The sequence below is a fragment of the Kitasatospora indigofera genome, assembly GCF_014655955.1.
Lineage (GTDB): Bacteria > Actinomycetota > Actinomycetes > Streptomycetales > Streptomycetaceae > Kitasatospora > Kitasatospora indigofera.
The window spans coordinates 88,200-145,336 of sequence record NZ_BNBO01000001.1 but is presented as its reverse complement, the minus strand read 5'-3'; the positions used below and the strand labels follow the sequence as shown (position 1 = coordinate 145,336).

49 protein-coding genes and 1 riboswitch (2 of these 50 cut by a window edge) are annotated in these 57,137 nt (G+C 75.1%); of the genes, 21 read left to right on the top strand and 28 right to left on the bottom strand.

Translation table 11 applies throughout. From position 1 onward, the window contains the following. The 5 genes from IE329_RS00620 to IE329_RS00600 form a co-directional block, all read right to left on the bottom strand. Positions 1–1,269, bottom strand: the 5' portion of a protein-coding gene (locus IE329_RS00620) for a cyanophycinase (protein ID WP_190208729.1). It extends 15 nt beyond the left edge of the window; the window shows 1,269 of its 1,284 coding nt (coding positions 1–1,269); the start codon lies at positions 1,267–1,269; its stop codon lies off the left edge, out of view. Positions 1,270–1,453: 184 nt separating this feature from the next. Further along, positions 1,454–2,662, bottom strand: coding sequence for a M20/M25/M40 family metallo-hydrolase (locus tag IE329_RS00615; RefSeq protein ID WP_190208728.1), 1,209 nt, complete (start codon positions 2,660–2,662; stop codon positions 1,454–1,456). Then, positions 2,659–3,411 carry an amino acid ABC transporter ATP-binding protein gene (locus IE329_RS00610; RefSeq protein ID WP_190209000.1) on the bottom strand — a complete coding sequence of 251 codons (753 nt, stop codon included), beginning with the start codon at positions 3,409–3,411 and terminating at the stop codon, positions 2,659–2,661. The genes IE329_RS00615 and IE329_RS00610 overlap by 4 nt, the downstream gene beginning before the upstream one ends. 16 nt (positions 3,412–3,427) lie before the next feature. Next, the gene (locus IE329_RS00605) at positions 3,428–4,387 is read right to left on the bottom strand and encodes an amino acid ABC transporter permease (RefSeq protein ID WP_190208727.1); all 960 of its coding nucleotides are present in this window, start codon (positions 4,385–4,387) and stop codon (positions 3,428–3,430) included. Between the two features lies 1 nt (position 4,388). After that, positions 4,389–5,351 carry an ABC transporter substrate-binding protein gene (locus IE329_RS00600; protein WP_229927053.1) on the bottom strand — a complete coding sequence of 321 codons (963 nt, stop codon included), beginning with the start codon at positions 5,349–5,351 and terminating at the stop codon, positions 4,389–4,391. A 337-nt stretch (positions 5,352–5,688) separates the two neighbouring features. Between IE329_RS00600 and IE329_RS00595 the strand changes: the two genes are divergently transcribed. Together IE329_RS00595 and IE329_RS00590 are read left to right on the top strand one after the other, a co-directional pair. Then, a complete protein-coding gene (locus IE329_RS00595; RefSeq protein WP_190208726.1) occupies positions 5,689–6,978 on the top strand; it encodes a cyanophycinase in 1,290 nt (429 codons plus the stop codon). A 361-nt stretch (positions 6,979–7,339) separates the two neighbouring features. Next, positions 7,340–8,062 carry a phospholipid scramblase-related protein gene (locus tag IE329_RS00590; protein ID WP_190208725.1) on the top strand — a complete coding sequence of 241 codons (723 nt, stop codon included), beginning with the start codon at positions 7,340–7,342 and terminating at the stop codon, positions 8,060–8,062. 111 nt (positions 8,063–8,173) lie between these two features. On the opposite strand, the gene IE329_RS00585 is transcribed toward IE329_RS00590, so the two are convergent. Continuing rightward, a complete protein-coding gene (locus IE329_RS00585; RefSeq protein WP_190208724.1) occupies positions 8,174–9,889 on the bottom strand; it encodes an MFS transporter in 1,716 nt (571 codons plus the stop codon). Positions 9,890–10,085: 196 nt separating this feature from the next. Between IE329_RS00585 and IE329_RS00580 the strand changes: the two genes are divergently transcribed. Next, positions 10,086–10,628: a TetR/AcrR family transcriptional regulator gene (locus tag IE329_RS00580; protein ID WP_229927052.1), complete on the top strand. Its 543-nt coding sequence runs from the start codon at positions 10,086–10,088 to the stop codon at positions 10,626–10,628. 184 nt (positions 10,629–10,812) lie between these two features. On the opposite strand, the gene IE329_RS00575 is transcribed toward IE329_RS00580, so the two are convergent. Together IE329_RS00575 and IE329_RS00570 are read right to left on the bottom strand one after the other, a co-directional pair. Continuing rightward, complete coding sequence (locus IE329_RS00575) at positions 10,813–12,192, bottom strand: alpha-amylase (RefSeq protein WP_190208997.1); 1,380 nt, start codon at positions 12,190–12,192, stop codon at positions 10,813–10,815. Between the two features lie 305 nt (positions 12,193–12,497). Further along, positions 12,498–13,292 (bottom strand): SGNH/GDSL hydrolase family protein, encoded by a 795-nt coding sequence (locus IE329_RS00570; RefSeq protein WP_190208723.1) that lies wholly within the window; start codon positions 13,290–13,292, stop codon positions 12,498–12,500. A 1,095-nt stretch (positions 13,293–14,387) separates the two neighbouring features. On the opposite strand from IE329_RS00570, the gene IE329_RS00565 reads away from it, so the two are divergent. Further along, entirely contained in the window at positions 14,388–15,353 is a 966-nt protein-coding gene (locus IE329_RS00565) for an ABC transporter substrate-binding protein (RefSeq protein WP_190208722.1), read from the top strand. Between the two features lie 130 nt (positions 15,354–15,483). Here IE329_RS00565 and IE329_RS00560 read toward each other — a convergent pair whose 3' ends face one another. The 3 genes from IE329_RS00560 to IE329_RS00550 form a co-directional block, all read right to left on the bottom strand. Then, positions 15,484–16,467 carry a MerR family transcriptional regulator gene (locus tag IE329_RS00560; RefSeq protein WP_190208996.1) on the bottom strand — a complete coding sequence of 328 codons (984 nt, stop codon included), beginning with the start codon at positions 16,465–16,467 and terminating at the stop codon, positions 15,484–15,486. A 188-nt stretch (positions 16,468–16,655) separates the two neighbouring features. Next, positions 16,656–16,874, bottom strand: coding sequence for a hypothetical protein (locus tag IE329_RS00555; protein ID WP_190208721.1), 219 nt, complete (start codon positions 16,872–16,874; stop codon positions 16,656–16,658). Between the two features lie 233 nt (positions 16,875–17,107). Then, positions 17,108–17,593, bottom strand: coding sequence for a DUF427 domain-containing protein (locus tag IE329_RS00550; protein ID WP_190208720.1), 486 nt, complete (start codon positions 17,591–17,593; stop codon positions 17,108–17,110). 477 nt (positions 17,594–18,070) lie between these two features. Here IE329_RS00550 and IE329_RS00545 point away from each other — a divergent pair, with 477 nt between their 5' ends. Beyond that, on the top strand, positions 18,071–18,604 hold the full coding sequence (locus IE329_RS00545) for a DUF4383 domain-containing protein (protein ID WP_190208719.1): 534 nt from the start codon (positions 18,071–18,073) through the stop codon (positions 18,602–18,604). Further along, entirely contained in the window at positions 18,601–20,115 is a 1,515-nt protein-coding gene (locus tag IE329_RS00540) for a cryptochrome/photolyase family protein (RefSeq protein WP_190208718.1), read from the top strand. Before IE329_RS00545 ends, IE329_RS00540 begins: the two co-directional genes overlap by 4 nt. Positions 20,116–20,239: 124 nt before the next feature. Here IE329_RS00540 and IE329_RS00535 read toward each other — a convergent pair whose 3' ends face one another. Beyond that, complete coding sequence (locus IE329_RS00535; RefSeq protein WP_190208717.1) at positions 20,240–22,333, bottom strand: glycosyltransferase family 4 protein; 2,094 nt, start codon at positions 22,331–22,333, stop codon at positions 20,240–20,242. Positions 22,334–22,549: 216 nt separating this feature from the next. On the opposite strand from IE329_RS00535, the gene IE329_RS00530 reads away from it, so the two are divergent. The 5 genes from IE329_RS00530 to IE329_RS00510 all read left to right on the top strand — a co-directional run bounded on the left by IE329_RS00530 (position 22,550) and on the right by IE329_RS00510 (position 27,967). Beyond that, positions 22,550–23,905, top strand: a complete 1,356-nt coding sequence (locus IE329_RS00530; RefSeq protein ID WP_190208716.1) for a glycosyltransferase — start codon at positions 22,550–22,552, stop codon at positions 23,903–23,905. A 119-nt stretch (positions 23,906–24,024) separates the two neighbouring features. Beyond that, positions 24,025–25,941, top strand: a complete 1,917-nt coding sequence (locus tag IE329_RS00525) for a hypothetical protein (protein ID WP_190208715.1) — start codon at positions 24,025–24,027, stop codon at positions 25,939–25,941. Positions 25,942–26,127: 186 nt separating this feature from the next. Continuing rightward, the gene (locus IE329_RS00520; RefSeq protein ID WP_190208714.1) at positions 26,128–26,430 is read left to right on the top strand and encodes a DUF3040 domain-containing protein; all 303 of its coding nucleotides are present in this window, start codon (positions 26,128–26,130) and stop codon (positions 26,428–26,430) included. Positions 26,431–26,627: 197 nt separating this feature from the next. Then, the gene (locus IE329_RS00515) at positions 26,628–26,912 is read left to right on the top strand and encodes a hypothetical protein (RefSeq protein ID WP_190208713.1); all 285 of its coding nucleotides are present in this window, start codon (positions 26,628–26,630) and stop codon (positions 26,910–26,912) included. A gap of 245 nt (positions 26,913–27,157) precedes the next feature. After that, positions 27,158–27,967: a tyrosine-protein phosphatase gene (locus IE329_RS00510; RefSeq protein WP_190208712.1), complete on the top strand. Its 810-nt coding sequence runs from the start codon at positions 27,158–27,160 to the stop codon at positions 27,965–27,967. On the opposite strand, the gene IE329_RS00505 is transcribed toward IE329_RS00510, so the two are convergent. Continuing rightward, positions 27,968–28,396: an SRPBCC family protein gene (locus tag IE329_RS00505; protein WP_190208995.1), complete on the bottom strand. Its 429-nt coding sequence runs from the start codon at positions 28,394–28,396 to the stop codon at positions 27,968–27,970. Positions 28,397–29,124: 728 nt separating this feature from the next. On the opposite strand from IE329_RS00505, the gene IE329_RS00500 reads away from it, so the two are divergent. Beyond that, positions 29,125–29,370, top strand: a complete 246-nt coding sequence (locus IE329_RS00500) for a WhiB family transcriptional regulator (RefSeq protein WP_229927051.1) — start codon at positions 29,125–29,127, stop codon at positions 29,368–29,370. A gap of 77 nt (positions 29,371–29,447) precedes the next feature. Here IE329_RS00500 and IE329_RS00495 read toward each other — a convergent pair whose 3' ends face one another. From IE329_RS00495 to IE329_RS00485, 3 genes are all read right to left on the bottom strand, one after another. Then, positions 29,448–32,237, bottom strand: coding sequence for a helix-turn-helix transcriptional regulator (locus IE329_RS00495; RefSeq protein WP_190208711.1), 2,790 nt, complete (start codon positions 32,235–32,237; stop codon positions 29,448–29,450). 338 nt (positions 32,238–32,575) lie between these two features. After that, positions 32,576–34,129, bottom strand: a complete 1,554-nt coding sequence (locus IE329_RS00490) for an MDR family MFS transporter (RefSeq protein WP_229927050.1) — start codon at positions 34,127–34,129, stop codon at positions 32,576–32,578. A gap of 181 nt (positions 34,130–34,310) precedes the next feature. Further along, entirely contained in the window at positions 34,311–35,753 is a 1,443-nt protein-coding gene (locus IE329_RS00485; RefSeq protein WP_190208710.1) for an aldehyde dehydrogenase, read from the bottom strand. 311 nt (positions 35,754–36,064) lie between these two features. On the opposite strand from IE329_RS00485, the gene IE329_RS00480 reads away from it, so the two are divergent. The 3 genes from IE329_RS00480 to IE329_RS41770 all read left to right on the top strand — a co-directional run bounded on the left by IE329_RS00480 (position 36,065) and on the right by IE329_RS41770 (position 38,025). Then, positions 36,065–37,015, top strand: coding sequence for an RNA polymerase sigma factor (locus IE329_RS00480; protein ID WP_229927049.1), 951 nt, complete (start codon positions 36,065–36,067; stop codon positions 37,013–37,015). Between the two features lie 114 nt (positions 37,016–37,129). After that, complete coding sequence (locus IE329_RS00475; protein WP_308438319.1) at positions 37,130–37,912, top strand: alpha/beta fold hydrolase; 783 nt, start codon at positions 37,130–37,132, stop codon at positions 37,910–37,912. Continuing rightward, positions 37,852–38,025, top strand: a complete 174-nt coding sequence (locus tag IE329_RS41770) for an alpha/beta fold hydrolase (RefSeq protein WP_308438321.1) — start codon at positions 37,852–37,854, stop codon at positions 38,023–38,025. Before IE329_RS00475 ends, IE329_RS41770 begins: the two co-directional genes overlap by 61 nt. A 56-nt stretch (positions 38,026–38,081) precedes the next feature. On the opposite strand, the gene IE329_RS00470 is transcribed toward IE329_RS41770, so the two are convergent. Next, a complete protein-coding gene (locus IE329_RS00470; protein ID WP_190208709.1) occupies positions 38,082–38,240 on the bottom strand; it encodes a hypothetical protein in 159 nt (52 codons plus the stop codon). 482 nt (positions 38,241–38,722) lie between these two features. Next, complete coding sequence (locus IE329_RS00465) at positions 38,723–39,196, bottom strand: SsgA family sporulation/cell division regulator (RefSeq protein WP_190208708.1); 474 nt, start codon at positions 39,194–39,196, stop codon at positions 38,723–38,725. 478 nt (positions 39,197–39,674) lie between these two features. Between IE329_RS00465 and IE329_RS00460 the strand changes: the two genes are divergently transcribed. Beyond that, on the top strand, positions 39,675–40,736 hold the full coding sequence (locus IE329_RS00460; RefSeq protein WP_190208707.1) for an alpha/beta fold hydrolase: 1,062 nt from the start codon (positions 39,675–39,677) through the stop codon (positions 40,734–40,736). 213 nt (positions 40,737–40,949) lie between these two features. Here IE329_RS00460 and IE329_RS00455 read toward each other — a convergent pair whose 3' ends face one another. From IE329_RS00455 to IE329_RS00445, 3 genes are all read right to left on the bottom strand, one after another. After that, a complete protein-coding gene (locus tag IE329_RS00455; RefSeq protein WP_190208706.1) occupies positions 40,950–41,234 on the bottom strand; it encodes an acyl-CoA thioesterase in 285 nt (94 codons plus the stop codon). Positions 41,235–41,358: 124 nt separating this feature from the next. After that, positions 41,359–42,249, bottom strand: coding sequence for a Bax inhibitor-1/YccA family membrane protein (locus tag IE329_RS00450; RefSeq protein ID WP_190208705.1), 891 nt, complete (start codon positions 42,247–42,249; stop codon positions 41,359–41,361). A 561-nt stretch (positions 42,250–42,810) separates the two neighbouring features. After that, the gene (locus tag IE329_RS00445) at positions 42,811–43,158 is read right to left on the bottom strand and encodes a hypothetical protein (RefSeq protein ID WP_229927048.1); all 348 of its coding nucleotides are present in this window, start codon (positions 43,156–43,158) and stop codon (positions 42,811–42,813) included. Positions 43,159–43,274: 116 nt separating this feature from the next. On the opposite strand from IE329_RS00445, the gene IE329_RS00440 reads away from it, so the two are divergent. After that, entirely contained in the window at positions 43,275–43,715 is a 441-nt protein-coding gene (locus IE329_RS00440) for a DUF3574 domain-containing protein (protein ID WP_190208704.1), read from the top strand. 224 nt (positions 43,716–43,939) lie between these two features. After that, complete coding sequence (locus IE329_RS00435) at positions 43,940–44,413, top strand: VOC family protein (RefSeq protein ID WP_190208703.1); 474 nt, start codon at positions 43,940–43,942, stop codon at positions 44,411–44,413. Positions 44,414–44,467: 54 nt separating this feature from the next. Here the strand turns inward: IE329_RS00435 and IE329_RS00430 are convergent, their stop codons facing one another. The 6 genes from IE329_RS00430 to IE329_RS00405 all read right to left on the bottom strand — a co-directional run bounded on the left by IE329_RS00430 (position 44,468) and on the right by IE329_RS00405 (position 52,245). Continuing rightward, positions 44,468–45,484: a hypothetical protein gene (locus tag IE329_RS00430; protein ID WP_190208702.1), complete on the bottom strand. Its 1,017-nt coding sequence runs from the start codon at positions 45,482–45,484 to the stop codon at positions 44,468–44,470. Between the two features lie 76 nt (positions 45,485–45,560). Further along, positions 45,561–46,925, bottom strand: a complete 1,365-nt coding sequence (locus IE329_RS00425; RefSeq protein WP_190208990.1) for a cobyrinate a,c-diamide synthase — start codon at positions 46,923–46,925, stop codon at positions 45,561–45,563. A gap of 22 nt (positions 46,926–46,947) precedes the next feature. After that, positions 46,948–47,553: a cob(I)yrinic acid a,c-diamide adenosyltransferase gene (gene cobO, locus IE329_RS00420; protein ID WP_073928813.1), complete on the bottom strand. Its 606-nt coding sequence runs from the start codon at positions 47,551–47,553 to the stop codon at positions 46,948–46,950. A 3-nt stretch (positions 47,554–47,556) separates the two neighbouring features. Further along, complete coding sequence (locus IE329_RS00415; RefSeq protein ID WP_190208701.1) at positions 47,557–49,713, bottom strand: putative cobaltochelatase; 2,157 nt, start codon at positions 49,711–49,713, stop codon at positions 47,557–47,559. A 52-nt stretch (positions 49,714–49,765) separates the two neighbouring features. Then, positions 49,766–51,265, bottom strand: coding sequence for a cobyric acid synthase (locus IE329_RS00410; RefSeq protein WP_190208700.1), 1,500 nt, complete (start codon positions 51,263–51,265; stop codon positions 49,766–49,768). After that, positions 51,262–52,245, bottom strand: coding sequence for a cobalamin biosynthesis protein (locus IE329_RS00405; RefSeq protein ID WP_373311028.1), 984 nt, complete (start codon positions 52,243–52,245; stop codon positions 51,262–51,264). Before IE329_RS00405 ends, IE329_RS00410 begins: the two co-directional genes overlap by 4 nt. 125 nt (positions 52,246–52,370) lie before the next feature. Further along, a riboswitch (cobalamin riboswitch) is annotated at positions 52,371–52,503 on the bottom strand. Between the two features lie 341 nt (positions 52,504–52,844). On the opposite strand from IE329_RS00405, the gene IE329_RS00400 reads away from it, so the two are divergent. The 3 genes from IE329_RS00400 to IE329_RS00390 all read left to right on the top strand — a co-directional run bounded on the left by IE329_RS00400 (position 52,845) and on the right by IE329_RS00390 (position 56,847). Next, positions 52,845–53,555, top strand: a complete 711-nt coding sequence (locus IE329_RS00400; RefSeq protein WP_190208699.1) for a helix-turn-helix domain-containing protein — start codon at positions 52,845–52,847, stop codon at positions 53,553–53,555. Positions 53,556–53,807: 252 nt separating this feature from the next. After that, complete coding sequence (locus IE329_RS00395; protein WP_190208698.1) at positions 53,808–54,923, top strand: alpha/beta hydrolase family protein; 1,116 nt, start codon at positions 53,808–53,810, stop codon at positions 54,921–54,923. A 646-nt stretch (positions 54,924–55,569) separates the two neighbouring features. Further along, complete coding sequence (locus IE329_RS00390) at positions 55,570–56,847, top strand: hypothetical protein (RefSeq protein ID WP_229927047.1); 1,278 nt, start codon at positions 55,570–55,572, stop codon at positions 56,845–56,847. A 92-nt stretch (positions 56,848–56,939) separates the two neighbouring features. On the opposite strand, the gene IE329_RS00385 is transcribed toward IE329_RS00390, so the two are convergent. Beyond that, a protein-coding gene (locus tag IE329_RS00385; protein WP_073928808.1) for a CDP-alcohol phosphatidyltransferase family protein crosses the window boundary here: on the bottom strand, positions 56,940–57,137 show its 3' portion. Its footprint extends 696 nt past the window's final position; only the last 198 of its 894 coding nucleotides appear in the window; its start codon lies off the right edge, out of view — the gene reads right to left on this strand; the stop codon is at positions 56,940–56,942.

Below are 57,137 nucleotides of genomic sequence, written 5' to 3'. Positions count from 1 at the left end.
GGCGACGGCCGTGTCGAGCTGGGTGAGGGAGACGGCGGTGCGGCCGTCGGTGGTCCAGGCGCGGGTGTCGCCGGTCCTGGTGAGGGTGACCCGGAAGCCGGGTGCCGACTCGTAGGTGGTGGCGGTGGCGCTGCGCTGCGCGGTGGTCGCGACGAGGGCGCGGGCGGTGCCGCTGAAGGAGTACGGGACGGCGTCGGGGTTGTCGACGGAGGAGAAGACGTCGGTGTTGGCGGGCACGGGCGCGGTGCCGGCCGGACGCAGCGGGCTCTTGCCGTCGGCCGGCCGGGCCTGCCAGGTGCGCGGGTCGTAGCGGTCTCCGTCGGTGAGGTAGCTGTAGCGGACGTGGTCGACGGACCAGCCGGTCGTGCCGGTGCGGGTGCGGGCGCGGCGCAGGTCGAGGACGGCGACGCCGTGGGTTCCCAGCACCCGCAGGGTCTCCTGACGGGTGCCGACGTGCTCGACCTCCACCGCGGTGTCCTCGTCGAGGGCGAACACCCGGTCGTGCCCGGTGTCGGCGGCCAGCCGCAGGGCGCGGCCCTCGCGGCCTTCGGTGCCCGTGTGGGTGTCGATCAGTCCGGCACCGAAGAACCCGAACCCTCCCTCGGGCAGGTGTCCGAGCCTGCTCGCGTCGTCGAACCAGCCGGGAGCGGAGCCGTCCCGCAGGGCCTGGTAGCTGTCGCCGCCGGTGACCATGTCGCGGCCGGCGGCGATCTGCGCGCCGGCGCTGGACCCGGCGACGACGGCTCCGGCGGCGAGCTTGGCGCGGATCGCGGCCAGCACCTTGGAGTCGGTGTGGGCGGCGCCGTGCAGCAGGCTGGTGACGTAGCGGTACTGGTCACCGCCGCCGAAGAAGAACCCGGTCATCGCGTCGACCTGGGCCACCACCGCGTCGGAGTCGGCGGCGGCCACGTGCTCGATGTCGATCGGGACCCACTGGGCGTCGGCCGCGCCGTACTGCTTGAACAGGTCCGCGTAGTAGGCGCCGTTGCAGGCGGAGTTGGAGCAGGTGGCCGGGTCGGCGGCGTCCGGGTCCTGGCTGGGCGGGACCGAGGCGGCGGTGAGGACCCCGATCCGGGCCCGCCCGTGTCCGCCGGCCTTGGCGACGATCTCCCGGTAGATGCGGACGTCCTTGAGCCCGCCGCCGACCAGGATCAGCGTTCCGCCGCCGGGACGGGGGGCCGTGGCGGACGCGGCCGGCGCGGCGGTGACGGCGAGCAGGCAGGCCGCGGCGACGACGGTGGCGGCTCTGAGCGTTCTGTTGCGGGACACGTGGGACTCCTGAGGAGAGGTGACGTGGTGAAGGGGACGGGACGCGAGGGGGGTGGGGCCAGGCTCGCGGTGGCGCGCCCGGCCCCGGTTCCGGCGGCCGGATCCGGGCCGGCGCCGGGGTTCGCGGCTGCCGGGATCAGAGCTGCCGGCGATCAGGACATCCGGGGATCAGGACTGCCGGCGATCAGGACTCCCGGCCGAGCCGGGCGACGGTGGCGGCCAGGATGGCGACGCGGGTCGGCACGGTGGAGGTGTCGAGCCACTCCTGCGGGGTGTGGTCGGCCCCGCCGACCGGTCCGAGGCCGTCCAGCGTGGGTACCCCCGTCCCGGCGATCAGGTTGGCGTCACCCACTCCCCCGGTGGCCGCGGCGCCGACGGTCACGCCGAGGTCGGCCGCCGCGCCGCGGGCGACGGCGTACATCGCCCGGGCGGCCGGGGTGTCCTCCATCGGCGGGCAGAGGTCGACCTGGACGACGGTCGTGGTGGTGCCGGGCACGACCTCGCGGGCGGCGAGCGCGCGCACGGCGTCGGCCGCCAGGTGCAGGCCCGCGGTGGTGCCGGCCCGGACCTCGATCCGCAGTTCGGCCTCGGGACAGACGATGTTGGGGCGGGTGCCGGCCCGCAGCACGCCGACGTTGACGGTGACGCCGGGCCAGCGGCCGTTGAGCTCCTGGAGGGCGACGACGTGGTGCGCCGCGGCGAGCGCCGCGTTGGCCCCGCGCTCCGGCTCGATGCCGGCATGGGCGGCCCGCCCGGTGACGACGAGCTGGAGGTCGGCGACGCCCTTGCGCCCGGTCACCAGGTCGCCGTTCTCCCGGGCGCACTCCAGGGCGAGCGCGTAGTCCGCTCCGGCGGCGACGCGTTCGGTCACCGGGCGGCTGGCCGGCGAGCCGATCTCCTCGTCCGGGGTGGCGATCAGCACCAGCTCGGCGCAGTCGTCCCAGCCGGCCCGCAGCAGGATCTCGACGGCGGTCAGACCGGCCAGCAGGCCGCCCTTGTCGTCGCTGACGCCGGGCCCGTGGGCGATGGCGCCGACCATGGCGAACGGCCGTTCGGCGGCGGTGCCGTCCTCGAAGACGGTGTCCATGTGGCCTGCCAGCAGGATCCGCCGGCCGCCGGCCGCGGCGGTGAGCCGGCCGGTGCGGCGGGCCACCAGGACGTCGCCCACCGGCGCCCCGTGCCCGGGGTCGGGCCGGGTGCGCTCGACGGTGAAGCCCAGCCCGTGCAGGCGGGTCGCGAGGAGGTCGGCGACCCGGTTGACGCCGTGCGGGCTGTAGGAGCCGGAGTCGACGGCGACGAGTTCGGCGAGCTCGGCCAGGTAGCGGGGCAGTGCGGCTTCGGCGAGCGGGAGCAGCTCGGCGGCGGTGACGGCGCTGCGGGCGGGGGCGCTCACAGAACCTTGGACAGGAACGCCTTGGTGCGCTCCTGCTCCGGGTCGCCGAGGACGCGGCGGGGGTCACCGGCTTCGACCACGACGCCTTCGTCCATGAAGACGGCGGTGTCGCCGACCTCGCGGGCGAATCCGATCTCGTGGGTGACGACCACCATGGTCATGCCGTCGGCGGCCAGGTCGCGCATGACGTCGAGGACGTCCCCGACGAGTTCCGGGTCGAGGGCGGAGGTGGGCTCGTCGAAGAGCATCAGCTTGGGTTTCATCGCCAGCGCGCGGGCGATCGCGACCCGCTGCTGCTGGCCGCCCGAGAGCTGGGCCGGGTAGTGGTCGGCGCGGTCCGCGAGGCCGACGCGGTCGAGCAGGCGCAGGGCCTCGCGGCGGGCGTCGGCGCGGTTGACGCCGGCGACCCGGACCGGGGCCTCCGTCACGTTCTGCAGCGCGGTGAGGTGGGGGAAGAGGTTGAAGCGCTGGAAGACCATGCCGATCTCGCGGCGCCGCTCGGCGACCTCGCTCTCGCGCAGTTCGTGCAGCCTGTCGCCGCTGCGGCGGTAGCCGACCAGGTCGCCGTCGACGGCGAGGAGTCCGCCGTCGACCCGCTCCAGGTGGTTGATGCAGCGCAGGAAGGTGGACTTGCCGGAGCCGGAGGGCCCCAGCAGGCAGCACACCTGGCCGCGTTCGACGGTCAGGTCGATGCCCTTGAGGACGTCGAGCCTGCCGAAGTGCTTGCGCACGCCCTGGGCGTGCACCATGGGCCGGGCCATCGGTTCAGCCCTTCCGTTCGGTGGTGAGGCGGCCGGCGACGCCGGTGAACAGGCGGCGCAGGGGCGGGACCTGGGCGGCGCGGGCGGTGCCGCGTCCGTAGCGGCGCTCCAGCCAGGCCTGCGGTCCGCTCAGCAGGGTGGTGAGCGCGAGGTACCAGAGGGCGGCGACCACCAGCATCGGGATGACCTGGTAGTTCTGGGCGTACACGTCCTGGATGTTGGACATCAGGTCGTGGGCGGCGATGACCGAGACGTACGCAGTGGTCTTGAGCATGTTGATGGTCTCGTTGCCCATCGGCGGGATGATGACCTTCATGGCCTGCGGGAGGACGATCCGGCGCATCGTCAGGGCGGGCTTCATGCCGAGCGAGTGCGCGGCCTCCTGCTGGCCCGGGTCGACGGACTGGATGCCGGCGCGGACGATCTCGGAGGCGTAGGCGGCCTCGTTGAGGCCCAGCGCGAGCAGGGCGGCGATGCTCGGGGTGAGCAGGCTGTTGGTGTCGAACCGGACGAAGGTCACGGTGGTGAACGGGATGCCGATCATCACGTGCTTGTACAGCGCGGCGGCGTAGGCCCAGAAGATGATCTGGACCAGCAGCGGGGTGCCGCGGAAGGCCCAGACGAACAGTGAGGACAGGGCGGCCAGGACGGGGTTGGCGGACAGCCGCATGACGGCGACCAGGGTGCCGAGCGCGAGGCCGACGGCCATGGCGGCCACGGTGAGCCACAGGGTGGTGACCAGGCCGTCGAAGATGAGGCCGGCGACGAGGTAGTGGCCGACGACGTCCCAGTGCAGGTTCTGGTTCTTGGCGAGGGAGCCGAGCAGGCCGGCCAGGGCGAGGGCGGCGAGCACGGCGGCGGCCCAGCGGCCCCAGTGGCGCACGGGCACGGCCCGCAGCTGTCCGGGGTGGTCGCCGGCGTCGGCCCGGCGCACCTGCGCGGCGGGGTGGAGGGAGGCGGCCATCTCAGTCCACCGCGCCGTTCTTGGTGGCCTGCTCGACGGCGATGGAGGCGACGCCGTACTTGTCGTAGATCTTGGCGAGCGAGCCGTCGTCGATCAGCTGCTGCAGGGCCTTCTGGACGGCGTCGGTGAGTCCGGGCAGGTCCTTGGAGACGGCGACGCCGTTCGGGGAGGCGTTGTAGCCGCCGGGCGCGGCCGGGTCGTCCACCACCTGGAAGGCCTTGCCGCCGTCGGCGGTCTTGGCGGTCCAGCCGGCCGCGGGCTTGGTCAGCACGTCGGCGATGACCTTGGCGGAGCGCAGGGCGAGTTGCGCGTCGGAGTCCTTGGGGAAGGCCTGGACGTCGACGGCGGGCCTGCCGGCGGCCTTGCAGGCGTCCTGCTGCTTGTCGAGGAGCTTCTGCTGGTTGGTGCCGGTCTGCACGGCCACCGGGCGGCCGCACAGGTCGTTCAGAGTGACGATGCCGTGCGGGTTGCCGGCCTCGACCAGGATGCCGGTGCCGGAGGCGGAGTAGTCGACGAAGTCGACCACCTTCTCGCGCTCCTTGTTGTCGGTGATCGCCGAGATCGCGGCGTCGTACTTGCCGGCCTGGATGGCGGGGACGATGCCGTCGAACTTCTGGGCGGTGAACTCGAACCTGACGCCGAGCTTGGCCCCGAGGGCCTGGCCGAGGTCGTGGTCGAGGCCGGTCATCTCCGTCTTGCCCTCGGCGATGTACATCTCGAACGGCGGGTACGGGACGTCGGTGGCGACCCGCACCTTGCCGGCCTTCCTGACGGCGTCCGGGAGGGCGGCGTGCAGGGCGGCGTCCTGCTTGATCTCGACGCCGGCGACGGTCACCGCCTGGGCGGCCGCGCCGGCGTCGCCGCCGGACGAGCCGCCGTCGCCGGAGCAGGCGGTGAGCAGCAGCGCGCCGCAGGCGGCGAGGGCGACGGCGGCGGCGCGTCTGTCGCGGAGGGTGGTCAGCACGGGAGGTACCTCTTCTCACATGCACCCGGGTCCGGCGGGAGCCCTGGTGGCTCTCACCGCGACCCCGGGGTGCGGGATCTGCCTGTCGAGAAGAAATTACACATCAGTCATTTCATTGGCTAGATGTAATGACTGTTTCATGTTGGTAACGGGGGCATGTCCGACAGGATCGGCCTTGACCAGCCAGGCAGCCAGTACTCCGATTACACCTTCACAGCTGGCGCGCCGATCTGTATCTTCCGTTTCAGGCCCGCCAGTTGCCCCACCTTCGGAGCGGGTCCTGCCCGCCTGACCGCCTGCACCCACAGAGCGTCAGGCCCTCCCCCATGGAGCACCCATGCCCCTCTCCCCCACAGCCGTCGCCGCCGCCCGCCGCGCGGCGGTCCGCGCCCTGACCGCGGCCGCTCTCGGCGCGGGCGTCCTGGCACCCGCGACCGGGGCGGCGGCCGCCACCCCCACCGGCAGCCTGGTGCTGGCCGGTGGCGCGATCGCCGCCGACAACGCGCAGGTCTACGGCGCCTTCGTGAACCTGGCCGGCGGCGCCTCCAACGCCCGGATCGGCATCATCACCGCCGCCTCCGACGTCCCCGCCAACGACCCGAACGCCTCCGACCCGGCGACCTGCAGCAACTCGGTCTGCAACGGCGCCTACTACGCGGACCTGCTCAGGAACACGTACCACGTGGCCGACGCGCAGTGGATCCCGATCGACCTGGACCACATCTCCAACAACGCCGGCAGCTCGGTGGTCAACCAGATCAACTCGCTCAACGGGTTCTTCTTCGGCGGCGGGGACCAGAGCCGGCTGGTCACCACCCTGCTCAAGAGCGACAACACCGACTCCCCCGCCCTGGCCGCGATCCGGGCCAGGTTCAACGCCGGCGCCGTCATCATGGGCACCAGCGCGGGCACCGCCATCGCCAACGGCCGCGACATGGTCACCGGCGGCGAGAGCTGGGACGGCCTGCGGTACGGCTCCTCCACCAGCATCAGCAGCAGCTACCCCGACGACCTCTCCTACCGGCCGGAGGGCGGCTTCAACTTCTTCACCTCCGGCCTGCTCGACACCCACTTCGCCGCCCGCGGGCGGGAGGGGCGCATCACCCGCCTGGCCGCCGACACCGGGCACACCCGGGCCTTCGGCATCGACGAGGACACCGCCCTCGTCGTCACCAACCCCGGCGCCGCCAACGAGAGCGACAAGGTCGTCGGCAGCCACGGGGTCTCCGTCCTCGACCTGCGCAACGCCACCGTCGGCACCTCGGCCGGCTACTGGGCCGTCGACAACGTCAGGTGGAGCTACCTGACCAGCGGGGACACCTACACCCCGGGCACCTGGACGAGCACCTCCGCCAAGCCCGCGTACGCACCGTCCGGCGGCACCGTCGGGTCCCGCTGGACGGACGTGTTCTCCTCCCCGGACTCGCCGACCGACCACGCCTACCGGATGGTCACCATGGCCACCGAGCTCGTCAACGCCGGCCGCAGCACCACGCAGTACGGCATCAGCTACGAGAGCGGCCCCACCTTCGAGGCCGACCTCACCAAGGGCACCGGCTACAAGGCCTGGAAGAGCGGCAGCGCGGTCTCCTTCGCCAACCTCACCACCCACCTGTACGTCTACTGACCGACCACCACCACCGGCCCGGGAACCGGCCCACCTGCGACCCGCCGGCGGTCCGCCCCCGCGCGTGACGGCCCGGCAGACGTGCGGACCGGGACGGCGGCGGCCGGCCTGCCACCACGGCCACCGCGCCCCCGTCGCCGTCCGGCGGGGCGCGGTGCGCACCGGACCGGGCCCCGGGGAGCACGGAGCAGGCGGACGACGGGTGTGACTTCGGCCACATCCGTTCCGCCGAATACGGGTCAACTGCCGTTCGCGGCAACCAAAAGCACTGGTCAAGGCCATAATCCCGAGCTCCGGACGACCCCGGTGCCGGACAAAACGATCTAGCTGTCCACGATGGATTGGGCCTAGCCTGCCCGCCATGTCCCAGAACACGAACACCCCCGGCATCCCCGCCCAGCAGACCGCTCCGGCCGGCGAATCCGCCAAGGTGCAGCGCCAGGTCCAGCAGCAGGCGGGCATCGGACCGGTCACCGGTGGCGGTGGCACCCTCTTCTCCGAGCCGGTCCTGGTGGTGAACCAGAAGGCCAAGCTGATCGAGCTGACCAACGAGTACTCGGTCTTCGACCAGCAGGGCGGCACGCTGGGCTCGGTGGTCCAGGTCGGCCAGAGCGGCCTGCGCAAGGTGATCCGGCTGCTCTTCTCCATCGACCAGTACCTGACCCACAAGCTGGAGATCCGCGACGCGCAGGGCACGCCGGTGCTGCTGCTCACCCGCCCGGCGAAGTTCATCAAGTCGCGGGTGATCGTGCAGCGTCCGGACGGCCAGGAGGTCGGCCAGATCGTTCAGCAGAACGCCATCGGGAAGATCAACTTCGCGCTGGAGGTCGGCGGCCAGAAGATCGGCGCCGTCAAGGCCGAGAACTGGCGGGCCTGGAACTTCTCCATCGTCGACGAGACGGACACCGAGATCGCCCGGATCACCAAGACCTGGGAAGGCCTGGCGAAGACGATGTTCACCACGGCCGACAACTACGTCCTGCAGATCCACCGCCCGCTCGCCGACCCGCTGCTCAGCCTGGTCGTGGCGACCGCGCTGACCGTCGACACCGCGCTGAAGCAGGACGCCCGCGGCCTCGGATAGCCGGACGCCGCAAGGCCCCTGGGCCCGCCTCCCCGGACGGGGGGCGGGCCCTGCCGTGTCCCCGGCGCCGTCGGCCCCGCCGGGGCCGGGACTCCGTACGGCGCGGGCCGGTCAGCGGAGGCCGTGGCGCCGGGACATGACCGTGGGTACGGGCGGGCGGTCCGCCGGCGCCGCTCCCGCCGCTCCGGGTGGGCGGTCCGCCGTCGACGCTGCGGCCGCCGCCGGTGCGACCGTGTCGCCGCCGCCCCCGGTCGCCGGGATTGCGGCCCGGCCGGCCCGCTCCGCCCCCGGCGCGGACGGGAGCGGCCGGCCGGCGGCGCCGCCCGGCGGACGGGCGATGCGGCCGGGGAGGGCCAGCCGGGCACCGACCGCGCCGAGCAGGGCCACCCCCGCCGCCACCAGGCAGGCCAGGTGGAAGGCGTCCATGAACGAACTCTGGACGGCCGTCAGCAGGTCCGCGCGTTGGAGGCGGGCGGCGGTGCCGAGGGCGGAGGCGACCGACTCCTCCGCGGCCGCGGCCGTCCGCGGCGGCAGGTCGGCGAACGACGTGTCGGCCAGCCGGCCGGCGAAGACGGAGGTGAAGACCGAACCCAGGACGGCGACGCCCAGGGTGCCGCCCGCCTCACGGGTGGCGTCGTTGACCGCCGATCCGACACCGGCCTTGGCCGGCGGCAGCACGCTGAGGATGGATTCGGTGGCCGGGGCGGTGGTGAGCCCGAGGCCGAGTCCGAGGAGCACCATCTGCCCGACGATCCGGTCGTACGGCACGAAGGTCGGCGAGGTGGCGATCCAGGCGAAGGAGGTGCCGAGCAGGACCAGGCCGCCGGTGACGACGGCGCGGGTGCCGAGCCGGGCGACCAGGGCCACCCCGCCCAGCGAGCCGGCCGCGATGGTCAGGGCCACCGGAAGGACGCGCACGCCGGTGGAGAGCGCGCCGTAGCCGCGGACGAACTGGAAGTACTGGGTGACCAGGAAGATGAACCCGAAGAGCGCGAAGAAGGCCAGGGTGACCGAGCCGCTGGCGGCCGAGAAGGCCGGCGTGCGGAAGAGCGTCATGTCGATCATCGGGTGGGCCCGGCCGCGCTCGATCCGGACGAAGACCGCGCCGAGGACGACCGCGAGGACGAAGCCCGCGATCGTGACGGGGGCGCCCCAGCCGCGCTCCGGCGCCTCGATGATCGTGTAGACCAGGATGCCGACCGCGGCCGAGGACGCGGCCAGTCCGGGCGGGTCCAGGCGGGCCGAGGACGGGTCGTTGGACTCCGGCACCCAGGCCCAGGTGGCGGCGAGGGCGAGGAGGGCCACCGGCACCAGGGCCAGGAACACCGACGGCCAGCCGAAGTGGGCCAGCAGCAGGCCGCCGGCCACCGGGCCGACGGCGACCCCGAGGCCCGTCACGGCGCCCCACACGCCGACCGCCTTGGCGCGGGAGCGGCGGTCGGGGAAGGTGTTGGTGATGATCGAGAGGGTGGTCGGGAAGATGGTCGCCGCACAGGCGCCCATCGCGAAGCGGACCGCCACCAGCCCGCCGGGCGAGCCGGCCACGCTGCCGAGGGCGCTGGTGGCCGCGAAGCCGCCGAGCCCCCACAGCAGGGCCGGCCGGCGGCCGAACCGGTCGCCGAGCGAGCCCGCGGTGAGCACCAGCGCGGCGAAGGCCAGGTTGTAGCCGTCCACCACCCACTGCAGCTCGCGGGTGGTGGCGTCCAGCTCCCGGCTCAGCTCGGGCAGTGCGACGTTCACGATCGTGGTGTCGAGGTTGATGGCGAACGCGGCCAGACAGACCGTGGCCAGGACGAGCAGGCGCCGACGAGGCGTGAGGGCGGGCATGAGTGACTCCAACCGCCGAGCATGTGGACAGTGACAACATGCGATGTTTGACACATTTCCACCCAAAGTGGACACTGTCAACATGCGGCCGGAAAGCGGTGGAATCTTGGAGAATCGGACATATCACCACGGAAATCTCCGAGCGGCCCTGGTCGAGGCAGGCCTCCGACTCGCCCGCGCCGGAGGCCCCTCGGCGGTGGTGCTGCGCGCCGTCAGCCGCGAGGCCGGTGTCTCGCACAACGCCGCCTACCGGCACTTCGCCGACCATCAGGACCTGCTCGCCGCCGTCGCCGCCCGCTGCATGGAGCAGCTCGGCCTGCTGATGACCGAACGCACCGCCCTGGTCCCCCCCGACGAGCCCGTCCCCCGCGCCTGGGCCAGGCTGGCCGCCATCGGCCGGGCCTACCTCGACTTCGCGCTCACCGAGCACGGCTGGTTCCGCACCGCCTTCTCGGGAGCCACCACCCACGGCGGCACTCCCGCCGGGCCGCACCCGGACGGCGGTCCGCGTCCGGACCACGACACCGACCCGTACACCCTGCTCGGCGCCCGGCTCGACGAACTCGTCGCGGTGGGCGCGCTCCCGGCCGCCCGGCGGCCCGGCGCCGAGTACGCGGCCTGGTCGGCCGTCCACGGCCTCGCCGGCCTGCTGGTGGACGGCCCGCTGCGGGACCTCCCCGCCGACGAGGTCCAGGTCGCGATCGAGACCGTACTGGCCGCCGTCGCCCGCGGGCTCTGAGCGCGGCCCACCGGTGCGGGGCCCGGCGCCGGAGGGCGGCCGCACCGCCCGGCCGGCGTTGCCGAGCAGCTACGTCCCGCCGACCGGGAGGGTGGCGGAGCCCTCCCGGCCGGTGGAGTCGACCGGGCGGCCCGGACCAGGGCCGTCCTGGTGCCGTTCGGGAGCGAGGCGCCGGATGAGCGCCTCAGCCGCCCGCGCCGACGTAGAGGGCGACGGCGTCGCCCGCGCCGACGGTGGCGGTGAAGGTGCCGTTGGAGGCGACGGTGTACTTGGGGCCGCTGCAGCCGCCGCCCGCGCCGGGGTCGCCGTGCTGGACGTCGCAGTAGCTGCCGGCCGGCAGGGAGGTCTGGAAGGTCCGGGTGACGGCGGTGGTCTCGTGGTTGACGGCCACGTAGCCCTTGGAGCCGCGGCCGAAGGCGATGGCGTTGTTCCCGTTCGACCACCAGTTGGTCACCGCGGTGCCGTTGGTGGCGTTGCGGAACCCGACCATGTTGGCGATCTGCCGCCAGGCGTGCTGGCACTTCCAGCCGTTCTGGTAACAGGCGCTGACGGTACCGCCGTTCGGCGGCCCGGCGTCGATGTCGCTGAACTCGTACCCCGAGTAGACGTTCGGCGAGCCGTACGGCCAGGCCAGCAGGTACACGTTGGCGAGGGTGTAGGTGTTGCCGTACTTGTAGTTGAGGGTGGAGCCGTTCCGCTCGGTGTCCCAGTTGTCGGTGAAGGTACGGCTGTTGGCGCTCGGCAGGTAGCCCGCACCCCAGGAGTCGTTCCAGTTGCTCAGGTAGGCGAGCTTCTCGTTGGCGAAGATCCGCTTGAGGTCGTAGGCGCCCATGAAGGCGTCGACGTCGCCGGTGCCCGTGTACTCGCCGGGCTGCACGGCCTCGCCCGCGCCGTAGATGACCTCCTGGGCCCAGTAGACGCCCGGGTTGGTCAGCTTGGCCTTGATCGCGGCGAGGTCACCGGCGGCGATGTGCTTCGCGGCGTCGATCCGGAACCCGTCGACGCCCTTGGCGATGAGACTGTTGAGGTAGGCCGCGATGGTCGAGCGGACGTAGTCGCTGCCGGTGTCGAGGTCGGCCAGGCCGGACAGCTGGCAGTTCTGGACGTTGGCACGGTCCGCGTAGTTCGAGATGTCCGTCCGGCAGGAGTGGAAGTCCCAGTCCTGGTAGTAGCCGGGGTAGTTGTACTTGGTGTAGACCGTCCCGCCGGTGCCGGTGCCGGAGCCCGCGCTCATGTGGTTGACGACGGCGTCCGCGACCACCTTCACGCCGGCCGCGTGACAGGTGCTGACCATCGAACCGAAGGCGGTCGCGTCGCCCAGCCGGCCGGCGATCCGGTAGCTGACCGGCTGGTAGGACGTCCACCACTGGCTGCCCTGGATGTGCTCCTGCGGCGGTGACACCTCGACGTAGCCGTAGCCCTTCGGGCCAAGGACGTTGGTGCACTCCTTCGCCACCGAGGCGTAGGACCACTCGAACAGCGTCGCCGTGACGGTCTTGCTGCCCGGGGTGGCCGCGCCGGCTTCGGTGGGGGCGGTCGCGAGGCCGGCCGCCGCCGTGGCCATGGCCAGGGTCGCGGCGGTGAGCGTGGCCCGGCGCCGTCGGCGGGGCACGGGGGTGGGGTGGTCCACGATGTCTCCTGGTGGGGGTGGGAGCCGGGGAGCCCTCAAGCACGGCATGATGCCTCCTGCAGCAAGTTGCCTGCAGAGTCATGAAACTTGCCGGAAATATTTGCGGGGCAGCGCAGAACGTACGACCTGCCGGTGGGGCCGTCAAGGGTTGCGGATGACGGTGCGAGGGCTCGCCCGCCGTCCCGTACGGCAGCGGGACGGCGAACGGGCGGACGTCGGGACGGCCGGCGGACGGGTACTCAGGCCCGGGCGGCGAAGACCGGCAGGTACCCGTTGGTGTGGCCGGCGGAGTTCGGGTGGTAGCTCTCGTGGACCGGGATGCGGGTGCTGTTCAACCACCAGTCGGACGAGCAGATCTCGTGGTTGGTGAAGTTCGGGCGGACGTCGCCGAAGCTGAATCCGGCGGCGGCGGCCCGGCCCGCGATCACGGAGTCGATCGTGTCGGCGGCGCCGTTGATGGCGCTGCGGCTGGTGTCGCTGATCCCGAAGGAGCAACTGCCGCCGATCTTGTAGAGGTGGGGGTAGTCGAGGACGACCACGCGGGCGGAGGGGGCGCGGTTGCGGATGCCCGCGTAGACCTGGTCGAGGAGGCCGGGCAGCTTGGAGTTGGCGAAGGACTTGGCGTTGTTGACGGCGGTCAGGCAGGCGTCGGTCCCGCTGAGCACGCAGGTCTGCATGGCGCCGGCGAAGCCCGCGTCGTTGCCGCCGACGCTGATGCTGACCAGGGTGGTGGAACTGTTGAGCGCGGAGAGCTGGTTGTTGATGACGTCCGTGGTGGTGGCGCCGGAGCAGGCGACGAACGCGAACGAGGACGGCGCGTGGGCGGCGGCCCACAGGGCGGGGTAGGCGTGGTTGCTGCGGTCGCAGGATCCGGCCGAGCCGATGTAGTCGCCGGTGCCCTCGCCGGAGGAGTAGGAGTCCCCGAGCGCCACGTACCGCCCGCCGGCGGCGGAGGCCGGCGACGCGGCGAGGAGCAGGCTGCCGGCGAGCAGCAGGACGGTGCCGAACATGGGCAGGACGGAGCGCGATCTCATGGGTCCTCCAGCGGTCTACGCGCGCCATGTTGACGCGGCGGTAACTTTTTAGCCGGACGACCCTCGTACTGAAAGATTCGCCACAGGGGCGGTTTTGTGAACCCGGTTCACCACCCCCTCACTGCACGGGAGTTGAGGGAGCAGCGGCCGCACGGTACTCGCGGGCGCGGTGTGGGGCGGCACTCTCACGCCGGAGCGGGGCCGGCGTCATGGGCCGCCGAGGCACACCAAGGCCCGCCCGTTCCGCGCCCACGACCACCGCCCGGCGGCCGCCGCCGGCGAACACCGACAGGCGACCGACGACCGCCGGCCCGTCGCCCCCATGCCGTCCACGCGACCGCCGAATGCGCACCGGTGAAACCCGATCTGTTCGTGGTCGCCCGTCCATGGCCGGGCCCGCCGGGGCCATCACGCGCCGCGTTCCCGGTAGCCCCCTGCCGGGCGAGCGGAAAGCGGAAACACCTGCCACCGGCCCGCCCGGCCGGCAGCCGCACCGTCGGCGGGCCGGTGGCTCGGCCGACAGTCCGCCCAGCACCCTGAACAGCCGATTCCGTCGCGCGCCGAGGCGGCGCCCCACCCCGCCCGCAGGCCGTCCGGCCGGGCGGCCCGCCCAGGTGATCGGCCGTCACCGAACCCTTCTCCTGGGCAATCTCACATCCGGACATCCCTGCCCCGCCGAATCCGCGCGCGCCTCGCAGCTCGTAGGCATCGGATATTCCGAACGGTTTCCGCAGCGGGAACCGCGCCGATTCCACCGGCCTCGGCACCGGATGAATCACCTGAACCGTCGGAGTCGTCCAGGTGCGTCCGCACCGGGGAGTCCGCACCGGGAGTGCGCGCCTCGGACGGGAGCACCGGGCCGAGCAGGAGCGCCGACGCGGGTCACCCGGTTCACCCGGTCCGCGCGGTTCACGACTGCGCACGACTGCGCACGCCTGCTCAGGCCTGCTCAGGCCTGCTCATGGGAGCCGGTCACGCGTTGCCGGACTGTAACCTTCAATACATTCATGATGCTCTTTGGCTCGATGTAATTTTTGTTCACACCGCTCGGCACTCTCGCCGCTCACCTCCCTCACAGCGCTGGAAGGCTCCCCCATGCCTGCGAACCACTCCACCGTGCTCAGATCCGTCGCGATCGCGGCGACCGCCGCCCTGTGCGGCCCCCTGCTGGCCGCCTGCACGAGTACGCCGAAGAACGCCTCCGACAAGGCCGCCGCACCCGCCACCGTGACCGTGCAGGGCATCGCGATCAGCTCCAGGCCCGACCTGGCGGCGATGCTGCCGGCCGACATCAGGAAGGCGGGCGTGGTGCGGGTCGCCACCGACGTCCCGTACCCGCCGTTCGAGATGTACGAGAGCGAGGGCAGCAGGACGATCGTCGGCATCGACGTCGACCTCGGGACGGCCGTCGGCGCCCGCCTCGGCGTCAGGTTCGACTTCCAGGCGCAGAAGTTCGACGGGATCCTGCCGGCCGTCCAGGCGGGCAAGTTCGACGCCGTGATGTCGGCGATGACCGACAAGAAGGAGCGCGAGAAGGCCGTCGACTTCGTCGACTACATCAACGCCGGCCCCGGATGGCTCGTCGGCAAGGGCAACCCGGAGAAGATCAAGGTCGTCACCGACGTCTGCGGCAGGTCCGTCTCGGTGCAGTCCGGCACCAACCACCAGAAGATCCTGGAGCAGCGCCAGGAGTTGTGCAAGGGCATGGGGCTGCCGCCGATCACCGTACTGGCCTTCCCCAAGGACTCGGAGGCCCAACTCGCCCTGCGCAGCGGCAAGGTGGTGGCCGACTTCCTGGACGAGGTGACGGCCGTCTACGTCGCCGACACCGCAGAGAGCGGCTCCGTCTTCGAGGCCGTCACCGGCAAGGAGGCCGTCGGCGAGACCAGCGCCTCGCCCATCGGGATCGGTGTCTCCAAGAGCGTCGCCGGATTGAAGGAAGCCGTCCAGGCCGCCCTGCAGTCACTGATGGACGACGGCACCTACGGCAAGATCCTGGCCGCCCGCCACGTGCCCGGCATCGCGATCCCGAAGGCGACCGTCAACGGCGCGCTGGACTGACCGGACGCGGTGAACCGGCGCGGCGGTCGGCGGGTCCGGGAACCCGCCGCCGCACCGCCGCCTCCGGACAGGCTCCGTGGACGGTACGGGGATGCGCGCGCCGCCGTCCGGGAAGGCCGGGGCGCGCGCCTCAGCCCGTGACCGCCCGTTCGAGCAGGTCGACGGCGGCCGGGAGGCTGCGGGGAGCGGCGGCGCCCGCCGGGGGCCGGACGCGGGCCCAGCCGGGGCCGGCGGTGACCACCAGGGCCCGGTTGCGCGAGCCGCGCGGGCCCCAGGAGCTGCCGCTCACCAGGCCCGCCAGCTCACGATCCGCCGTGCGCCGGTCCTGCGACCAGATCATCACGGCGCCGGGGCCCAGCCGGTGGACGGCGTCGAGCAGGGCCCGGGGCGGCACGGCGGCCCCGAGCATCCGAAAGGGGACGGCGCGCTCCGCCAGCGCCGCGGCCGTGGCTTCGAGCGGCAGGGTGTGCTGTTCCTCGGGCGCCGCCGCGAGGAGGACGGGCCGGCCGGCCCGGGCGGTGACGGACTGGATCGCCACGCCGCGCAGGACGCTCGACACGTGCCAGGAGAGGAGGTGCTCGACCTCGACGTACTGCTCGCCGTCCGCCGCCCACTTGCGACCCGCGGCGCGCAGGGCGGGCATCATGACCTCCGTCCACGCCTCCACCGCCCCGAGCGCCGCGACCGCTTCGCGCAGGATCCTGACGACCTCGGGCGCGTCGAGCCGCACCGCCGCCCGGGCCAGGCCGCGGCACTCCGGCCGGACCGTCCCGACCCGCAGCGCCCGGCTCCCGCCGGGGCCTCGTCCGGCCTGGACGTCGCCGGAGCCGGACGGCCGGGGCCGGCGGAGGACGGCGGGCGGGTCGCCGCCGCGGGACGCCGCGGTGCGCTCGGCCAGGGCGGCCCGGGCGGCCTCGCCCGGCGACACCCCGCGGGCCGTCAGGCGGCACATCGTCTCCAGGACGGCGATGTCCTGCGGGCTCCAGCGGCGGTGGTGCCCCGCCTCACGATTGGCCGGGCCGATGCCGTAGCGGCGTTCCCACGAGCGCACCGTGGTGGGCGAGACCCCCAGGCGCTGGGCGACGCCCCCGGTCGGCAGCCCCACGTCCTCCATGAGGTCCGACGCGGCCGGGCCGAGGTCCGGCGCGGCAAGGCCGAGGTCCGGCGCGGCAAGGCCGAGGTCCGGCGCGGCAAGGCCGAGGTCCGACGCGGCAAGGCCGAGGTCCGACGCGGCAAGGCCGAGGTCCGGCGCGGCGGGCGCGCCGTCGCCCCGCGCTCCGGCCTCGTACCCGGCCGCCGAGGTCACCATCCTGCGATCCTCCCCACCGCGAAGCCGACGCAGCACACCACCATGACGGCGATCACCAGCAGGGGAACCCACCCCGGCCAGGCCGTGTGCAGCTCGACGGACTCCGGGGTGGAGATCCCCGCGCAGGTCGACGCCTCGCATTCGGGCGTCTCGGCGGGACGGCTCACCGGCACCGGTCGCTCGTCCACCGGGAGCCTCTGGTCGACAGTCATCCTGTCCTCCCTCGGTCGGATGTTCCGGATGTGCATGGGGTGCGGCCCGGCGGAAGCGAACCGCCCCGGCGTGAACCGCGCCGGCCGACGGCCCGCGGCCCCGCCGGGCACCGGACTCCCCGGTCGGACAACGGCTCCATGGTCGCGCCGACCGCCGCCCCGGCCCAATCGCAGCGTTTGCGCATCGCCCGGGCGAGACTCGCGAGCCCGCGCGGAGCGTCCCGACATCGTGCTCACCAGGTCGAGGTACCGGGGCCGCCCTTGAAGGGTCCGGTGATCTCCGCGGTGATCCACCCACCGTAGAAGTCGCCCTCCTGGGCGCGCACGGTCTCGCCGTCGACGGTGCAGCGGTCCACCCGGCCCGGGTAGAACGCGAACATCTCGCGAATCTCGCGGTACCCGGGCAGCGGCTCCGGGTAGCTCCACGCCGACTCCGCCGCGCGGCGCGAGCCGACCACCACGTCCCAGTAACGGGCCTGCCCCTTCCACTCGCAGTGACTCCCCGCCCCGGCCGGTGTGAGCAGCTCGGTGGCCACGTCGGCGGCCGGCAGGTAGTAGACCGGCGGGTGGCTCGTCTCCAGGACCCGGACGGCGTGCCTGGTGGCCGCGACCAGCCGGCCGCCGAACCACACCTCGACCAGTCGGCCGGGAGCGGCCCGGACGGCCGGGGGGCGTGGATAGTCCCAGACCGACTCCGCGGCGTGCCCTGCCTGGGTCATCGTTCCGCTCCTCCCTGCCGGCCGGTCCGGACGGCCCGGACGGCGCCTCTCGCTCACGTGGCCGGCCGCCGGTGACGCGCACTCCGCGGTCGCGGCGGTCGCGGGCACGGCCACAGCCGCGGCCGGGTCGCGAGGCCACAACGCCACGGTGCAGCGATCAGGCCTCCGGAGGACAGTTGAACCGCTTTTGCAGCGTTTCGGCGCCCGGCGAGCGGAGGCCCGGCCGGGCTGCGCGGCCTCGTGCGCACCCCGGACGGCCGGCCCCGCGCCGGGGCGGAGCCGCCGGCCCGGAGCGGAGCGGCCCGGAGCGGAGCCGTTGCCCCGGGGCGGAGCCACCTGCCCGGAGCGAACCCGCCGGCCGGGCGGCGCCAAGCGGTGCAGCAGCGCTGCAAGTGTTCCCGGGTGCTGCGACGGCCGAATCTGGGGCCAGGGCCGCAGGACGCGCGCCCGAGCGAGCCGTCCGGAACGGAGCAGACCATGAAACTCCACGACGACCTGCCGGTCGACCACCGCCTGTCCCAGGTCTACCGGGTCGGGGCCGGACTCTGCGGTACCGCGCTGCTGGTCTTCGGCTGTCTGGGCCTGGCGGACGGACTGTCCTTCTTCAGCACCGACGGGGAGCCGATCGCGGGCCTCTCCAGCAACGGCCTGCTCAGCCTGGTGTCCGTCGTGGCGGCCGTGGTCCTGATCGCCGGCACCGTGATCGGCGGCAACACCGCCTCGACCGTCAACATCACCGTGGGCACGCTGTTCGTGCTCAGCGGCTTCGCCAACCTGGCGGTGCTGGACTCCTCGGCCAACATCCTGGCCTTCCGGATCCAGAACGTGCTGTTCAGCTTCGTCATGGGGCTGGTGATCGCGACCTTCGGCATGTACGGCCGGGTGAGCGGCAGGCTGCCGTACGACAACCCGTACTGGCGGCACCGTCACCCGCGGACCGACGGCCGGACCGCAGCCGCGCCGGTACCGGACCGGCCCCGGCGCGCGACCCTGCCCGGACGTCCGGCATGACCGGGCCGCGCCCGCACTGGGTCTTCGCCGACCAGCTCGGCCCGCACTTCCTCGCCCCCGGCGAGGACGGACCGGACCAGGACGCGCCCGTCGTGCTGATCGAGGCCCGCTCGGTGCTGCGCCGGCGCCGGTTCCACCGCGCCAAGGCCCACCTGGTGCTGTCCGCCCTGCGGCACGCCGCGGACGCCTTGGGCGAGCGGGCGCGCTACGTGCAGGCCGACACCTACCGGGAGGGCCTGGCCAAGGCGGTCGGCCGACGCCGGGTCACCGTGTGCCACCCCACCTCACGGGCCGCCCTCGGCCTGGTGCAGGACCTCCCCCGGGTCACCGTGCTGCCCCCGCGCGGCTTCCTCGTCCCCTTCGCCGACTTCCGCCGCTGGGCCGGTGCCCCCGGTGAACGACGCCTGCTGCTGGAGGACTTCTACCACCGGGTGCGCCGCGCCGAGCACCTGCTGCTGGAGCCGGACGGCACCCCGGCCGGCGGCCGCTGGAACCTGGACCGGGACAACCGGCAGCCGCCGCCCAAGGGGGCGGCCACCCTCCCGCTGCCGCCGCCGTCCGAGCCGCAGGAGGACGAGATCGACCGGCAGGTACGGGCCGACCTGGACCGCTGGGAGCGCACCGGCGAGGTCGCGTTCACCGGCCGGGACGGGCCGCGCCGCTTCGCCGCCACCCGGGCGGAGGCCGAACGGACGCTCACCCACTTCGTCTCCCACCGCCTCGCCGACTTCGGCCGCTACGAGGACGCGATGCTGCACGCCGACCCGTGGATGGCCCACAGCGCGCTCTCCGTCCCGCTCAACCTCGGCCTGCTCGACCCGGGCGAGTGCGTGCGCGCCGCCGAGACGGCGTACCGCGCCGGGCAGGTGCCGCTCAACAGCGCCGAGGGCTTCGTCCGCCAGGTGGCCGGCTGGCGCGAGTACGTCTGGCAGCTGTACTGGCACCTCGGCGCGGACTACCGCGACGCCAACCGCCTCGGCCATCACGAGCCGCTCCCGCCGTGGTTCCGCGACCTCGACGCCGAGGCCGTCACCGCCCGCTGCCTGGCCGGGGTCCTGGCCGAGGTCCGCGACCACGGGTGGGTGCACCACATCCCCCGGCTGATGGTGCTCGGCAACTGGGCCCTGCAGCACGGCTGGGACCCGCGCGAGCTCACCGACTGGTTCCACCGCAGCTTCGTCGACGGCTACGACTGGGTGATGGCGGCCAACGTCATCGGCATGTCCCAGTACGCCGACGGCGGCCTCGTCACCACCAAGCCCTACGCGGCCGGCGGCGCCTACCTGCACCGGATGGGCGACCACTGCGGCCCGTGCCGCTACCGGCCCACCGAACGCCTCGGCGAGCGGGCCTGCCCGTTCACCACGGGGTACTGGGCCTTCGTCCACCGGCACCGCGAGCTGCTCGCCGCCAACCACCGCACCGCGCAGGCCGCCGCCGGCCTGCGCCGGCTGGACGGGCTCACCGAACTGCTGGCCGCCGAACACGCCCGCGGTCAGGCGCCGCCCTGACCCCGCGGGCACCGGCCTGACCCGGCGGGCACCGGCCTGACCCCGCGGGCACCGGGCGCACCAGGCGCACCGGGCCTTCCGAGCACACCGGGAAACGGAACCGCGCCGGCCGCACCGGCCGGCGTCACCCTGAGCCCTGCCGGTCCGGCCGGCAGGCGTCCCGGCAGACGTCCCGGTAGGCGTCCGCCAGGGACGCGGCCATGGCGTCGATGCCGAACCGCTCACGGACCGTTGCCGCCCCGGCAGTCGCCATCGATGCCAGCTCGGACGCGGGGGTGCCCACGAGGGAACGCAGGCCGTCGGCCAGCCCCTGCACCGACTCGGTGGCCAGCAGCCGCCCGTTGACGCCGTCGCGCAGGTAGTGGGAGGCTCCGCCGCGCCGTGGGGCGGCCACCGGCAGGCCCGCCTCCATCGCCTCCAGGACCGCCAGGCCGAACTCCTCCTTCGCGCTGGGGCACACGTACAGCGCCGGACCCGCCCGGCCCTGCGCCAACGCCCTTTCCAGGACCCGCACCTGCCGGTTGGACAGCGCGGGCCACAGGGCCGCCCGCCTTCGCGCGACCGGGTCCGTCGCCAGCAGCTCCGCCACCCGCCCGCGCACCGTCGCCTCCACCGTGGTCGCGTCGCCGGGCGACCCGCCGACCAGCAACAGGGTGGTGCGACGGTGCAGGCCGGCGAGCAGCCAGGCCCGGACGAGCTGCTCCTGCTGTTTGACAGGGTGGAGCCGTCCCACGCAGAGCAGCAGCGGAAGCCCGCGGTCGGCCGCGTCCAGGCCGTCCGGACGCCCACCGCCGTCGAACAGCCGTGCCAGCAACTCCCCCGCCGTCGCGCCGTCCTCCGGGGCGGGCCGGAAGGGCGCGATGCCCTCCGGCTGGGTGTGGACCGCACGGCCCTCCAACTGCGGGAAGTGATCGTGCAGTTCAGCCGCCCCGCCACGCCCCGGCATGGCCACCAGCAGGTCGGCGCGGGCCACCAGACGGTCGGCGACGAAGATCCGGTGCAGGTCCAGGCGCAGCGCGCGGCCCGCTTCGCCGGTCCGCTCCGGCGGCAGCCCCGCGTACCGCTCGGCCATCGTCCGGTGCGGGTCGGGGGTGACCGTGAACGCGAGCTTCGCGCCGTGGCGGCGGGCGGCATGGGCGACGGCGAGCGAGGCGTCGTCGGCGAACCTGACGTGCACCAGGTGCGGCCGGGCGCCCGGCAGTCGGAAGATCCGGGCCGTCCACCAGGCCAGCGCCGCCCGGTGCGCGGCGGCGTTGCCGGGATCGAGCGGGCCCGGCAGGTCCACGGGCAGTCGCACCAGCAGGTGCGCCGGACCCAACCGGCCCACCAGGTCGCCGCGTTCGGTCTCGGCGGGCCGGGCGGTGGCCAGCGTGAGGACTCGTGCGACGCCGGCGCCGTCCGTGAGGGCCTCGCCGAGTCCGGTCAGCAGCACGCTCATGCCGCCGCTGAGTCCGGCGCCCGGTTCCTCCAGGCGGCCCAGCAGCATCGACTGCACGACCACCGGGGCCCCTCGGAAAGGCTGGTCCAGGGCCTCGAACGCGGCCCTGAACGGTTGGCCCGACGGCGTCCCGGGCCGTGCCCGGTCCCAACAGGCGGCGATCAGGAGCCGCTCGTAGGCGTCACGCCCCGTGCCGGGGCCGGGCAGCGCCAGCTCCCCTCCCGGCACTCCCGACAGGTACCGCCACCGCGCGTGTACCTGGGCCCGTCCGGCGGGCCTCAGCCTGCCCGCCTCCCGGGCCGAGAGCGGCCTGAGCCTGTTGGCGTCCGCCGTGTCCAGCAGGAACGCCGTCTCCGCCGGGCCAGGTGCCGCCAGCAGCCGTCGACGGATCTCCGCCGTCGCACTCAGCCCGGCGTCGGGACCGGTGCTGTGCTCCCAGGCCTCCGCGAGCGCCGTCCACTCCCGGTCCTCCGTACCGGGCTCCGCCGCCGCGGCGGCAACCACCCACGCAGGCACGGGCCGTTCACGCCGGGCCAGCCGGCGGAGCCGCGCAGCCCGCCGGTCGGCGCCCGGCAGCAGCACGTCCGGGGGGACCCACGGGGCTCCGTACTCCGCCCGCGCCATCCGTCCGAGCAGATCACCGTCGGTGACCGCGCCGATGTCCTCGCCGACCGCCCCGGCGTCCCGGGCCAGGTGGAACCTCCGCCACGCGACCAGTGCCCCGCCACCCGCGTCACCGGTCCGTGGCGGTGCCACGACCGGCGTGACGTGCTGTGTCATCGGTCCTCCTCCCGAGCCGCCCGAACGTCCCGAACTGTTCGGAGACCGACGCCCGACCGGATTGGATCCCGCGCACCTGCCCGCCACGACCCGCCGGGAGGACCACCAGGAGGCGATCGGCCGCGGGCACGGGCCCGTGGCTGGCGCGGAAGCCTGGCATCATCGGAAACCGCATCGGAACCCGCACACGAACCGGCGCCCCCGACGGAGGAAGACATGGCCCGCGTCGTCGTGATCAGCCCGCCCTTCCACTCCCACGCCCGGCCGCTCGCCGCCGTCGGCGCGGCGCTGAGCCGGCAGGGCGCCCGCGTCCACCTCGCCTGCACCCCCGCCTTCGCCGGCCTCGCCACCCGCAGCGGCCTCGGCTTCACCGAACTCGCCGTGACCCGCAACGCCAACCACGGCATCGCCGAGACCACCGAGCAGGACCAGGACGAGGCCGGCCGTCTGCGCGAATTCCTCGACGCCACCCACCACGGACCGGTCGCGACCCTGCTCACCCAGGCCCGCCACCGCGGCGACGACATGCTCGCCGATCCCGAAGGCGTCCTGCACGACCTCGCCGTGCTGGACGAGGAGTTGCGCCCGGACTGGTACCTGGTCGACCAGCTGTCCTACTCGGCGACCCTCGCCCTGCACTGCCTGGACCTGCCCTACGCCACCTTCTGCCCGGGCCACCCCAGCTACCTGCCCACCACGCCCGACGCCTGGTTCGGGCTGCCCTACGCCTGGCCCGAAGCCCTCCGCCCGGCTCCCGCGGACCTCGACCGGCTGCGCACCGCGGCGGCGGCCAACGACGCCGCGTTCACCGGCGCGTTCAGGGCCTTCACCCGCCGCCACGCCCCGCACCGGCCGGAGCCCGAACGCGCCTTCGCGCTCTGCTCCCCGCACGCCGTCCTCTTCAACTACCCGCGCCTGCCGTGGCTTCCGCCCGCTCCGGCCGGCCCGCCGGCCCTCTACGCCGGCCACCTGGTGCCGCCCGGCGACCCCTCCCCCGCGCCGCTGGACGAGCACTGGCAGGCCGTGGTGTCGCGGTTGTCCGCGGACCGGCGCCCCCTCGTCCTGGTCGCCCTGGGCACGTTCCTGTCCGCCCGCCACGACGTCCTGGCCACCGCCACGGCCGGCATCCTCCGGCACACCCCGGCCTCCGTGATCGTCGCCGCCGGCGACCGGGTCACCGAGGTCACGACGCACCCGCTGCTGCGCGCGGCGTCTCCCGGGCGGCTGCACATCGCTCCGGCCGTCCCCCAGCAGGAACTGCTCCCGCACACCGCCGCGATGGTCCACCACGGCGGCAACAACTCGTTCACCGAGTGTCTGCGGGCCGGCGTGCCCGCCCTGGTACTGCCCTTCTCCAGCGACCAGTTCGCCATCGCGCACGACGCCGAACGCGCGGCCCTGGGCCGCAGCCTGGACCCCAACACGCTCACCCCGGAGGCCGCCGGCACCACCGTCGCGGCCCTGCTCGCCGGACAGGCCCACGGCATCACCGCGCTCAGCGCCCGTCTGCAACCGCTCGGCCCCGCCTGGGCGGCCTCCCGCCTCCTGCGGCAGATGCCCGCCCGCCCCTGAGCCGTGCTGCCCTCGGACGCCGGCCGTCCCGCCGCCCGTCCGGGACGAGCTCGTCGCGATCGGCCAGGCCGCTGAACCCCGCCGGACGTGGACGCGTTCGCGGCTGACATCATCACCGCATGCAAACGGCCCCGCCACCGTTCCCCGACGCCCCCGGCCTCACGGCCGCAGCCGCCGACCGGTGGCGCCGAGGGCGGGGCTGGCGCCGATTCGAGTCCCGCTGGACGGCCGTCCTGCCGTTGGCGATCGTGGTGATGGCCTCCACCGCCGACGGTACCTGCCGGACGCCCGCCGACTGCGCCGCGGACCATTGGCAGGAGACGGTGGCGGCCCTGCTGCTCATCGTCGAGGTCATGGTCCTGCTGGCGAGGGCCCGCCGTGGCGTCCTCCTGGTGGCCGTGGCCGGTGCCCTGCTGTGGCTGCTCCCCGGCGCGCTGCCGAACGAGCCCACCCGCCTCGCCTCCCTCGTCGCGCACGGGCTCCTGGCTGCCGCGCTGGTGCGGGCCGGGATGATCCGCCGCCGGTCCCGGCAGGGGTTGGACGTGCTGATGGGGCCACCCGTGGCCTATCCGTGGCCGGCGGCCGGAGCCTCCTTCCCGGGTGGCGGGGCCGTCCGGCCCCTGGTCCGCAGAGGCCTGGCCGGGCTGCTGATCGCGGCGAGCGTGCTCCTCGTCGCCCTCGGCGCGATCGACCGGCACGATGCCGGGGTGCGGGCGGCTGCGGCCACCCAGGTCGAGGGCACCGTGCTCGCCATCGACCGGGGCAGCGCGGAGGTGGCCTTCCGGCTGCCCGACGGAGGGCCCGCGCGGACGACGCGGCTGGAGATCCGGTGGGCCGACAGCCCCGAGGCCGGCGACCACCTGCCGCTGCTCGCCGACGGACGCGGCTTCGTCGAGGTGCTCGGGGACACCCCCGACATCACCGGCTGGCTGTCCGCCGCCACGGTCTCCGGCACCATGGGCATCCTGCTGGCGGCCTCCGCCGCCGGCGCGGTCCGCCGCCACCGGGGCTTCTCCGGGCCGGCCGCACCGGCGATGCGTGTGCTGGTGCAGCCCGACAGCGCGGGCGACCTGCTGGTCTTTCCGGTCGACGGCGGCCCCGCCGGGCCGGCCCTCTGGCGGCTGCGCCTTCGGGAGGCATCCCGTTGGCGCGCGCCGGACGAGGGAGGCCCGCGCTGGTTGCCCGAACGTTCGGCACGCGGCGGCCGGGAGGAGCCGCCCGGGAGCCCCCGGTCCATACCCCCGGAGGCCGCCGCCGCTGCCCTCGACCGGGCCGAACAGTCCGTTCCCGCCCTGCTCTACCGGGGCCCGGACGGCCCGCACGCACAACTCGTGGTCCTCCGGCCGCCCGCGCCCGACGCCGACTGGCTCGCCGTGGTCGCCCACGAACGGCCCGCGGCGCCGAAGCCGCGCCGCCGCGGACGGCGCTTCCGCGAGGAGGAGCTCGCCGTCCCGGCCCAGGCCGCCGCCCTGCTCGCCGAGGCACCGGACGGTCCGCCCGAGCCCGCCCGGCGGATCGGGATGCCGCCCTTCCTCCGGTACACCGCCGGTCCGCTGGCCGCGCTGCTGCTGGCCGGGTGCGTGCACTCCCTCGCCGGTGCGGGCTGGCTCCGCAGCCTGGTCCAGCCGCTCTTCATCGGCATCGCCGCGTTCGTCACCCTGGTCGGCGCCGGCACCTGGCAGATCGGCATGGACCGGGACGGCCTGAGCGTCGCGTCCCTGCTGCGGGTGCGGCGCTTCCACTGGTCCGAGATCAACGCGGCCGCCGTCCAGCGGGGCCGGCTGACCGTCCAGTGTGTGGACGGCAGGCAGGTCCACCTGGACACCTGGCCCGCACGCGTACTCGGGAGGCGCTTCGGCGGCCCGGACACCCCGCTCGCCGTGGCCGGGACGATCACCGTGCTCGCCCACCGCCCGCGGCGCCGTCCGGCCGAGGCGATGTCCGGCCCACCGATCGGCGTGCCCCATGTGCTGATCAACCGGACCGCACTCGCCTGCTACCTCCTCTTCGTCCTGGGTCGCTTCCTCCTCCGCTGACCGACGGGCGGACCGGTCCCGTCAAGTACGAGGGCCCCGACCGGCGCGCGCGGGCGGCTGCCGAAGGTGGTCGGACGGCGGGCCGGACGGCAGGCGACCGGCCCGGTCGATGCACGAACGCTGCGACAGGAACCGCACCATGACGGGCCGAAGCTGAAAGGGACCGGCGAAGGAGGTGGCAGCCCCGTGGACGCATCCCTGACCGACCGGGAGCGACAGCTGCTGAACGACATCGAACAGCATCTCCGGCAGGACTCCCCCGGCCTGGACCGGCTGCTCGGCCGCCGGGCCACACCCCTGAGGCGGATGACCCACCGGCCCCGCGTCCTGGCGGCCCTGGCCTCGCTGCTGGCGGCCCTGACCGGCGCCTGCGCCCTCTACGCGGGTGCGGGTGCGCCGGGAGCGCCCCTGGCCGCGGCCGGCGCCGGCGCGGGCGCGGTCCTGCTGGCGCTGGTCTTCCGACGGCTCACGGCTGTTCGTCCGGTCTGAAATCCCGCGTGTTCGTCCGGTCTGAAATCCCGCGCTCGCCCGCACCGCTGGCGTCGCCCCCAGGAGTTCACGACCACCGGCGGTCACGGGCTTCTGCCGACCGGCCGATGCACCAACGCTGCGAGTGACGCGAACCGGGCAACGCTCCCAGGCTGGAGGAACAGCGAGTCACCGCACCGCAGACCCTCGGAGGAATCATGAACATCGTCCGCCGGCTCCACGAAGCCGGGCTGACCAGCGAGCAGGCCTACGCCGCGGCGTTCGGATCCATCGGCCTGTCCTTGGTCAGCTGGCTCGCGTCGATGAAGGCCGAACAGGCCGGCGTCGAGCGGGCCGACCGGTGGGGCATCTTCGTGGGTGAATGGGCACCCACCTTCTTCGGGCTCGGCCTGGCCCTCGCCGGGTACGAGAAGGCAGCGCCGGCCTCGGCCAAGGGCTCACGCAGCGCCTGGCTCGACGCCCCGGACGAGAAGGCCGGGTGAGCAGACCGGGTGAGATGGCCGGGTGAGCAGGCCGGGAGAGCAGGCCGGGAGAGCAGGCCGGGAGACGTGGCCACCCGGCCGGTCCGGCCGCCCGGCTGATCCGGTCCCGCAGCCGAACCTGCGGGGCCGGCCCGTGTCCGGGCCCGGGGACGAGCGTTGAACGGGAGCCGCTCCGGCTGCGCTGCGGGCGGCCGCGCCCGTAGGGTGCGGAGGTCAGCCGCACCCACCGGAAGGCAGCCACCGCCGTGGAGCAGAGCACCGCACCCGTCCTGACCGGTGTCCGCAACTTCCGGGACGTCGGCGGGCTGCCGGCCGCCGACGGGCGGGCCGTCCGGTACGGCCTGCTGTTCCGCAGCGGGCATCTGGCGCACGCGACCCCCGAGGACGTGGCGGCGCTGGCCGGGCTCGGCCTGCGCTCCGTCATCGACCTGCGCGGGACGGCCGACCTCCGGGCGGAGCGCAGGGACGTCCCCGTCCCGGGCAGCACCCACCGGTCGATCGCCCTCACCGACCCGGCCGCCGGCGCGAAGTTCCACGGCCTGCTGCGGGAGGGCGACCTGGCCACCCTGCGGTCCTCGCTCGGCGACGGCGGCGGTGAGGCCCGGATGATCGCCGCCTACCGCGACCGGGTGGTGACCCGGACCGGGGAACACGCACTGATCCTCCGCTTGCTGGCCGAGCCGGACGGGCTGCCCGCGCTCGTCCACTGCTCGGCCGGCAAGGACCGCGCGGGGTGGGCCATCGCCGTCGTCCTGCTGGCGCTGGGCGTCCCGGAGGAGGCGATCCTGGCAGACTACCTGGCCAGCAACGGCCCGGCCCAGGCCTACCGCTTCCGGCGGGCCGACGGCACCGTCCCCGAGCCCGGATCGGAGCTGTGGACCTTGCTGCGCCCGGTCTTCGAGGCCCGTCCCGAGTACCTGCGGGCCGCCTGGGACTCGGTGCGCGAGCACTGGAGCAGCCCCGAGGCCTACCTGCGGGAGGGCCTCGGCCTCACCGCGGAGGGCCGGGGACGGCTGCGGGAGCTGCTGCTCACCGAAGGGGCCCCCGAGGCCTGATCAGCGCGCCCGCAGCGGGCCCGCGAACGACTTGCGCAGCGACGACGGGGCGACCGCGGGGAGCAGCGAAGCCAGGATCTTGCCCTTCAAGGTGCCCGGCTCCCTCGTCAGCCGGACGTCGACGCGGGTCCCGTCGCCCTCGGGGGTCATCCGGAACACCCACCCTCCCCCGGGCCCGAAGATCTTGGAGTCCAGGGTGGTGATGGTGACCTCGTGGCCCCCGGGCACCCACTCGTAGCGGGCACGTTCCCAGGCGGCGGCGGTGCCCTCGGTCACCTCGGCCCAGCCCTCGCCGAGGCCGTGCACCTCGAAGTGGTCCGCGTCGATGGTGGGCCAGGCCTCGGCCCTGGCCGGGCCGAAGTCGGTGAGGACCTCCAGCACGGCGGCCGGGCTCAGCGAGGAGAGGAGATGGAAGTTCACGACGGTCACGGGTGTCTCCAGGTACGTGGGCACGCGTCGGACCATGCGGGGCGACGCGAGGGTTGAGATCTGTCCGCGGGCGGCTTCCGCCCGGCCGCACCCACTCTGGTCACCCCCCGCGGCGGCCGCATCCGTCAGTTGACCGCAGACGGCGGTTGAGTCATGGGGTCGTCGTCGCCGGTGTATCGCGGAGACCGATCCGCGCCGGGCGCCTCCCCCGGGGCGCCGCCGCAGCGAGCGCCTCCTCGCGGGGCGCCGCCGCGGCGGGCTCGGGCCGCTCCTCCGTTCCACCGGAGGACGGCCGAGGTGACGGGTGCACACGTGTGGACCGGCGTCGTCGGCCGGGTGACCGTCATCTGACGGATTCGCGGCGGCCGGCCCGGCGCGAGAGTGACCGTGCCCAAGTACGCCGGCTCCGGCGGGTGCCCGGGCCGGGCGCCCGGCCACCCGGGCCGTCCACCGCCAGTGCCTCCGGAGGATCCGTGACCACCGCACCGCCCCGCCCCGCCACCACACCCGCGAGCCCCACCGCGACCACGACCCCGACCACGACCGGCAGAAGTGCCGGACACGCCCCTCTTCGAACCCCGGCCCCGGCCGGACCGGCCGCCCCACGGGACCGCCCGCGATCGTCGGCCTCCCCGGGCGGGGTGCCCGGGGCCGCACCCGTCGGCCGCCGTCCGAGCGGCCCGCGCCTGGGCGGCGACCGGCGGAACGCCGGGGACGCTCCGCCGGTCGTGCCCACGCTGGAGATGTGGGCCTGGCAGGGTTCGGCCGCCTGCCGGGGCATGGACAGCGCCGTGTTCTTCGCGCCGCCCGACGAACGGAGTGAGGCCCGGCAGGGCCGTGTGGAGGCCGCCCGCCGGGTCTGCGCGCGGTGCCCGGTGCGCGACGCCTGCGCCGACTTCGCCCTGCGGACCCGGGAGACCCACGGGGTGTGGGGCGGCCTGACCGAGCGGGAACGTGCCCCGCGGCGGCGCTGAGGGACGGGTCTGCGCGGTCCGTGGCCCGGCGTCCGGTCCGCCCGCCCCTGCGAGGCCGGGGCGGAGCGGACGAGGCGTCAGGCGGACGGCTCGCCGACGCCTTCGGTGACCAGCGCGTCCCGGAGCGCGACGCGGGAGGCGATCCCCAGCTTCGGATAGATCTGGTAGAGGTGGGCGCCGACCGTCCGGTGGGAGATGAAGAGGCGTTCGGCGATCTGCTTGTTCGTCAGGCCCGTGGCCGCCAGCTCGGCGATCTCCCGCTCCTGCGGGGTGAGCGCGCCGACGCCCCGGCCGTCCGGGAGCGCCACCGGTTCGCCCGCGGCCCGGAGCTCCTTGCGGGCGCGCTCGGCCCACGGGGCCGCGCCCAGGCGCTCGAAGGTCCGCAGGGCCGCCGAGAGCGGAGCCCTGGCGTCCGAGACGGCCCGGGCCCGGCGCAGCCGCTCGCCCTGGGCCAGGCGTACCCGGGCCAGGTCGAAGGGCCACTTCTCGACGTCCGGCGCGCCGACCGCCCGCGCGAAGAGGCGGGCCGCGTGCTGGTCGTCCGGTTCGGCGACCGCCTCCGCGCCGGCGGCCAGCAGCGCGAGGCGGGGCGACAGGGCGGCGGCGTTCGTCCCCCGCAGCGCCCGGACGTGCGCCGCCGCCGCGTCCTGCCGGTCGGTGCGCACGGCCGATTCCACCAGGTCGAAGAAGACCCACAGGGCGTGCGGGGTGCGGGGGGCGAAGCGGCCGGCGGGGCTGACGGCGTCGGCGTGGCCGAAGGCCCGGTCGAAGTCCCCCTCCGCGATGTCGGCCAGCAGGTGCACCTGGCGGGCGCAGTCCGTGCTCATCCGCACCCCGCGCGGCGCGGCCCAGTCGGTCATGGCGGTGGCCAGGGCGCGGGCCGGCCCGGCGTCGCCCCGGGAGGCGAGGACGAGGCCCTTGGTGAACTGGAAGAACCAGGTGCAGACGCTGTAGCCGGAGTCCGCGCAGAGGGCGAGGCCCTCGTCGGACAGTTCCACAGCCTCCTGCCACCTGCCGCACAGGTAGTCGTCGAGGCAGAGGTGGAGGAGGGCGCCGATGTGGCGGCGCACCGGTCCGCCCTCGCGGCCCTGCCGGACCACCCGCCAGGACGCCTCGCGCAGGGCCGACAGCCGGTCCGGGTAGATCGCCGCGGCCCCGATGCGGACGATCTCGGCGAGTTCGGTCCGGGCGGTGACGCCGTCGATGATCTCGTCGAGCCGGCGCAGCGTCGCCCCGTCGGCGTTCAGGGGGTCGGAGAAGGTCTGGGCCCCGATGCCGAGCAGGGGCGGGGCGGCGGGCCGCAGCCGGGACAGCGCCGCGTGGAACGGGGCCCACAGCTCCTCCTTGCCGCCGTAGCTGCACAGGAGCATGAGGAAGTGGAGGGTGTCGAGCAGCGCGGGGTCGTCGGCCCGGTAGCCGTGGCCGCCCGCCTCGACGGCGCCGACCAGCAGGCGGTGGGCGGTGGCCACGTCGCCGTCGCTGTTCAGCAGGAGCTGGACGGCGGCGCCGGCCGCCCGCAGGGAGACCCCGTGGCCGGGATCGGCCCGCCGGGCGTCCTCAAGGAGCGCCTCGGCGCTGCTCAGCGCTCCGACGGCCTCGGCCCCCACGTAGGCCGCCTCGGCGAGGCGGCGGGCGCGGTCGGTGCCGAGCGGGCTGAGGTCGGCGGCGCGGGTGAGCGCGGCGATGGCGGCCACCGCGTCGCCGCGCTCCAGGATGTGGCCGGCCGCGTGCTCCAGCAGGACGGCGACCTCCTCGTCGGGCCGGAGGGTGGCTTCCCCCAGGTGCCAGGCGCGCTGCACCGGCCGGTGTTCCAGCACGCGGGCGAGGGCGCGGTGGGCGGCGCGCAGGCGGCTGCTGGTGGCGGCCTCGACGACCGCCGAGCGGACCAGGGGGTGGCGGAACAGCAGGCGGTGGGAGCCGCTGTCGACCAGGACGAGCTGGTCGCCCTCCGCCGGGCCCAGGTCCTCCAGCCCGGCGCCGGCGTCGCTCTCGCGGGCCGCCGCGGACAGCACGGCGAGGTCGCCGGTGCCGTCGAGGGCGGCCAGGAGCAGCAGGTCGCGGGTGGCGGCGGGCAGGTCGCGGACGCGGGTGAGGAAGAGGGACCGGAGGCGTTCGCCCAGCGGCAGGATGGCGGGCGGGACGTCCCGGGAGCGCGGCTGGTCCTGGCGCAGGGCGTTGGGGAGTTCGAGCAGCGCCAGGGGGTTGCCCTGGGCGGTGTCGAGCAGGCGCCGGCGGACCGGACGTGCCAGTCCGGGGAACCGGGTGTCGACCAGGTGCGCCGCCGCCTCGGGGGCGAGCGGGGAGAGTTCGTGGGCCGGCAGGCCGGTGTGCTCGAAGAAGCCGCCGGCGCCGGTGCGGGCGGCTCCGAGGAAGCGGACGCGTGCGCCGGCCGTCCGGCGGGCGACGAATCCGAAGACGGCGGCGCTGGCACGGTCCACCCACGGCAGGTCGTCGACGACCAGCAGCACGGGGGCGTCGACGGCGGCCGCCCTGAGCAGGGACAGTGCGGCGTTGCAGACCACGAAGCGCTCCGGAGGGGCCCCGGCTCCCAGCCCGAGGGCGACGTCCAGGGCCTCCCGGTGGTGGCGGCCGAGCCGGTCGAAGACGTCCTGGAGCGGGAGGAGTGCCTGGTTCAGTGCCGCGTAGCTGATGTCGGCCTCGAACTCGACCCCCGCCGCGCGCAGGACCCGGGTGCCCGCGGCGGCGGCCGCTCCGGCCGCCGCCTCCAGGACGGCGGACTTGCCGATGCCGGGTTGACCGGACAGGAGCAGGGCGCCGCTCTCCCGGTCACGGGCGGGGCCGGCGGTGACGCGCGCCAGGTCGTGCTCCCGGCCGACCAACGGGCCGGCGGCGCCGGCGGGGTTCACCGGGGGCCGCCCTGCGGCCACGCCCGGCGGGGCCGGTGCCGGGACAGCGTCGGCCGGGAGGGGGCGGGGGCGGGCCGAGGTGCGTGTGCTGCCCGTTCTGCCACCGTGCGCCCCATCCGTCTCATCCGTCGTCGCGAGGGGCCAGTCTAGGGCGCGTCGCGGGGCCCGGCGGGCCTGGCCGGGGTCCTCCGGGCCAGGCCGGCGGGACACCGGCCGGCGGGACGCCTGCCGGCGGGACGCCTGCCGGCGGGACGCCTGCCGGCGGGACGCCTGCCGGGCGGCCGGTCGGGGCCCGACCGTCCGCCCCGCACGTCCGCCCCGCACGGGCGGCGCGTCCCTCAGGCCGCCCGCGACCGGACGCCGGCCTTCGCGGCCGGCCGGTCCCCGGCGGGCTCCCCGGCGGCCTGGCCGGCGGCGGTCGCCCGTCCCTGCTTGAGCAGCAGGGCGAGCACGGTGCCGGCCGCCAGGGCCGGGGCGATCCAGAGGAAGGCCCCACCGGTGGCGTGGGCGAACGCGGCCCTGGCGAGGTCCTGGGCGGCGGCCGGGAGCTGCGCGAGGGACTCCGGCCGCGAGGGGTCGAAGCCGCCGGTGCGCGGCAGGTCGCGGGTGCGGGTCGCGAAGTCCGCGGTGAGCAGGGCGCCGAAGACCGCGACCCCGAAGGCGGCGCCGATCGACCGGGCGAAGGTGACCACGGCGCTCGCCGCGCCGATGTCCGCCGCGGGGACGGAGTTCTGGACGGCGGTGAGCACGACCATCGGGACCATGCCGATGCCGATCCCGGTGATCAGGAAGTAGGCGCTCATGACGACGGTGCCGGTGGCCGCGCCGACGGTGGACAGCAGGAGCAGTCCGGCCAGGTTGACGACCAGTCCGGAGACCAGGATCAGCCGCAGGCGTCCGGCGTGCGCCGCCCAGCGCCCGGCGAGGGACTGGCTGAGGACGAGCCCGACGACCAGCGGCAGCATGTGCACGCCGGACAGGGTCGCCGAGACGCCGTCGACGATCTGCAGGTAGGTGGGCAGGTACACCAGGACGCTGAACATGGCGGCGTTGGCCGCGAAGCCGATCAGCGAGGAGAGCACGACCGTGCGGGAGGTGAGCATGGTGACCGGCAGGACGGGCGCGGCGGCGCGGCGCTCCAGCGGGACGAACAGGGCGGCGAGCGCGACGGTGGCGGCCGTCAGGCCGAGGATGGCGGGGGAGGTCCAGCCCCAGCGGCCCGCGAACGAGGTGACCAGCACCAGGCCGGTGGCGATGGCGGCGAGGACCAGGGCGCCGGCGTAGTCGACACGCGCCCTGGCGCCGCGGACGCCCGCGGGGAGTGCCCGGGCGGCGACGACGAGCGCCACGACGCCGATCGGCAGGTTGACCAGGAAGGCCCAGCGCCAGGAGAGCTGGTCGGTGAAGACCCCGCCGAGCAGCGGCCCGACGATGCTGGCGACGCCGTACACGGACCCGAACAGGCTCTGGTAGCGGCCGCGCCGTTCGGGCGCGACGATGTCGCCGACCAGCGCGAAGGTCAGGACGATCATGCCGCCGCCGCCCACGCCCTGCAGGACCCGGGCGCCGATCAGCTGCGGCAGGTCCTGGGCGAGACCGCAGGCCACGGACGCCGCGAGGAACACGGCGGTGGCGGCCAGGTAGAGCCGCTTGCGGCCGAACATGTCGCCGAGCTTGCCCCAGAGCGGGGTGACGGCGGTCGAGGCCAGCAGGTAGCCGGCGCTGACCCAGGCGATGTCGTCGAACCCGTCGAGGTCGGCGGCTATCCGGGGCAGCGCGGTGGAGACGATGGTCTGGTCGAGGGCGGCGAGCAGCACCGCGAGGACGAGGGCGCTCATCGCGGCGCCGACGCCGCGGGTTCCGGGCGCCTGGGCGGGGTGTTCCTTGGGCATGGCAGGTGATCCTGTCGGTCGGGGGCGCGCCGGGCCGCGGCTTGGCGGCCGGTACGGGTGGCAGGGACGGTGACGGCGGCGGGACGGGGGCGGCAGGGGCGGGGGTGATCTCCGCCGTACCGGGGGAGCCGCGGGACGGGGGCGGCGGCCGGGCTGCCGCCGCCGGCCCGCGGTTCGTGCCTCAGAGAGTGATCGTCTTGTACTCGGTGTAGGTGCCGAGGCCGACGGCCCCGTACTCGCGGCCGGTGCCGCTGGCCTTGAATCCGCCGAACGGGCCGTCGAAGCCGACGGACGCGCCGTTGACGGTCACCGTGCCGGTGCGGATGCGACGGGCGACCGCCAGCGCGTGCTCCGTACTGGCGGACCAGACGCCGCCCGACAGGCCGTACTCGGAGTCGTTGGCGATGCGGACGGCGTCGTCCTCGTCGTCGTAGGGGATGACCACCAGGACGGGGCCGAAGATCTCCTCCTGGGCGATGCGCATGGAGTTGTCGACGTCGGCGAAGAGGGTCGGGGTCACGTAGTAGCCGTCCTCCAGCCCTGCCGGGACCTCCGGGCCGCCGGTGACCAGGCGGGCGCCCTCCTCGACGCCGAGGGCGATGTACTGGCGGACGCGCTCCTGCTGGTCGCGGCGGATCATCGGCCCGATGAAGGTGCCGGGGTCGGTGGGATCGCCGACCTTGAGGGACTCGACGAGCTCCTTGAGCCCGGCGACGACCTCCTCGTAGCGGCTGCGCGGGGCCAGGATGCGGGTCTGTGCGATGCAGGACTCGCCGTTGTTGAGCAGGGAGGAGAACTTCAGGCCCTGGACGGCCTTGGCGATGTCCGCGTCGGGCAGGATGACGGCGGCGGACTTGCCGCCGAGTTCGAGGCTGACGCGCTTGAGCTGTTCACCGGCGATCGAGGCGATCCGCCGGCCGGCCTGGGTGGAGCCGGTGAAGGCGATCTTGTCGACGTCGGGGTGCGAGACCAGGTACTCGCTGGTCTCCCGGTCGGCGGGCAGGATGCTGAGCACTCCCCCGGGCAGCCCGACCTGTTCGAACAGGTCGGCGAGGAGCCCCATGCTCAGCGAGTTCTCCGGGGAGGCCTTCAGGACCACCGAGTTGCCCGCCAGCAGCGCCGGGATGATCTTGGCGGTGGCGGCGGAGAAGGGCGAGTTCCACGGGATCACCGCCGCCACCACGCCCACGGCCTCGCGGCGCACCACGCTCCGCACCGGCGAGGCCGGGTCCGAAGGGGTCAGGGTCTGCTCCCAACCGAACTCCTCCGCGGCCTTCAGGTAGGCGTTGGCCTGCCGGGTCAGGCCCGACTGGCCGGCCCGGGTGAACCAGCCCGCCGAGCCGTTCTCGGCCGCGATCAGCCGGGCGATCCGCTCGGCGTTCTTCTCCCGCAGCGCGTTGAAGTGCCGCAGCACCGCCACCCGCTCCTGCGGCGGGGTCTCCCGCCAGAGGCCCTCGTCGAAGGCGGCCCGGGCGGCGGCGACGGCACGGTCCACGTCGGCCGGCCGGGCCTGCGCGGCCCTGCCGATCACCGTCCCGTCGTGCGGGGACCGGATGTCCAGCGGTTCGGCGTCGCTCGGCCCGGTCCAGGCACCCGCGATGAAGAGCCGGTCGTAGATGATCATGTCCCTCTCCTGCACTCTCTCGTTTCTGTCACATCAATGTAGCACTTATTGCGGCAGTTGCGACGGTGCTGCCGGTCTTGTCCGGCCTTCCGTCGACCCTGCGGTACATCTGATGGCTCCACCCGGCCCGCCCGGCACGGGCCTCGACCGCACGGCCCGAACCGGGCGGGTGGGTGAGCGCCTTCTCTGGCGGCCCGGGGGCCCGGGACCGGCACGAGCCGACACCGGGGCGCTCCTTCCAGACACACGTGTCCCGGGCCCGATGACACACATGTGCCCCCGAGTACGTCTACGCTGAGTGGGTGGAAAGTGTGTCATCTGAGAATCCGTCCGACGTGGAACTCGTCCAGGACACCCGCAACGGCGAGATCGCCGCGCTCGGCGCACTGCTCGAACGGCACCGGGCCGGGATGCGCGCCGTGGCGATGAGCCTGCTGGGCAATTCCCCCGACGCGGACGACGCCGTCCAGGACGCCTCGCTGATCGCGCTGCGGCGGATCGGCGACCTGCGGCAACCCGACTCCGTCGGCCCGTGGTTGCGGGCGGTCGTCCGCAACATCTGCAGGACGCGGCTTCGTTCGGCGCCCCACCCGGTGCCGTTGGCCGACCTGCCCGGCCTGCCCGACCCGGCCGGCCTGGCCGGGCTCACGGCGGGAGCCGGCCCCGAACAGGTCATCGACCGGCACGCGATGCAGGACTGGCTGTGGTGCGCGATCGACGAGCTGTCCCCGGTGCTGCGCACCACGGTGATGCTGCGGCACTTCAGTCCCCGCACCCCCTCCTACCAGGAGATGGCCACGCTGTACGGAGTGCCCGTGGGCACCGTCCGCAGCAGGCTCAACGAGGCCAGGAGCAGGCTGGTGACGGCGATGGCGGCGACCGCCGAAGCGGCGCACCCCGACGTCCGCGCCCTGTCCAGGGAGAGCGCCGAGGCGGCGGCGGAGACCTTGGCCGCGGCCGAGCAGGGACGTCTCGCCGAGCTCGCGGCCGAGCGGTGGACCGCGGACGTCGGCTACTACGCGGGCCGGCGGCGGGTGGGCGGCCGGGACTTCCTGATCCGGGGCATGGCCGACGACCTGGAGGCCGGGGTACGCCAGCGCTTCGTGAGCGCCGTCGCCGGCCGGGACACCGTCATCTGGGAGATGGACCTGGTCAACCCCCCGGACCACCCGGACCACTGCCCGCCGGCCGTCGCGTGGCTGATGTCCATGAAGGGCGCCCGGATGCACCAGCTGCGGCTCTTCCACGCGCCCCGCCCGTGACCGCGGCAGGTGTGCCGGCAGCGTGACACGTATCACTGCCCTCCCCGTCGAACTTCGCCCGGGACCTGACGTCTTGCAGGTGTTCGCAGCAGTGCACGCCCATGGAGGAACCCGATGACGAACCAACCGTCCGACCTGCTGTCCCCCGGTGCCCACGAAGTCCTGCTGGACGGCCTGACGCAGCGCTACCACGTGTACGGGTCGGGGCCGGTCTGCCTGGCCGTGCCCGGCGGGCCGGGGGTGACCTGGGACTACCTCCGGGCACCCGGCCTGGAGGAGTTCCTGACCATGGTCTACGTCGAACCGCTGGGCACCGGCGGTTCGCAGCGCCTGCCGTCGCACCCGGACGGCTACACCCGCGAGCGCTCCGCACGCAGCCTGGTCAGCCTGATCGACCGGCTGGCGGTGCCGCCGGTGTTCCTGCTGGGGCACTCCCACGGGGGCTTCGTCGCACAGTACTTCGCGCTGCGCCACCCCGACCGGCTGCGCGGTCTGGTGCTGTACGAGAGCGCACCGGTGACGGGCGCGGAGCACATGGCCGAGGCCGGTGCCCGGGTCCAGGAGTTCGCGGCCCGCAACGCGGGGCGGCCCGGACTGCCCTCGGCGCTGAACGGACTCCGGACGGTCGGCAGCCTCACCGACGACGAGAAGATCACCGACGCGCTGCGGGCCCTGATGCCGGTCTACTTCGCCCACTACTGGGACCGTGAGGACGAGTTCCGCGACCTGCGCGCCCAGGTCACCTGCAGCTACATCTCCGCCCTGGACGAGAACGGCGAACCCGACGTCATCGACGACCGGGAGCGGCTCACCCGCTCGGCGTTCCCACCCTCGTCCTGGCCGGCCGGTACGACGTCATCTGCGGACCGCGGTGGGCGGAGGAACTCCACGCGCTGATCCCGCACTCCCGGCTGACGGTGCTGGAGGAGAGCGGGCACTTCGGCCACCTGGAGCAGCCGGACGTCTTCACGGCCGCGGTACGGGCGTTCGTCCGGTCGGCCGCCGCGTAGGCAGCCTGCCCCCGGCCTTCCCGCACGCGGCGGGAAGGCCGGGCGGCGGGTCGCGTTCATGCGCCGGCCCGGACGGTGCAGTCGGGCCGGCGCGAGGTGGAGACGGTCCGGACGGCGACCGCGACGATCGCGCGGGCCTGGACGATGGCACGGGCCTCGACGATCGCGCGGGCCTGACCGGGAGAACCTGCGGTGACGAACGGGATCCTGGGCACGGGGGTGTTCCTCTCAGCAGCCGGCGGAAGGTCTCGGGGCGCGGGCGCCGTCACTCGTCGGCCTGCGCACGACGTGGAGCCGGGTCCGCCGACCGGGAGCGGCGCCGCCGGCGGTCGCGACCGGGACCGCGTCCCATCCGCGGTGGGGGCCGAACTGCCCTGTCGCTCCTCCAGGATGGAGCCGGGGCACCACGCGCACATCCGTCGGATGACTGACCGGTCCGCACACCCGCCGCCGCCGGTCAAACGACGTATGCCCGGCGCGGGGTGAGCGGCGGGAGCCCAGCCGCGCCGGACGCGAGGGTCCGCACGCGCGCGGTGCCGGCGGCCGTCCGCAGCGTGCCGGCCCACCTCCGCGAACGCCCGCGTTCGCCCGGGGCGGCAACGGCCCGCCCGGTCGAACCCGGTCGAACCCGGGCGCGACGAGCGGGAGCGGCCCGGCCAGGCCAGGCCGGCCGGCCGGCCGGCCGGCCGTCAGTCAGTCAGTCCTCCGTCGGCCGGGGGCCGTCGTCGAGCAGCCCCGCGATGAATCCGTCCCAGTCCAGGGACTCGCCCTCGGCCTGCGCCGACACGATCTCGTAGGTCGCTTCGACCCAGTTCAGCAGGGCCGGCACCGGCAGCTCCAGCACGGCGCTGGAGCGCTGCGACGCCAGCAGGAGGAAGGCGGCCGTGCCCTCCTGGCCCGGAGCGGGCCACACCTGCACATGGCCTTCGCCGCTCTCCTCGAACAATCCCTGGTGAAGCAGCTCCCGGCCGATCCGCCACACGACGCCCGGCCCGCGGGCCGGCGCGAGGGTCACGGAGACGATCATGGGAGTGGCCGGGTCGAAGCGGAACTCCGCCCGGACGGGCCGCCAGGCGTAGCCGTCCAGCACCCGCTTGACCAGCAGGTTCAGCACCGGCACGTCCCGGGGCCCGGTGCGGCGCTCCCGCAGCCCGTACTGTTCGCCGTCCATGGCGGGTTCCCCTTCTGCAGAGCGACTTCGTCAGCCCTGACTGTTGCTCACCGGAACGGCGCGCGACATCGGTCACTTGACCATGAGCCCGCATAGGTCATACCCGGGCGGCCCCTGCGGTTCTGCCCTGCCGTTCCCTGCCCTGCCCTGCCGTTCCCTGCCCTGCCCTCGGCCCCTGAGCCTCCGTGGGCATCCCGGCGGGGCTCCGGTGCTCCGGGCCGCAGGGCATCCGGCGGCCCACCCGGCCCTCGGGAGAGACGGTGCCCGCGCCCGACCGTCAACTGACTGATGGCGCGACCCCGCCCGGGCGGAAGAGTGAGGTGCGCCGGGCCGGTGGACCGGCCTGCCGCCGGGTCCGCCCCGGGGCCCCGTACGCCAGGCGGGGCACGGATCGGGCGCTGCCCGTCGCACCCGGGACGGTCCCGGGAACACCTGCCCCCGTACCAAGGGCACCCCCGCATCACACGAAAGGCATCACATGATCGACAGGCGTAGCTTCAACAAGGCTCTGGGACTGGGCGCCGGCGCGGCCGCCGCCTCGCTGACCGGTCTGCAAGGGGTCGCCGACGCCGCGCCCCTCCCGGGCCGCCCCGGAAAGGCCCCGGTCGTGCCGACCGTGGCGCCGGGCACCCACACGACCTTCCCGCCCCTGAAGCAGATCGAAGCCGGGCTGCTGAACGTCGGCTACGCCGAACTCGGGCCCGCCCGCGGCCCGGTGGTCCTCTGCCTGCACGGCTGGCCGTACGACATCCACAGCTTCGTCGACGTGGCCCCGCTGCTCGCCGGCCTCGGGTACCGCGTGATCGTGCCCTACCTGCGCGGACACGGCACCACCACCTTCCTGTCGCCCCGGACCTTCCGCAACGGCCAGCAGTCCGCCATCGCGCTGGACATCATCGCCCTGATGGACGCCCTGCGGATCGACAAGGCGGTGGTGGCCGGCTTCGACTGGGGCTCGCGGACCGGTGACATCCTGGCCGCCCTGTGGCCCGACCGGGTCAAGGCGCTGGTCTCGGTGAGCGGCTACCTCATCACCAACCGCGCGGCCCAGCTGGAGCCGATCGCCCCGGCCGGCGAGCACACCTGGTGGTACCAGTACTACTTCGCCACCGAGCGCGGCGAGAAGGCCATGCAGACCAAGAACCTCCGGCACGACCTGACCCGGCTGGTCTGGCAGTTGGTCTCCCCCACCTGGAACTTCGACGACGCGACCTTCGAGCGCACGGAGGCCGCCTTCGAGAACCCCGACTACGCGGCGATCGTGATCCACAACTACCGCTGGCGCCTCAGCGTCGCCGAGGGGGAACGCCGCTACGACCGCTACGAGGACCGGCTGGCCCAGAAGCCGACCATCGGCGTGCCGACCATCACCCTCGACCCGGCGCTGGACCCGTTCACCGCACCCGGCGACGGCTCCGCCTACCGCGCCATGTTCACCGGGGCCTACGAGCACCGCACGCTGGCCGGCATCGGCCACAACCTCCCCCAGGAGGCGCCGACGGCGTTCGCCCAGGCCGTCGTGGACGTCGACCACTTCTGACCCGGAACCACCGAGGGGCCCGGCCACGGCCGGGCCCCTCTTTTTCATGACTCCCCCGCCCGGGGGCGGGGCCGGGCGCCGATGCCCCAGGGAGACCGGGCACCACAGGTGACGTCCGGGCCGCACCCTGCCCGGCCTCGTCCGCCGGGCACGGTGGGGGCGACGCGCTTCGCCCCCGCCGTCGCTCAGCGCCCGGCGCCCAGAGGCACGTAGTCAGCCGTGCGAAGGCTCTCCAGAGCCTTCCGGAGCTGGTCCGGCGGTGCGGAGATCCGCCGGGAAGACCTCGGCCAGGTACTGCGCCTCCTCGGCCGGCATGACCGCGGTGCGGCCCTCCCTGAGGAGATCGCGCACGGTCCAGCCGTGGGCGGCCAGGAGGGCCGTCCGGGCGGTGGAGGCGTACTCCAGGTAGCGGGTGTTGCGCAGATGGCCGTTGACGTCCACACCGTCCCAGCGGACCTCGAAGGACTTCCGGAAAGCGGTGTCGGGCTGCTCGGTCATGGTGGTGCTCCTGGTCGAAGGGTGTGACGCCGCGGGACTTCCGGGCGTCGAAAGGCGGTACGGGCCCGGCCACGGAGCGGCACACGGCGCGGATCCGCGGGGCGGCCGAGGCCGGAGGGGCGGGTCAGTACACCTGGAGGTCCTCGTCGGGGACGAGGGTGAGCCCCCGCGCCGCCTCCACGTAGAGCCACACCAGCGTCAGGGTCAGCCCGAAGGCCGCCGTCCAGCAGGCGCGGGCCGGCACGCCCTGGGTGATCATCTCCTCGATCCGCCGCACGTGGATCGAGATGGCGGGCGTGGCCAGCAGGATCCCCGCCAGTGCGCAGAGGGCGCCGATCGCCCAGCCCTCCCCGCCGTGGAGGCCGAGGCTGCCGGGCCCGGCCACCCGGACGACGAGCCCGTCCGTGCCGGCGAGGAGGGCCGCTCCCAGCACGGCGGCGGCCGCGTACCCCCGGAAGCGCCGAGTCATCCGTATCAGGCGCAGCCCGTAGGCGATCAGGACGCCGGCCGACGCGGCCATCGTGCCCAGGACGACCTGGACGGCCGCGCCCGAGGAGGTCTGGCGGGCGACGGCGCCCGAGAGGAGGCCGAGGAACGCCCCCTCGAAGGCCGCGAACGCGAACGTCAGGCCCGGCGCGGGCGCCCTGCCGCGCCGCCGGGCCACCGTGAGCAGCACCGCCACCGCGCCGAGGAGGCCGGCCAGCGCGTACCCGGTACGGGCGTCGGCCGGTTGCCACCTCCAAGCGGCGCCTGCCGCGAGCACTGCCACGGCGAGGGCCGCGGCCGCCCGGCCCACCACGGCGTCGAAGGTCAGCAGCTGTCCTGCCGTCAGCGGTGGCAGGCCCAGCAGCGGTTGGCGGGCCCACGGGTCGGCGAAGCCGTCCCGGTCCGCCCCGACCGCGGGCTGCAACAGCAGGCCCCGGGCCACTGTCTTCTCACCGGTCCGGCGAGTGACGCCGTGCCGCGGAAGGACCGGATTGCTGCTCTTCAAGGTGCGCCGCTCGACGTCCGTCACGTCGGATCTCCTTGTCCTGGGACTCTGCGGGTGTGCGCGGGTCTCTGCCCCCGCGCGGGTGGGAGCGTGCCCGGGCGGATCCGCAGATGTGCGCGCCGGCACCGCCGGGGCGTTCCCGGGGCCCGACCGGACCGCCGGCCTCCCCGCGGATCGCGGGAGCGTGTCCGGCTCCCAGCATGACACGTGTGAACACTTCCCGGTGGCGTCCCGCACACCTGTGGCACCGGCCGGGCCGTCGGGAGCTGGTCGGGCCGGGCCGGACACCCACACGTCTCACCGTGCGGCGACCCCGGTCACCCGCGGGGTCCAGCGGACGCGGGTCGGCTGTCGTCGCAGGCCTGGGCCGTGTCCGACAATTCCCGCCGGGCGCGCGACGCCGGGCATCCGCCCCCAGCCTTCGGCCGGGAGGTACCCCCAGTGGACGCACGCCCGAATCGCCCGAGTACGGCCAAGTACGAGGACGATGCGGGCGCACGCCCAGCCGGGCGCGGATCGGGGGTCCCTCCCGGCCGGAGGCTGGGGGAGCCGCGCGCTGATCCGCCGCGAATTGTCAGACACGGCCTAGGAGTCCGTCTCCGAGCGGAGCGCCAGTTCCTGGAGGACGTCGAGCGCGGTGACGTCGGTGCGTCCGCTGTCGTGCACCTCGGCCAGTTCCCAGAACGCGATGGCGAACGCGGTGGTGAGCTGCATGATGCGGCCGCCCAGCTCCTCGCTCAGGATCGCGCTGATCTCCTCCGCGGAGGCGTCGCCGGGGATGGTCACCTGCGGCATCACGTCGTTGAGCAGCTGCATCACGACGCCCGGGCCCTCTGCCGCGGCGTCCTCCGGTACGCCGTCCGGCTCGTGCAGCCACTCGCCCGCCTGGGTGAGAATGCCGATGACGCGCTTCAGTACCTCGCCCTGTTCCATGCCCCAGAGGATCTCATTCCGGGACGCCCGCCCGGCGTGGCACCCGGCCTCCCGGGCCCTCACCCGGACGGCGGCCCGCCCGTGTCGCGGGGCCCGCCGGGGGAGTTGGGGCGGGCATGCAGACCAAGATCTGGACAGGCCTCCTCGCCGGTGCGGCCCTGCTCGCCACCGGTGCCGCCGTCGCGCCCGTGGCTGCCGGGGCGGCCGGCCTGCCGGTGGGGCCGCGGGACGCGTACACCCGTACCGAGTTGCTCTTCGGCACCGAGCGGCCGGACGGCGGGGCGGCCGTCACCGCTCAGGAGTTCGAGGCCTTCCTGGACGCGGAGGTGACCCCGCGCTTCCCGGAGGGGCTGACGGTGGAGGAGGGCCGGGGCCAGTACCGGGACCGCTTCGGGGTGATCGAGCGTGAACGCTCCTACCGCGTCGTCCTGTTGTACCCGCGCGGGGCGGCGCGGTCCTCGGACCTGAAGATCGAGGAGATCCGGCGGCGCTACGACACGGCGTTCCAGCAGGAGGCGGTCGGCCGGGTGGACGACGCGGTGCGGGCGGCCTTCTGAGCCGTCGAGGGGGCCGGCGGACCGGCGTTGCCCCGGCCCGGGGCGGGAGTTAGGGTCGTTCCCGTGACTGCCGGGTCGGCCATGGGCCATGCACGAGTGGGGCGCCCGGCCCCGGCGTGAGCCAGGGGCGGGCCCGGGCCCCGCCCTGTCCTCTTCGTGTCTTCCCCGCAGGCGCCCGCACGGCGCCTGGTCCGCAACGGAACCAGACCGGAGAGAGTCCGCCCATGTCGCCCGACCAGCCGCAGCACCCGCACCAGCCGCAGCACCAGCCGCCGCACCCGCACCAGCCGCAGCACCCGTCCACGCCGCCCGGCGGAGCCGTCCGGCTCGACCACACCGTCGTCCACGCCACCGACCGGCAGGTCTCGGCCGAGTTCCTCGCCGAGGTCCTGGGTCTGGCGGTCGGTGCCCCGTTCGGTCCGTTCCTGCCCGTCGACCTGGGCAACGGCGTGACGCTCGACTTCCACCGGCAGCGGGACGAGCCGATCCAGTCGCAGCACTACGCCTTCCTGGTGCCGGAGGACGCCTTCGACGTCGTGATCGGGCGGTTGGAGTCGCTCCGGGTCACCTACTACGCCAACCCGGACCACACCGGGCCCGGCCGGGTGAACCACCTCTTCGGCGGCCGGGGCGCCTACTTCGCCGACCCCGACGGCCACAACATGGAGATCATCACCCGGACGTACGCCCGGCCCTGAGGCCCGGCCGGCGCCCTCGTGCCGGCGGCCCCGTGCGCGTCAGGCGCCCCCGGGTCAGCCGTGCCCGCGGCCGGCCCGCGGGGGCCCCGCGTCCGTCCCCGGGTGCGCCTGGCGCGGGACGGCGGCGTACCCGAGCGCCCGGCTGCCGACCTCGGCCCACACGCCCGGCGGGCAAGGACCCGCGTAGCGGCGGAAGTTGCCGGGGGGCAGCTGCCGCAGCCGCAGGTCCAGGCAGCTGTCGTGGGTGGCACGGCGGTCCCAGCCGGCGGTCGGCAGCAGGATGTGGTCGGGGCGGTCCAGCCGGTCCTGGCTGGTGCTCCGGAGCACCTCGACGTGGTCGGGCAGCAGCCGGTAGACCAGCACCGGGCGGTCCTTGGAGTCCGCGACGTCGGTGAAGGGGACCTCGGCCCACCAGATCTCGCCCGGCTGCGGCCACCGGCCCCGGCGGTACGCCGGCGGGAGGTCGGGGGCGGGCGCGGGCAGCGGCGCCAGGCCGACCAGCCGCCGGACCCAGGCCAGCCGGCACAGGGCGAGGAGCAGGAGCACCCCGGCCGCGAGGGCGGCGTAGTAGGCGAACAGGGCCGGCGCCGAGCCCTTGTCGAGCAGCACCACGGCGGTGACGGAGCCCGCGAGGAGCAGCGCCGCGCCCGGCAGCAGGCTCCGGTGCCGGTGCGGGTTCAGCATCCCCCAGCCGGCCACGCAGAGCCCGGTCACGTACAGCGGGACGAGCACCGCGAGGCCGGCGGCGCTGTACAGCGGCAGGCCGTAGGCCCAGGCGACGACCTCGCCGCCGGTCGCGCCGGCGAACAGCACGGCGGCCCGGGCAGCGAGTCGCCCCCACGGCAGCCGCCGCCCGCGGTCCGGCCGGTACCAGTGGGCGATCAGCAGGGCGGCGGGCAGCGCCAGCAGGCCGCCCGCCCAGGCCTCCGGGTGCCGCTGGAGGTCCTCGGCGAGCTTCGGCTCGTTGCCGGACAGGATGACCAGCAGGCTCCCCGCGTAGCCGAAGGTGGAGGTGACCGCGGCGAGGAACGGCGACACGGCGAGGAAGCGCAGCAGCGCCCGGACCATCATGGCCGCAGCTTAGCCGCGGCCCCCGCCCGGCGGACAGGGCCCGGCACGACTGCCCGGCGCACGGTCTGACGACAGGTCAGCTCACGCCGCCGGCGGCCGCGGCGACGAAGTGCTCGGCGAGCTGCGGCGCCCCGGCCCAGTGCAGGTGCAGGTAGGAGGCGTGCACGTTGCCGGCCGCGAAGCCCTCCGTCCGGGGCCCGGCGGGGGTGCGCCAGCCCCAGGCGGGCTCCTTGCCGGCGCCCGGTTCGCAGACCGTGCGGTGGAACTCGTGGCCGCGGACCCGGGTCCCCGCCGGGGCCAGCGGGGAGTCGTGCAGGGCGACCGCCTCGCGGTACCCGAGGGTGAGCCGCTCGGTCATCCGTGCGTCGGTGTCGAGCACTCCGCACATCGGGCGGCCGTCCAACTCCTGCCCCAGGTAGAGCAGTCCGGCGCACTCGGCGGCGACCGGCGCCCCGCCCGCGGCCAGCGCGCGGATCGCCTCGCGCAGCGCGGTGTTGGCGCTCAGCTCGGCCACGTACATCTCGGGGAACCCGCCGCCGATCACCAGGCCGGCGGTCCCGGCGGGCAGCTCCGTGGCGTGCAGCGGGTCGAAGGGCAGCACCTCGGCCCCGGCGGCGGCCAGCAGTTCGGCGTTCTCGGCGTACGAGAAGGAGAACGCGGCGCCGGCGGCGAGCGCGATCCGGGGGCGCCGGCCCGCGACGGGGGTGACCTCGGCGGCCGGGTCCCAGGCGGCGTCCGGCAGCGCGGGAGCGGTCCGGGCCAGGGCCAGCACCGCGTCCAGGTCGACCGAGGCGGCGATCAGTCCGCCCATGTCCCGTACCGCGCGCACGGCTTCGGCCGAGCGCTCGACCGCCGGGATCAGCCCGAGGTGCCGGGACGGGGTGGCGACCGCGGCCGAGCGGCGCACCGAGCCGAGCACGGGGACGCCGGAGCCCTCCTCCAGCGCCTCCCGCAGCAGCAGCTCGTGGCGGTCGGAGGCGACCCGGTTGAGGATCACCCCGGCGAGCCGGACCTCCGGGTCCCAGGAGGCGAATCCGTGCACCAGGGCGGCCACCGACCGGGACTGCGAGGAGGCGTCCACCACCAGCACCACGGGGGCCTTCAGCAGCTTGGCGACATGGGCGGTGGAGGCCAGCTCGCCCTGCCCGGAGGCACCGTCGAACAGCCCCATCACGCCCTCGACCACGGCGACGTCGGCGCCGGCCGCGCCGTGCAGGAACAGCGGGGCGATCCGCTGCGGACCGCACATCCAGGCGTCCAGGTTGCGGCCCGGGCGCCCGGCGGCCAGCGAGTGGTAGCCCGGGTCGATGTAGTCCGGGCCGACCTTGTGCGGCGAGACCGCCAGGCCCCGGGCGGACAGCGCCGCCATCAGCCCGGTGGCGACGGTGGTCTTGCCCGTGCCGGAGGCCGGCGCGGCGACGACGATGCGGGGGATGTTCACGGTGCTCACGGCTGCGTCGGCTCTACCACTCGATACCGCGCTGGCCCTTGCGGCCGGCGTCCATGGGGTGCTTGACCTTGGTCATCTCGGTGACCAGGTCGGCGAGGTCGGTCAGCGGCTCCTTGGCGTAGCGGCCGGTGATGACCACGTGCTGGTTGCCGGGGCGGTCCTTGAGCACCGCGACGACCTCCTCCACGTCGACCCAGCCCCAGTGCATGGGGTAGGTGAACTCGTCGAGCACGTAGAAGCGGTAGGTCTCGGCGGCCAGGTCGCGCTTGACCTGCTCCCAGCCCTCCTTGGCGGCGTCCTCGCTGGACTCGACCATGTCGGCGTTGCGCTGCACCCAGGACCAGCCCTCGCCCATCTTGTGCCAGGCGACCGTGCCGCCCTCGCCGGAGGCGCCGAGCACCCGCAGCGCGTTCTCCTCGCCGACCTTCCACTTGGCGGACTTCACGAACTGGAACACCCCGACCGGCCAGCCCTGGTTCCAGGCCCGCAGCGCCATCCCGAAGGCGGCGGTGGACTTGCCCTTGCCGGGCCCGGTGTGCACGGCCGTGATCGGCAGGGTGCGGCGCTGGCGGGTGGTCAGGCCGTCGTCGGGGACGCTCTCCGGCTTTCCCTGTGGCATGGGTCAGGCTGCCTTTCGGTCGGCGGTGCTGGTGGCGGTGCGGGTGGCCGTGCCGGTGCTGCCGGCGGGCCGGTGGGCGTGCACGAGCGCGGCGACGCCCTCGGCCCGCAGTTCGTCCAGGGTCACGGCGGAGGCGCCGAGCTGTCCGGCGAGCCGGCGGGCCAGGCCGAGCCGGACGGGGCCGGACTCGCAGTCCAGCACCACGCTCGCCAGGCCCTGGGCGGCCAGCAGCCCGGCGGCCCGGCCCGCGTCGGCGAGCGCGTCCCGCCCGCCGGTGGCCCGGCCGTCGGTGACCACGACCAGCAGCGGCCGGCGGTGCGGGTCGCGCATCCGCTCGACCCGCAGGGTCTCGTGGGCCCGCAGCAGGCCGGCCGCCAGCGGGGTGCGGCCGCCGGTCGGCAGCGACTCCAGCCGGGCCGCGCCGACCTCCACCGAGGAGGTCGGCGGCAGGGCCAGCTCGGCGCCGGCGCCGCGGAAGGTGATCAGGCCGACCTTGTCGCGCCGCTGGTACGCGTCCATCAGCAGGGAGAGCACGGCGCCCTTGACGGCGGTCATCCGCTGCCGGGCCGCCATCGACCCGGAGGCGTCGACCACGAACAGCACCAGGTTGGACTCCCGGCCCTGGCGCACCTGCTCGCGGAAGTCGTCCCGGCGCAGCTCCAGCGCCCGGCCGGTGCGCCCGCGCACGTGCTGGTGCGGGGCGGCGGCCTGGAGGGTGGCGGCCAGGTGCAGCCTGGTCAGCTGGCCGGCCGGGCGGCGGGCCCGGATGGTGTGGCCGCCGTCGGTCTCGGCGGGGGAGCGGCGCCCCTGGGCGCCCTTGCCGGTGCCGGGCACCTTGAAGAGCTTGGTCCGGTACGGCTCCCCGGCGGCGACCGGCGCGCTCTCCCGGGCCGGGCGGGGGCCCTGGGCGGGGACGTCCGTCTCGGGGGCGTCCGGCGCGGGCGCCGTGTCGGTGGCGGCGAACTCCGTGGGCGCGGCCGGTCCGGCGGGGTCGGGCGCGCCGCCGCCGGGGCCGCCGTCGTCCGGGCCGCCGTCCCCGGGGCCGTCGTCGTCCGGGCCGCCGCCGTCCGGGCCGGGCTGCTCCTCGTCCGGCCCGCGGCCCTCGGAGGCCTCCTGGGCGCCGGTGTCCTCGGGCTGCTCCTCCGGTTCGGCGTGCTCCTCCAGGGTCCGGTCCAGCTTCTCCTCGTCCAGGCCGGGCGCGTCGAAGGGGTTGCGCCGGCGGCGGTGCGGCAGGGCGAGCCGGGCGGCCTTGCGGACGTCCTCCTCCAGCACCTCGGTGCGGCCCGCCCAGGCGGCCAGCGCCACCGCGGTGCGGGCCATCACGATGTCCGCGCGCAGCCCGTCCACCTCGAAGGCCGCGCAGACGGCGGTGATCTGGCGCAGTGCCGTGTCGGTCAGTGCGACCTCCGGCAGCAGGGCGCGGGCGGCGGTGATCCGCTCGGCGAGGGTCCGCTCCTCACCCGCGAAGCGGTCGGCGAAGGCGGCCGGGTCGGCGTCGTAGGCCAGCCTGCGGCGGACCACCTCGGCGCGCTCGCGCGGCTCCCGGGTGGCGGCGATCTCCACGGTGAGGCCGAAGCGGTCGAGCAGCTGCGGCCGCAGCTCGCCCTCCTCCGGGTTCATCGTGCCGACCAGCAGGAAGCGGGCGGCGTGCCGTACCGAGACGCCCTCCCGCTCGACGTACGAGCGGCCCATCGCGGCGGCGTCCAGCAGCAGGTCGACGACGTGGTCCTGGAGCAGGTTGACCTCGTCGATGTAGAGCACGCCGCGGTGGGCCTTGGCCAGCAGGCCCGGCTCGTAGGCCTTGACGCCCTCGGTCAGCGCCCGCTCCAGGTCGAGCGAGCCGACGATCCGGTCCTCGGTGACGCCGACCGGCAGTTCGACCAGCCGGGCGGCCCGGTCGGTGCCGGCCGGGCCTTCGTGGGCGCCGTCCGGGCACTGCGGGTCGGGGGCGGCGGGGTCGCAGGCGAAGCGGCAGCCCTCGACGGTGCTGATCGAGGGCAGCAGGCCGGCCAGCGCGCGGACCATGGTGGACTTCGCGGTGCCCTTCTCGCCGCGGACCAGCACCCCGCCGACGGCCGGCGAGACCGCGTTGAGCAGCAGTCCGAGCCGCAGGTCGGCCATGCCGACGATCGCGGTGAACGGGTATCGGACGTCAGTCATCGGGTGTCCCTCTCCTTGGCCGGTCCTGCGGCATCCGTACCCAGCAACGTCTTCACGGCGCACCCGGCGGCACGAACGGCAGGCCGTCCGCCGGGACGCCGCCCTCGATCAGCCGCCACAGCGCGCCGGTGTCGGCGTGTTCCTCGATCAGGTCGCCGAGCCGGTCCAGCCGGGCCTCCCGCGCCTCGGCGAAGCAGGTGTCCGGCGCCGGGACGAACGCGCGCCCGGCCAGCTTCGCCACCTCGCGCAGCAGCTCCCGGCGGAACCCGTCGTTCTCCAGCGCGCCGTGCCAGGTCGTCCCCCACACCGACCCGTCCCGGCAGCCGTCCAGGAAGGGCTCCCCGCCATCGACCGTGACCACGCCGTGGTGGATCTCGTAGCCCTCGACCCGCTGCCCGAAGGCCTCGCCCACGGGGCGGGCCAGCACCTTCTCGGCGCCGAACCGGACGTGCGCGGGCAGCAGCCCCAGCCCGTCGACGGTGCCGGCCTTCGACTCGACCCGGTCGTCGATCCCGCGGGCCAGCATCTGGTAGCCGCCGCAGACGCCGAGCACCGGCAGCCCGGCGTCGGCCCGGGCCCGCAGGGCCGGCTCCAGGCCGCGCTCGCGCAGCCAGGCCAGGTCGGCGACGGTGGCCCGGGTGCCGGGCAGGATCACCAGGTCGGCGTCGGCCAGCTCCTCGGGGCGGGTGGCCCAGCGGACCAGCACCCCGGGCTCCTGGGCCAGCGCGTCCACGTCGGTGAAGTTGGACAGCCGGGGGAACCGCAGCACGGCCACCCGCAGCACGTCCGCGCCGAGCGGGCCGCGCGCGTCCTCGCGGTCGACCACGGTGGAGAGGTCGAGCGAGTCCTCGGCGTCCAGCCACAGGCCCTTCAGCATCGGCAGGGTGCCGAGCACCGGACGGCCGGTCAGCCGGTGCAGCATCTCCAGGCCGGGCTCCAGCAGCCGGGCGTCGCCGCGGAACTTGTTCACGAACCAGCCGGCCACGTGCCGCTGGTCCTCGGCCGAGAGCAGCGCCAGCGTCCCGTACATGGCGGCGAAGACCCCGCCGCGGTCGATGTCGCCGACCACCACCACGGGCAGCGCGGCGGCGGTGGCCAGGCCCATGTTGGCGATGTCGCGGTCCCGCAGGTTGATCTCGGCGGGCGAGCCGGCGCCCTCGCAGACCACCACGTCGTAGCGCCGGCGCAGGTCGGCCAGGCACTCCAGGGACCGCTCCAGCAGGACGGGCTTGCGCTCGCGGTAGTCCAGCGCGCCGACCTCGGCGACCGCCCGACCGAGCAGCACCACCTGGCTGCGGCCGTCCGCGCCGGGCTTGAGCAGCACCGGGTTCATCGCCGCCTCCGGCTCGACCCGGGCGGCCTGCGCCTGCATCGCCTGCGCACGGCCGATCTCGGCGCCGTCGGCGGTGACGAAGGAGTTCAGCGACATGTTCTGCGCCTTGAACGGCGCGACCCTGACGCCCTGTCGGGCCAGCCAGCGGCAGATCCCGGCCGTGACCACGCTCTTGCCGGCGTCCGAGGTCGTTCCGGCGACCAGCAGTGCCCCGCTCAATTGCGGCCACCCTTTCGTTGACGTGTGAGGCCCCGGCCCGCACCGTGCAGGAGGGCGTGCCCGGCGGCGGTGACGCCGAGCGCGAGCAGCCCCACCCGGCGGGAGAGCCGGCAGGCCCGTTCGATGTCGGCCACCTCGACCGGGGGCAGTTCGCCGCCCAGCACCGGCCGGTGCTCGACCCTCGTGCCGTAGGCCAGGGTGCCGCCCAGGCGCACGCCCAGCGCGCCGGCGAAGGCGGCCTCGGCCCGGCCGGCGTTGGGGCTGGGGTGGGCGGCGCCGTCGCGGTGCCAGACCCGCCAGGCGCCGGCCCGGTGGGGCGCCGCGCAGACGGTCAGCAGCGCGGTGAGCCGGGCGCCGGGCCAGCCGGCCACGTCGTCCAGCCGGGCCGAGGCCCAGCCGAAGCGGGCGTAGCGCGGCGAGCGGTGCCCGACCATCGCGTCCAGGGTGTTGACGGCCCGGAAGGCGAGCAGGCCGGGGGTGCCGGCCAGGGCACCCCAGACCAGGGCGTTCACCACCGCGTCGGCGGTGTTCTCGGCGACCGACTCCACCACCGCGCGGGCGATCTGCTGCTCGTCCAGCGCGCTCGGGTCGCGCCCGCACAGGTGCGGCAGCCGCTCCCGGGCGGCGGTGAGGTCGCCAGTGGAGAGCGAGCGCCCGATGGTCCTGGCCTCCCGGGTGAGCGAGGTGCCGCCGAGCACCGTCCAGGTCGCGGCGGCGGCCAGTGCCGTCCGCCCGGCCGGGGAGCGTCCCAGGGTGCGGTCGGCCAGTACGGCGCCGGCCGCGACCGTCCCGACGCAGAGCGCGGTGTACGCGGCGCCGGCCGCCCGCCGGTCGCGCCAGAGCAGCCGCTCCAGGCGGCCGGCGGCGGTGCCGAAGGCGGCCACCGGGTGACCGCGCCGCGGGTCGGCGAAGCGGGCGTCGGCCAGGTGTCCGGCGACGGCGCCCAGGGCGAAGGCTGCGCCGCGGGTCAGCCCGCGCACGGCAGGGGCGCGGCGGTACGGCGGCGGGCTCGGTTCGACGGTGGCCGCTGGACGGCCCGGGCAGCCTGCATGGCGTGCGTGTCCTCACTCAGGGTCCGCGCCCTGGATCGACGTACCGGGGGCGAGAGTCTCCTGGCTTCCGGGTCGGACACACCCTCGGGCCTTCCCGCGGGCTTCTGACGGACCGCCGTGACCATGGTTCGAGCGTGCTCCCCGGTGACAGTGGCGGGACCGCGCCGGATTCGCACCGGCTTCCTCTGCATGCCTCCGTTTGGCTGATGGATCCCATCACGCGGCCGAACCGGGAGTCAACCAAGGCCACCGAGGGTTTGGTCACACGCGCGGCCCGCGTGCGCCGTGCGCGGCGCGGGCCGGGCGCGCGTCCGGCGCCGGGCGGCCGGCCCGCGAGCCGCGCAGGCCAGGGTCGCGCTACCCGCGTAGCGGACCGCCTTGGAGGAAACCGTCATTACCTCCGAGTAGCGCGCCCGTCGGACGGCACGGATCTGTACGATCCGCCAGTCGCCCACCGGGGGCCTGACCTGCGCTTCGTGCGTTCGGCGTCTGGGGCCCTCCCGGCCCGGCCCGTACGGTCGTTGCTCATGCGATCCAGAAAGCCCTCGGTGCCGCCGGTGCCCTTCTCGCCCACGGCGGCCAGGGCACACCGCGCCGGGCTCGGCCTGACCCCTCATCAAGTGGCGGAGGGGATGGCCGCGCACGGGGTCCGGCTGCTGCCGGCCCATGTGATCGGCTGGGAGACGGGAGAGATCAGGCCCTCCGAGGAGGAGTTCATCGCCCTCGCCCGCGCCCTGTGGTGCCCGCCCGCCCAGCTGATGGGCGCCCGGCCGGCCTGCCTGCGCGACTTCCGGGTGGCCCGGGAGCTCGGCCGGGACGAGGCCGCCCGCCGGATCGGCCTGTCGCCGCGCGTCTACGACCTCGCCGAGGACGCCGGCCGGTGGACCGGGGACGAGGACCAGACGTACGCGCTGGCGCAGGTGCTCGGGATGACGCTGCGGGACGTGGTGGCCGTGCTGGGCCGCGGCGAGGAGCTGGACCAGCGGCTGCGCCGCTGCGTCGACGGGCGCTGGCAGGCCCAGGTGAAGGCGGTCGGGCGGATCGTCCCGGTGCCCGGGGAACTGCTCGCGGCGGTGCTGACGGACCTGCAGAACGAGTACCAGGTGACGGCGCACTGGGGGTCCGGCGGCTGGGGATCGTCCGCCCCGGCGCAGCCCGAGCCGCCGCGGGCGTCCCGGCCGCTCGGCGAGCGCTTCTGGGAGCTGCTGTCGCTGCGGCCCACCGACATCCCGGTCTGACCCCTCCCGTCCTCCCCCGCTCCCGCTGCTCCTCCTGCTCCTCCTGCTTCGCCTGCTCCTCCTGCTCCCACTGTCCCTTCGCGCCCCTCGCGGTACGGCCGCCCGCCCGTCCCCGGCCGCCGGGCGGGCTCCCGTGCCCCGGACGGCCCCGCACCGGTGGCCGCCCGGCCCCGCGGCGCGTGGACTGGTGTGCGGATGCAACCGGGCCGCGGCCGGCCGCCCGGCAGGGAGCAGCAGAGCGGGGAGCGAGATATGCGTTGGGGAACCGCAGCAGTCGTGGCGGCCGCCGCGGCCGGTACGGGCGTGGCCGTCCTGGCCCTCGGGCGCAAGGTGTCGGAGCGGGCGGTGCACCCCCGGGCCGACCACGCCTCGGGTGCTCGGCCGGTCCGGGTGCTCGGCCTGGCCGCCGGCCGCGTCACCCTCACCAGGACGGCGGAGACCGCCCGCCCGGGCCGCTACGCCGTCGAGTGGGGGGCCGACGGCCATGCCGTGGTCGGCGAGGTGCTGCAGAGCGACCAGCAGGGCGTCACCCGCCGGCTGGAGCGCGCCGACACCGGCACCCTGGAGACCGGCACCGTGGTGCGGCTGACGCCCCGGGTCCACCTCGGCGACCCCACCACCGCGCTCGGACTGCCCTTCCTGGAGACCGCCGCGGTCGGCGAGTCCGGGCCGCTGCCCGCCTGGTACCTGGACGGCATGCGCGGCACCTGGGTGCTGCTGGTGCACGGCCCGGGCGCGGACCGGCAGCAGACCCTCCCGGTCATCCCGGTGCTGCACCGCCTGCGGCTGCCGGTGCTGGCCGTCACCTACCGGGGCGACGAGGGCGCGCCCGCCTCGCCCGACGGGCTCGGGCACTTCGGCGAGACCGAGTGGCGCGACGTCGAGTCCGCCGTCCGGCTGGCGCTGGACAGCGGCGCGGGCAAGGTCGTGCTGTACGGCTGGTCGCTGGGCGCCACCATGGCCCTGCAGACGGCGGCCCGCTCCGCCTGGGCCGAGGCGGTGAGCGGCCTGATCCTGGACTCGCCGGTGCTCGACTGGCCCGGGACGGTGCGCCGGGAGGCCACCCGGGCGGGTGTCAGCGCGCCGCTGGCCGGGCTCGGGGCGCTGGCCGCCCAGGGGCGGTCCGGCGTCGACCTGGCGGGCTTCGCCCGGCTCGCCGAGGGCACCGACCTGCGGGTGCCGGCCCTGCTGATGCAGAGCCCGGACGACGCCGTCGCCCCCTGGCGGGCCGCCGCCCGCCTGGCCGGCCGCCGCGAGGACCTGGTCAGCCTGCGGCCGGTGCCCGGGGCCGCGCACGCCGCCCTGTGGAACGCCGACCCGCGCGGGTACGAGGAGAACCTGCGGCGCTTCCTCACGCCGCTGCTGTGACCCGCGGAGCGGCCGGAGCGCCGCGGCTCCGCGGCTCCGCGGGGCCCGGGCGGGGCCGGGCGCGTCCTGCCGTGCCGTACCGCTGTCCCGTGCGGTAGGGCCGTACCGCTGGGCCGTGCCGTACCGCTGGGCCCGCCGGCCCCGTACCGCTCTCGCCCCCGCCCTGCCCCTCCGTGCGGCGGCCGTGCCCTGCCGTACCTCCGGTCCCGGCCCCTGAGGCGGTCGCCCCGGCGCTCCCGGCGCCGCCGAGAGGGGTGGTACACCATCCATTTTGATGGCGTGACCACGTCATTTTTGCCCCGCGCAAGCCCGGTTTGGGGCCTGTTGCCCGATCTTGCGGCCCTCCCCGCCCCGGCTCCCCGCAGACTCGCCGAACTCGATGTGACAGAACGCCCGTGCACGGGGAAGACTGCACGGCGTGACGTCTCGGAACCCGCGCGACCGTGATGCCCCGCTCCCGCCGACGATCGGTACCGGCGCGACGGTGACCCGTCTGCCCGGTACGGCCCACCGTCCCGACGGTGCGCGCCCGGGCACTCCCGGCGCACCCCGCCGCCGTGGCCCCGCACCGGCTCCCGGTCGCGGGCGCGTACCCGTACCCGAAGGCTTCCCCGCCCCCGCCGAGCTGGCCCCGCTGGCCCGGCGGATGCTCGTCGACGCCGTCCGGATCGCCCGCTGGGCCGGCGAGCTGGAGCAGGTCGACAAGCGCGGCGAACTCCTCCCCGAGGACGCCCGCGCCGCCGGCCGCGCGCTCGCCATGACCGTCGGCGCCGCCGCCAAGGCCTGGGGCCAGGCCCTGCTGGTCGGGCTGGTCGAGCCCCGCGACGGCGGCGCCGCCCCCGGCTGGCGCCTGCACGCCTGGGAGCACGACGACGAGGCCGTGGTCCGCGGCTGGTCCGCGCTCTTCGACGCCTGGACGCTGCTCGCCCCGGTACCGCCCGCCGCCCTGCGCGGCGTCTTCGCGGTGCTCGCCGGGCAGGCGGTCGACCAGGCCCCGCAGCTGCTCTCCTTCCTCCACCTGGTGGACGGCCCGGTCTCCGACGGCGAGCTGATGGAGCTGCTCCGCCGCGGCCTGGACGAGCGCCGGATGGGCGCCGGTACCGGCCTGCTGTCGCTGTCGCCCGTCCCGCACGCGGCCTCCGCCGTCTCGGCCGTCCGCGGCACCTGCCGCGAGCCGCAGGTCGACACCCCGCCGGCGCCCTCGGACGTGGCCGCCGTGCTGGACTGGATGCTGGACGGCCTGGCGGCCGTCGGCGCCGTGATCCGGCTGGACGAGGCGGCCGAGCTCTCCCCGCTCGGGCACTGGGCCGTGCGCGCCAAGCTGGAGGAGATCTGCACCGTCGCGCAGACCGCGGCCGGCCACATCGAGCAGAGCGCGCTGGAACTCCTCAACGCCTGCGCCGACTACTCCCCGGGCCCGGCCCGGGCCGAGTACCGCGCCTGGGTCGCCGCCCGCCCGGTGGACCGCGCCGTCGCCGAGCTGCTGGACGCGGCGCAGGGCGACGACGCGCTGGTGCGCGGCCTCGCCTTCGAGGCGCTGCGGGTGGCCGGGGGCACCGCCGAGCAGGCGGTCCGGGCCGCCGTGGACGAGCCCGTGCTGCGCCCGTACGCCCTGCTGTGGCTCGCCGAGCAGTCGGACGAGGAGGGCGTCTCGCCGGCCGACGTGCTGGGCGCGGAGGACGCCGCCTGGCTCTGGGTCGACACCGCCGCCGCCGTCCTGGACCACGGCGAGACCGGGCTGCTGGTCGGCCACGTCGAGGGCGCCTCGGCGGGCGACCCGGTACGGCTCTTCGCCCGGGCCCGGCAGTCCGGGCACCCGCGCGCGGCCTCCGTGCTGACCGCCGTCTCCGGCGTGCACCCCGACCCGGCGGTGGCCCGGGCGGCCCGCCGCTCGGCCTTCTCGGTGCACAACGGCGGCGCGTAGGCACCCGGCCCCTGCCGGCGCAGCGGGCGGACACAGCACGAAGGGCCCGGATCCTGGTGGATCCGGGCCCTTCGTGCTGTGGTGCGGTACCGCTACAGCTCGCCGTCGCAGCCGAGCCGGGACTCCGCGCGGCGGGCGCGGACGTCGCCGACCTTCTGGCCGACCTTGCGGCGGATGACCAGCAGCGGGGCCATCGCGGCCAGCGCGATCTGGGCGAAGGCGCCGATGTGCAGCAGGGTGTCACCACCCGGCAGGCCGGTCGCCCAGGCGGCCAGGCAGCCGATGCTGAC

Bases quoted from the DNA above. Each gene is read 5' to 3' on its own strand.
- IE329_RS00535 (WP_190208717.1), bottom strand. From the start codon at position 22,333: ATGACACAGCACGTCACGCCGGTCGTGGCACCGCCACGGACCGGTGAC.
- IE329_RS00465 (WP_190208708.1), bottom strand. From the start codon at position 39,196: ATGGACGGCGAACAGTACGGGCTGCGGGAGCGCCGCACCGGGCCCCGG.
- IE329_RS00415 (WP_190208701.1), bottom strand. From the start codon at position 49,713: ATGACTGACGTCCGATACCCGTTCACCGCGATCGTCGGCATGGCCGAC.
- IE329_RS00485 (WP_190208710.1), bottom strand. From the start codon at position 35,753: ATGATCATCTACGACCGGCTCTTCATCGCGGGTGCCTGGACCGGGCCG.
- IE329_RS00605 (WP_190208727.1), bottom strand. From the start codon at position 4,387: ATGGCCGCCTCCCTCCACCCCGCCGCGCAGGTGCGCCGGGCCGACGCC.
- IE329_RS00570 (WP_190208723.1), bottom strand. From the start codon at position 13,292: ATGAGATCGCGCTCCGTCCTGCCCATGTTCGGCACCGTCCTGCTGCTC.
- IE329_RS00590 (WP_190208725.1), top strand. From the start codon at position 7,340: ATGTCCCAGAACACGAACACCCCCGGCATCCCCGCCCAGCAGACCGCT.
- IE329_RS00545 (WP_190208719.1), top strand. From the start codon at position 18,071: ATGAAACTCCACGACGACCTGCCGGTCGACCACCGCCTGTCCCAGGTC.
- IE329_RS00395 (WP_190208698.1), top strand. From the start codon at position 53,808: ATGCGTTGGGGAACCGCAGCAGTCGTGGCGGCCGCCGCGGCCGGTACG.
- IE329_RS00475 (WP_308438319.1), top strand. From the start codon at position 37,130: ATGACGAACCAACCGTCCGACCTGCTGTCCCCCGGTGCCCACGAAGTC.
- IE329_RS00610 (WP_190209000.1), bottom strand. From the start codon at position 3,411: ATGGTGCACGCCCAGGGCGTGCGCAAGCACTTCGGCAGGCTCGACGTC.
- IE329_RS00595 (WP_190208726.1), top strand. From the start codon at position 5,689: ATGCCCCTCTCCCCCACAGCCGTCGCCGCCGCCCGCCGCGCGGCGGTC.
- IE329_RS00575 (WP_190208997.1), bottom strand. From the start codon at position 12,192: ATGGCCACGGCGGCGGCCGGCCTCGCGACCGCCCCCACCGAAGCCGGC.
- IE329_RS00540 (WP_190208718.1), top strand. From the start codon at position 18,601: ATGACCGGGCCGCGCCCGCACTGGGTCTTCGCCGACCAGCTCGGCCCG.
- IE329_RS00585 (WP_190208724.1), bottom strand. From the start codon at position 9,889: ATGCCCGCCCTCACGCCTCGTCGGCGCCTGCTCGTCCTGGCCACGGTC.
- IE329_RS00525 (WP_190208715.1), top strand. From the start codon at position 24,025: ATGCAAACGGCCCCGCCACCGTTCCCCGACGCCCCCGGCCTCACGGCC.
- cobO (WP_073928813.1), bottom strand. From the start codon at position 47,553: ATGCCACAGGGAAAGCCGGAGAGCGTCCCCGACGACGGCCTGACCACC.
- IE329_RS00430 (WP_190208702.1), bottom strand. From the start codon at position 45,484: ATGATGGTCCGGGCGCTGCTGCGCTTCCTCGCCGTGTCGCCGTTCCTC.
- IE329_RS00460 (WP_190208707.1), top strand. From the start codon at position 39,675: ATGATCGACAGGCGTAGCTTCAACAAGGCTCTGGGACTGGGCGCCGGC.
- IE329_RS00555 (WP_190208721.1), bottom strand. From the start codon at position 16,874: ATGACTGTCGACCAGAGGCTCCCGGTGGACGAGCGACCGGTGCCGGTG.
- IE329_RS00530 (WP_190208716.1), top strand. From the start codon at position 22,550: ATGGCCCGCGTCGTCGTGATCAGCCCGCCCTTCCACTCCCACGCCCGG.
- IE329_RS00435 (WP_190208703.1), top strand. From the start codon at position 43,940: ATGTCGCCCGACCAGCCGCAGCACCCGCACCAGCCGCAGCACCAGCCG.
- IE329_RS00515 (WP_190208713.1), top strand. From the start codon at position 26,628: ATGAACATCGTCCGCCGGCTCCACGAAGCCGGGCTGACCAGCGAGCAG.
- IE329_RS00390 (WP_229927047.1), top strand. From the start codon at position 55,570: ATGCTCGTCGACGCCGTCCGGATCGCCCGCTGGGCCGGCGAGCTGGAG.
- IE329_RS00445 (WP_229927048.1), bottom strand. From the start codon at position 43,158: ATGGAACAGGGCGAGGTACTGAAGCGCGTCATCGGCATTCTCACCCAG.
- IE329_RS00565 (WP_190208722.1), top strand. From the start codon at position 14,388: ATGCCTGCGAACCACTCCACCGTGCTCAGATCCGTCGCGATCGCGGCG.
- IE329_RS00440 (WP_190208704.1), top strand. From the start codon at position 43,275: ATGCAGACCAAGATCTGGACAGGCCTCCTCGCCGGTGCGGCCCTGCTC.
- IE329_RS00455 (WP_190208706.1), bottom strand. From the start codon at position 41,234: ATGACCGAGCAGCCCGACACCGCTTTCCGGAAGTCCTTCGAGGTCCGC.
- IE329_RS00490 (WP_229927050.1), bottom strand. From the start codon at position 34,129: ATGCCCAAGGAACACCCCGCCCAGGCGCCCGGAACCCGCGGCGTCGGC.
- IE329_RS00560 (WP_190208996.1), bottom strand. From the start codon at position 16,467: ATGGAGGACGTGGGGCTGCCGACCGGGGGCGTCGCCCAGCGCCTGGGG.
- IE329_RS00550 (WP_190208720.1), bottom strand. From the start codon at position 17,593: ATGACCCAGGCAGGGCACGCCGCGGAGTCGGTCTGGGACTATCCACGC.
- IE329_RS00400 (WP_190208699.1), top strand. From the start codon at position 52,845: ATGCGATCCAGAAAGCCCTCGGTGCCGCCGGTGCCCTTCTCGCCCACG.